This is a genomic window from Chitinivibrionales bacterium, from assembly GCA_014728215.1.
GTDB lineage: Bacteria > Fibrobacterota > Chitinivibrionia > Chitinivibrionales > WJKA01 > WJKA01.
The window spans coordinates 1-57,671 of sequence record WJLZ01000004.1; the positions used below are offsets into that span (position 1 = coordinate 1).

Annotated in this window: 46 protein-coding genes (1 of these 46 running past the window's edge); 12 read left to right on the forward strand and 34 right to left on the reverse strand. The window is 48.1% G+C overall.

Features of this window, described 5'->3' with window-relative positions; translation table 11 throughout:
- Positions 1-410 precede the first annotated feature (410 nt).
- Entirely contained in the window at positions 411-1,838 is a 1,428-nt protein-coding gene (locus tag GF401_00095) for a hypothetical protein (protein MBD3343442.1), read from the forward strand.
- A gap of 97 nt (positions 1,839-1,935) precedes the next feature.
- Here GF401_00095 and GF401_00100 read toward each other — a convergent pair whose 3' ends face one another.
- The 10 genes from GF401_00100 to GF401_00145 form a co-directional block, all read right to left on the reverse strand.
- A complete protein-coding gene (locus tag GF401_00100) occupies positions 1,936-2,619 on the reverse strand; it encodes a hypothetical protein (protein ID MBD3343443.1) in 684 nt (227 codons plus the stop codon).
- Between the two features lie 106 nt (positions 2,620-2,725).
- Positions 2,726-4,198: a hypothetical protein gene (locus GF401_00105; GenBank protein ID MBD3343444.1), complete on the reverse strand. Its 1,473-nt coding sequence runs from the start codon at positions 4,196-4,198 to the stop codon at positions 2,726-2,728.
- A gap of 151 nt (positions 4,199-4,349) precedes the next feature.
- A complete protein-coding gene (locus GF401_00110; GenBank protein MBD3343445.1) occupies positions 4,350-5,078 on the reverse strand; it encodes an antibiotic acetyltransferase in 729 nt (242 codons plus the stop codon).
- Between the two features lie 43 nt (positions 5,079-5,121).
- Complete coding sequence (locus GF401_00115) at positions 5,122-6,363, reverse strand: 4Fe-4S dicluster domain-containing protein (GenBank protein MBD3343446.1); 1,242 nt, start codon at positions 6,361-6,363, stop codon at positions 5,122-5,124.
- Positions 6,364-6,396: 33 nt separating this feature from the next.
- Positions 6,397-7,764, reverse strand: a complete 1,368-nt coding sequence (locus tag GF401_00120) for an oligosaccharide flippase family protein (protein MBD3343447.1) — start codon at positions 7,762-7,764, stop codon at positions 6,397-6,399.
- A 27-nt stretch (positions 7,765-7,791) separates the two neighbouring features.
- Entirely contained in the window at positions 7,792-9,039 is a 1,248-nt protein-coding gene (locus GF401_00125) for a hypothetical protein (protein MBD3343448.1), read from the reverse strand.
- On the reverse strand, positions 9,036-10,256 hold the full coding sequence (locus GF401_00130; GenBank protein MBD3343449.1) for a hypothetical protein: 1,221 nt from the start codon (positions 10,254-10,256) through the stop codon (positions 9,036-9,038). Before GF401_00130 ends, GF401_00125 begins: the two co-directional genes overlap by 4 nt.
- Positions 10,257-10,346: 90 nt before the next feature.
- Positions 10,347-11,303 (reverse strand): glycosyltransferase, encoded by a 957-nt coding sequence (locus tag GF401_00135; GenBank protein ID MBD3343450.1) that lies wholly within the window; start codon positions 11,301-11,303, stop codon positions 10,347-10,349.
- Between the two features lie 3 nt (positions 11,304-11,306).
- Positions 11,307-12,176, reverse strand: a complete 870-nt coding sequence (locus tag GF401_00140; GenBank protein MBD3343451.1) for a glycosyltransferase — start codon at positions 12,174-12,176, stop codon at positions 11,307-11,309.
- 78 nt (positions 12,177-12,254) lie between these two features.
- Positions 12,255-13,286, reverse strand: a complete 1,032-nt coding sequence (locus GF401_00145; GenBank protein ID MBD3343452.1) for a peptidoglycan bridge formation glycyltransferase FemA/FemB family protein — start codon at positions 13,284-13,286, stop codon at positions 12,255-12,257.
- A 581-nt stretch (positions 13,287-13,867) separates the two neighbouring features.
- Between GF401_00145 and GF401_00150 the strand changes: the two genes are divergently transcribed.
- A complete protein-coding gene (locus GF401_00150; GenBank protein ID MBD3343453.1) occupies positions 13,868-14,320 on the forward strand; it encodes a hypothetical protein in 453 nt (150 codons plus the stop codon).
- Between the two features lie 90 nt (positions 14,321-14,410).
- Here GF401_00150 and GF401_00155 read toward each other — a convergent pair whose 3' ends face one another.
- The 15 genes from GF401_00155 to GF401_00225 all read right to left on the reverse strand — a co-directional run bounded on the left by GF401_00155 (position 14,411) and on the right by GF401_00225 (position 34,721).
- Entirely contained in the window at positions 14,411-16,069 is a 1,659-nt protein-coding gene (locus GF401_00155; GenBank protein MBD3343454.1) for a hypothetical protein, read from the reverse strand.
- A gap of 188 nt (positions 16,070-16,257) precedes the next feature.
- Positions 16,258-17,790 (reverse strand): oligosaccharide flippase family protein, encoded by a 1,533-nt coding sequence (locus tag GF401_00160; GenBank protein MBD3343455.1) that lies wholly within the window; start codon positions 17,788-17,790, stop codon positions 16,258-16,260.
- 95 nt (positions 17,791-17,885) lie between these two features.
- Positions 17,886-19,193, reverse strand: a complete 1,308-nt coding sequence (locus GF401_00165) for a hypothetical protein (GenBank protein MBD3343456.1) — start codon at positions 19,191-19,193, stop codon at positions 17,886-17,888.
- Positions 19,194-19,305: 112 nt separating this feature from the next.
- A complete protein-coding gene (locus GF401_00170; protein MBD3343457.1) occupies positions 19,306-20,742 on the reverse strand; it encodes a hypothetical protein in 1,437 nt (478 codons plus the stop codon).
- Positions 20,743-20,877: 135 nt separating this feature from the next.
- On the reverse strand, positions 20,878-22,701 hold the full coding sequence (locus tag GF401_00175; GenBank protein MBD3343458.1) for a hypothetical protein: 1,824 nt from the start codon (positions 22,699-22,701) through the stop codon (positions 20,878-20,880).
- Positions 22,702-22,779: 78 nt separating this feature from the next.
- On the reverse strand, positions 22,780-23,715 hold the full coding sequence (locus GF401_00180; protein MBD3343459.1) for a hypothetical protein: 936 nt from the start codon (positions 23,713-23,715) through the stop codon (positions 22,780-22,782).
- A gap of 63 nt (positions 23,716-23,778) precedes the next feature.
- Positions 23,779-25,002 carry a hypothetical protein gene (locus GF401_00185; protein MBD3343460.1) on the reverse strand — a complete coding sequence of 408 codons (1,224 nt, stop codon included), beginning with the start codon at positions 25,000-25,002 and terminating at the stop codon, positions 23,779-23,781.
- 108 nt (positions 25,003-25,110) lie between these two features.
- On the reverse strand, positions 25,111-26,427 hold the full coding sequence (locus GF401_00190; protein MBD3343461.1) for a nucleotide sugar dehydrogenase: 1,317 nt from the start codon (positions 26,425-26,427) through the stop codon (positions 25,111-25,113).
- 23 nt (positions 26,428-26,450) lie between these two features.
- Positions 26,451-27,545 (reverse strand): glycosyltransferase, encoded by a 1,095-nt coding sequence (locus GF401_00195; protein ID MBD3343462.1) that lies wholly within the window; start codon positions 27,543-27,545, stop codon positions 26,451-26,453.
- Between the two features lie 35 nt (positions 27,546-27,580).
- Positions 27,581-28,489: a glycosyltransferase gene (locus GF401_00200; protein ID MBD3343463.1), complete on the reverse strand. Its 909-nt coding sequence runs from the start codon at positions 28,487-28,489 to the stop codon at positions 27,581-27,583.
- Between the two features lie 55 nt (positions 28,490-28,544).
- Positions 28,545-29,744 carry a glycosyltransferase gene (locus tag GF401_00205; protein MBD3343464.1) on the reverse strand — a complete coding sequence of 400 codons (1,200 nt, stop codon included), beginning with the start codon at positions 29,742-29,744 and terminating at the stop codon, positions 28,545-28,547.
- Between the two features lie 358 nt (positions 29,745-30,102).
- Positions 30,103-31,275, reverse strand: coding sequence for an erythromycin biosynthesis sensory transduction protein eryC1 (locus tag GF401_00210; GenBank protein MBD3343465.1), 1,173 nt, complete (start codon positions 31,273-31,275; stop codon positions 30,103-30,105).
- A gap of 43 nt (positions 31,276-31,318) precedes the next feature.
- Complete coding sequence (locus GF401_00215) at positions 31,319-31,804, reverse strand: N-acetyltransferase (GenBank protein MBD3343466.1); 486 nt, start codon at positions 31,802-31,804, stop codon at positions 31,319-31,321.
- A gap of 59 nt (positions 31,805-31,863) precedes the next feature.
- Positions 31,864-32,865: a gfo/Idh/MocA family oxidoreductase gene (locus GF401_00220; GenBank protein MBD3343467.1), complete on the reverse strand. Its 1,002-nt coding sequence runs from the start codon at positions 32,863-32,865 to the stop codon at positions 31,864-31,866.
- A gap of 641 nt (positions 32,866-33,506) precedes the next feature.
- Positions 33,507-34,721: a sugar transferase gene (locus tag GF401_00225; protein MBD3343468.1), complete on the reverse strand. Its 1,215-nt coding sequence runs from the start codon at positions 34,719-34,721 to the stop codon at positions 33,507-33,509.
- Positions 34,722-35,200: 479 nt separating this feature from the next.
- Here GF401_00225 and GF401_00230 point away from each other — a divergent pair, with 479 nt between their 5' ends.
- The gene (locus tag GF401_00230) at positions 35,201-35,539 is read left to right on the forward strand and encodes an STAS domain-containing protein (GenBank protein ID MBD3343469.1); all 339 of its coding nucleotides are present in this window, start codon (positions 35,201-35,203) and stop codon (positions 35,537-35,539) included.
- Between the two features lie 18 nt (positions 35,540-35,557).
- On the opposite strand, the gene pabB is transcribed toward GF401_00230, so the two are convergent.
- The 9 genes from pabB to GF401_00275 all read right to left on the reverse strand — a co-directional run bounded on the left by pabB (position 35,558) and on the right by GF401_00275 (position 49,894).
- Positions 35,558-37,426 carry an aminodeoxychorismate synthase component I gene (pabB, locus tag GF401_00235; protein MBD3343470.1) on the reverse strand — a complete coding sequence of 623 codons (1,869 nt, stop codon included), beginning with the start codon at positions 37,424-37,426 and terminating at the stop codon, positions 35,558-35,560.
- 21 nt (positions 37,427-37,447) lie between these two features.
- Entirely contained in the window at positions 37,448-37,756 is a 309-nt protein-coding gene (locus tag GF401_00240) for an STAS domain-containing protein (protein ID MBD3343471.1), read from the reverse strand.
- 76 nt (positions 37,757-37,832) lie between these two features.
- Positions 37,833-40,838 carry a hypothetical protein gene (locus GF401_00245; GenBank protein ID MBD3343472.1) on the reverse strand — a complete coding sequence of 1,002 codons (3,006 nt, stop codon included), beginning with the start codon at positions 40,836-40,838 and terminating at the stop codon, positions 37,833-37,835.
- A gap of 310 nt (positions 40,839-41,148) precedes the next feature.
- Positions 41,149-41,634 (reverse strand): TIGR00725 family protein, encoded by a 486-nt coding sequence (locus GF401_00250; GenBank protein MBD3343473.1) that lies wholly within the window; start codon positions 41,632-41,634, stop codon positions 41,149-41,151.
- 81 nt (positions 41,635-41,715) lie between these two features.
- Complete coding sequence (locus GF401_00255; GenBank protein ID MBD3343474.1) at positions 41,716-44,799, reverse strand: hypothetical protein; 3,084 nt, start codon at positions 44,797-44,799, stop codon at positions 41,716-41,718.
- Between the two features lie 248 nt (positions 44,800-45,047).
- Positions 45,048-45,848, reverse strand: a complete 801-nt coding sequence (locus GF401_00260) for a hypothetical protein (protein MBD3343475.1) — start codon at positions 45,846-45,848, stop codon at positions 45,048-45,050.
- 6 nt (positions 45,849-45,854) lie between these two features.
- Positions 45,855-48,335 (reverse strand): hypothetical protein, encoded by a 2,481-nt coding sequence (locus GF401_00265; protein MBD3343476.1) that lies wholly within the window; start codon positions 48,333-48,335, stop codon positions 45,855-45,857.
- On the reverse strand, positions 48,332-49,000 hold the full coding sequence (locus tag GF401_00270; GenBank protein MBD3343477.1) for a DUF4159 domain-containing protein: 669 nt from the start codon (positions 48,998-49,000) through the stop codon (positions 48,332-48,334). Before GF401_00270 ends, GF401_00265 begins: the two co-directional genes overlap by 4 nt.
- 54 nt (positions 49,001-49,054) lie before the next feature.
- Positions 49,055-49,894 carry an inositol monophosphatase gene (locus GF401_00275; GenBank protein ID MBD3343478.1) on the reverse strand — a complete coding sequence of 280 codons (840 nt, stop codon included), beginning with the start codon at positions 49,892-49,894 and terminating at the stop codon, positions 49,055-49,057.
- 6 nt (positions 49,895-49,900) lie between these two features.
- On the opposite strand from GF401_00275, the gene maf reads away from it, so the two are divergent.
- From maf to rimO, 9 genes are all read left to right on the forward strand, one after another.
- The gene (maf, locus tag GF401_00280; GenBank protein ID MBD3343479.1) at positions 49,901-50,620 is read left to right on the forward strand and encodes a septum formation protein Maf; all 720 of its coding nucleotides are present in this window, start codon (positions 49,901-49,903) and stop codon (positions 50,618-50,620) included.
- On the forward strand, positions 50,610-51,572 hold the full coding sequence (locus GF401_00285) for a hypothetical protein (protein ID MBD3343480.1): 963 nt from the start codon (positions 50,610-50,612) through the stop codon (positions 51,570-51,572). Before maf ends, GF401_00285 begins: the two co-directional genes overlap by 11 nt.
- 10 nt (positions 51,573-51,582) lie before the next feature.
- Positions 51,583-52,344 carry a YchF/TatD family DNA exonuclease gene (locus GF401_00290; protein MBD3343481.1) on the forward strand — a complete coding sequence of 254 codons (762 nt, stop codon included), beginning with the start codon at positions 51,583-51,585 and terminating at the stop codon, positions 52,342-52,344.
- A 161-nt stretch (positions 52,345-52,505) separates the two neighbouring features.
- The gene (locus tag GF401_00295; GenBank protein MBD3343482.1) at positions 52,506-52,676 is read left to right on the forward strand and encodes a hypothetical protein; all 171 of its coding nucleotides are present in this window, start codon (positions 52,506-52,508) and stop codon (positions 52,674-52,676) included.
- Positions 52,630-53,727: a histidinol-phosphate transaminase gene (gene hisC / locus GF401_00300; protein ID MBD3343483.1), complete on the forward strand. Its 1,098-nt coding sequence runs from the start codon at positions 52,630-52,632 to the stop codon at positions 53,725-53,727. Before GF401_00295 ends, hisC begins: the two co-directional genes overlap by 47 nt.
- A gap of 82 nt (positions 53,728-53,809) precedes the next feature.
- Complete coding sequence (gene hisB / locus GF401_00305; GenBank protein ID MBD3343484.1) at positions 53,810-54,400, forward strand: imidazoleglycerol-phosphate dehydratase HisB; 591 nt, start codon at positions 53,810-53,812, stop codon at positions 54,398-54,400.
- A complete protein-coding gene (locus GF401_00310; GenBank protein MBD3343485.1) occupies positions 54,397-55,476 on the forward strand; it encodes a hypothetical protein in 1,080 nt (359 codons plus the stop codon). Before hisB ends, GF401_00310 begins: the two co-directional genes overlap by 4 nt.
- A 155-nt stretch (positions 55,477-55,631) precedes the next feature.
- Complete coding sequence (locus tag GF401_00315) at positions 55,632-56,564, forward strand: hypothetical protein (protein ID MBD3343486.1); 933 nt, start codon at positions 55,632-55,634, stop codon at positions 56,562-56,564.
- Between the two features lie 86 nt (positions 56,565-56,650).
- Positions 56,651-57,671 carry the 5' portion of a 30S ribosomal protein S12 methylthiotransferase RimO gene (gene rimO, locus GF401_00320; GenBank protein MBD3343487.1) on the forward strand. Its footprint extends 248 nt past the window's final position, so only the first 1,021 of its 1,269 coding nucleotides appear in the window; it begins with the start codon at positions 56,651-56,653; its stop codon lies beyond the right edge, outside the window.

Here is a 57,671-nt window from a genome sequence, read left to right on the forward strand (position 1 = left end):
CACGGAACATAGGGAAAGGCACGAAAGGGAAGAGAGAAAAAGAGAATGGATGAGGAAAATGAGTGGGTTTCGAATTTAGAGTTTATATATATATCGACTTCCTAATAAAGAATCTTCAATTCAGAATATTTGTTGTACACCACAATTGTAGTTTAAAATATGTTCTGTGCCGTGTGTCAAATCGAAGGAAAACCGAAGACACATGGTATGGTTAGTGGTATAACAGGGAAAACAAAGGCATTTTTGTGGGGTAGCAGGGGAAATAATGCGGAAAGTCGAATATTCAGTGAAAGCTGAAGGTGAACAGGGGGGAACAAAAAGATTTTGCATAAGATCGATTTGTTGAACATTTACAAGCATTATGCTATATTTTTTTTCGTACCATTCATTTTTCACAAAGGGGGAGGATAATGTTTTTTATCCTGGTTTTGTTTCTCTGTTCGGTTTGTAGTGGCGCGACCGTGATTGTCGGCGAAAAGAGTGCGGATTTCTCGACCATTCAGTATGCGGTGAATCAGATGGGAGCGGGAGATACGGTGTTTGTGAAGGAAGGGTACTATGATGAACGGGTCCAGTGTACAAAGAATTCATCAACGGATCCCATGGTGATTATTGGTGAAGATTCTTCGGGTACGATTATTACCGGCGGGTTTTCTGTTGAAGGGTCCGGATATTACATAAAGAATTTTACCATTACCAAAGGCAATGTGGAATTTGAAGCGGGCGCCGACCGCAATAGAGTGGAAAGCTGTTTTTTAGACCGGGTTGACGGCACTGCGCTCTATTTCAGGAGCGGCAGTTCCCATAATACGTTCGGAAAGGGCAAAATTTACAAACCGGGTAATAAGGGATGTGAGCTGTTTGGGTCCTACAATACCCTCGAATACAGCACGATCCAGGGGCCTACCGGTCAGGACGGACGTTCGGATTCGGACGCTATCCGGAGCAACGGCGGTGATCATAATGTTATCCGGGGAAACCATATCTTTCATATCTATCAGGTGGGCAACAGTCACGCCGACATTCTTCAATTCTGGATGGGATTTACTCATCTGACTATCGAAGACAACATTCTGGGGTCCTGGGATCCCGAGGGGCGGTACGATCCGGGAAATGCCCATATCATGATGGCCTGTATTGAAGGCGAGCCGGAAGTCGATACGCTGATTATCAGAAGAAATATCATTTTAGGTGGAAGCGTACGGTCGTTCAATGTCAACAACGGCCAGGCGGACCGGGATACCCGGTTACGCAACGTGTTTATCTATAACAATCTCTTCTATACACGAGGGTATGCCGAACTCGAGTATATGGTCAACCTTGAAGTCAAGAACAATATCTTTTACTGCACGAATGATATCAACGAACGGCCGGGTTACCGGTTGAGGGGGAATGTTGACGAAGATGTCAATTACAACTGTATCTATCCGGCGGGGCATGATGAACCCGACGGTATCCGCCGGGACCCGTTGTTTGTCGACGACAATCTGTATCGGGGAGATTTTCATCTGACTGCCGAAAGTCCCTGTATCGACGCCGGGACCCGGGTCGGTCTGGAGGAAGATATGGAAGGCGCCGGTATCGTCAATAAGCCGGATATCGGTCCCTATGAGTTTGTCAGCGAAGCGACCAGTGCCGATACCGATATGAGCAGCCTTCTGACAATTAAAAAGGTGACTCGTGGCCGCTCCTTTGTTGCCGGTATGGAACCACGGAACCTTATTGTGGATGCGAAAACGTACGATGTTCTGGGGCGAATGATGTATACAAAACTTCTCAATGATAAAAATATGGCCCCGCTGATAATGTATCGCATGATGACTGATATAAAAAAGTGACCGTTCACGTCCTCCATTAGCATAGCCGCAGTGGTCCCGGGATTTTGAGTAGCTGAGAACGACCCACTTTGTTCAAACCCGTCGGCCGCTGCGGTTTTTATTTGTGTAGAACATTCCCTTCCCACCCGGCAATTTTCGCTGGCGTCACCCAGAGCGCTTTGGCTTTACGGATACACAGAGCTTCGTTGCAGTGGCCTTCACGGTATGAAATCCCGATGTCTTCATCGTAGTCGGGGTGGCGGAGATAGAGGTGGTTGCCCGACCACATCATGATATTCCGCCGCGTATTGATCAGGCTCCAGTTTTCATCACTGCAATAATTCGCGCTGCAGATATCCCAGCACCAGCACCAGAGAGAAACGGTAAAGGGATTACCTTCCCGGGCAGCCAGGTCGAGGGTGGTTTCGGTCAGCTGTCTTCCATACTCGGTGGCCCAGTAGCGGACTTCGCCGATTTTGGTGTTCCCGCTCCAAGAATTTGTATTGCGGGCATAGGTGCGAATGACGGTGAGTGCATTGGGGATGATAAGCATTGACGGGTCTGTGCCGATCTGAACGGCAAAAACCGGATCGGCCGCCGCAAGCAGTTGTAGTCCCCGGGGGACCTGGCGGCCATGGTTTTCACCGATATATTGAATGATCATGTTTTTCACACTGTCGATATACCGGCCGGGAATATAATCGAATTCATCAACCGCCCGGTGGTCGATAATCATTTGCTGAGCATACGTTCCGGTACACAAAATAACCGAAATCATACAAATGATACTCCACTGTTTCATGACTTCACTCCTTTCGATCTTTTGTAACGCTTTCGAAGCCCTTTTCATCAGGGGTAACCGAATAATGCGATGATATTACTGCCGCGAGGGGGCGACAATAGGGACCCTATTCCGGTGTGCAGCAATCCCGGGGGCAGGTGATACAGTTTTCAACCGGTTTATCACAGGTGCCGTCTTTGCACCGGATAGTAAGCGATGCCCGGTAGGTATGCCAGCAGGCGTCGATAAATCGGGATTCAGAGGAATTCAACATCACACCACCGGAAAAATCTCTGATATCGGTCGAGTCGGCTGTATTGCACCGGATATGTGCCAGTTGCTGTTGTTCGGTTTGGGTATAGTTTTCGATCATCCAACGGTCCACATAGTCGAACCACGATTTGCTCCAATAGGCGGTTGCATTCAGGAGCCGCATCGACAGGGCCTGGCCGACCCAGGTATGGGAGGTACAGCAGCGGCGGTACCGTTCCGATTGGCATCCGCCAAGATAGGTCCCCGGTCTGATATGGGCCCATTGTTCCGGTGGTACATGCTCATAATCGCGGCACCAGACGCCGTCCCGTAAGCGCAGGGCTCCCCACAGGACCCGGGGGCCGTGCCAGGCGGGGACATTTTTTTTGGCAAACCCGAAAGCATCGGTTGCCGGAAGCGCGGGATCGTGGGCATAGTAGGTCTGCTGATCTTCACCGGCGCAGAATGTAAGGGATGCTATTTTTTTATCCTGAAAAATCACCCCCAAAAAGACAATAAACCATTTCCGCCCGTTTCCCTGTCCGCTGCCGCCCGGCCAGAGGCAAGTGTCCATCGTGGCAACCGAATAGTAATCGATACCGATTTGTACGAGCGGTATTAATAACTTATCGCGCAGGTACGGCGGTTCCATCAGTACCGCCAGTCCGGCATAGGATGCCAGTTGACTGGTTTCTCTGCTGTAGTTGGGAAGATTTTCCACCGGCCTGATCGCCCGGTACGCACCGCCGTCGCTTGGAAGATGGTCGAGCCAGACACGGGTAAATTTCCTGCTGAACTCGTTGATATCCGGCGCATGACGGGCTTTGATAAATCTACCCCGTTTGGTTTTGATATTATCCGGAGGATAGGAAAGGCGGGGCAGGCTGGCGAGATTGATATCTTTGAATGAAAAAAAACGCTTTATTTCACCGCCATATCCCGGACGGAATGTTTCGGGCGGCGGCGCTTTTTGCACAATGGTCAATACCGCCGCCGTGGTAAGCCAGGGCCATTTATTTCTGCTTATGGTCGACACAACACTCGCATCAGGAGAAACAGTCGCCGGAAGTTTAAGTGCCCGTGATGAATCGTAGGAGGGGGCCCGGCGGTCATAAGACTGTTTCCGGGGAACCGGATTGACAACCGAACCATTGGTCCCGCCAATCGACTCCGGGGTTATCCGCACAATCGTAACCGGCCCCACCACCCAGTAATCACCGTTAATAAAGGTCCCGGTCTCGTATTCCCGGTCAAAATACCAGGTAATACCATACTGACTGACCCTGGATACCTTCTGCGCATACAAAACACCGGCAAAAAGTACCACCAGCATGAAGGTCCGTACCATAACGACTCCCTTCGTATCCGTGTTATCCACGTTCTATTGTGGACAAGATTGATCGCAAATCTGACATGACAATAAAAGCAAGAGCAAAACCCTCCTCAGGTCCCTGGAACAGGCATATCTGTAAAGGACCTGCTGCAGATACATGCCGCCGCTAACGAGACCGGGAACCGGTGAGACCGGCTGGTCTTTCATGTTCGACAGCCATGCCGGTGCTTACGAGCCTGATCTCAGGATGCTTGCCGGCGGATTCTGACTCGTTCGCACCCACCACCTCCGCCCTCTGATACTCCTCAACATGCCCCGCCAGTTGTTCGATCGGATGTTCCCACCATTTCGATGCCAGCAGGGACTCAATTTTCTCGGGCGTAAAACGGTATCTGACCACCCGTGCGGGATTGCCGACCACGATTGCATAGGGAGGGATATCTTTACTGACAATAGCGCCTGCGGCAATAACGGCGCCATTACCGATTTTTCTTACATTCGCCATGATGATGGCACTATGACCGATCCAAACATCATTCTGGATTTCCAAGGGGATATACTCGACGTTGTCTTCGGTGCAAAATCCCAGCCGGGGGTTGAAGAAAAAGGGGTGGGTTGAGGCGAAGGTGAGTGGATGGTCACGGTTAAGGGCCCTGATCCCTCGGGCGAGGGAGCAGTACCGTCCGATTTTTGTATGGGGATGGAAACATCCCCGGTGAAAGCAGCTGCCCAGGGAATAGAGACCGACATCGACTTTGTGGTAATGGTAAAAAATCTTTCGCAGTGTTCCGGAAAAAGCATCACCGCCTTCAAGCTTCTTTACCAGCGTGATGATTAAATCCCGGGTGCGATTATTGCATGGTTTGTACAGGGTAAATAAAACATTCGTGACCATATCGCATACCTTTTTTAAGGTTTACTCCACCGCACTATTTTTTCTAGGCCAGCAGTTCGGGTTCATTATAGTAATTTTTGTTTTTGAATTCTTTCATAATCGATGATAATCCCCGGCCCCGGTTTTTTACGATTCCGAGGGGATTGACAATTTTTTTCATGAAAAGCATCTGGTACAGGGGCATCCATGATTCCCTGCATTGCTGCGAGTAGCGGACCAGTGTTTTCTGATGGTCGGAAATATCGGCAGGAGTTATGGGGTCGGCAACGAAATAGTTGTCTTTAATTGCCCGATGAACAATGCTTTGTCCCTTCACGGTCCTGAGGGCGATAGCGCTCTTGCCGATCCGTTCCGATGCCAGTTCCTTGTGGCACCAGGGGTCCGACACCGCGATATCGGCAAACCAGGCCCAGTGGTCCCGGCAGTTTCTGCACCGGAGATAATGGTCCTGCGGAACAAGGTGGCGCAGTTCATCACCAATTACCGTGTTGTTGATATATTCCAGCAGCGGTCTCCGCAGCAGGACATTGTTGTCTTTGTCCAGGACGGTAAAACTTCCCGGCCAACCGTTGCCCCGGTAGCTGATTTTGCCGATCTTTTCGATATCGACATCATACTTTGCCAGATAGGAGCGGGTACTGGTCCGGGATGCTGTTCCCAGGCAGATGAAGCCGATTTTAAGGATGATATTTTCCCGCAGTTCAGGATAGTATTTCTGCAGATTAACCAGCCCTTCGATCTGGCAGGGGGTGCCGACAAAAACATATCTGCCCTTTTTTCCGATAACGTCTTTCAGCGCAACGCAGTTTGAGACAGGAGCATACCGAGAGCCCCGGGCATCGAGCAACTCCTCCCGGGTAAGGGCCAGAAACGATTCGTTGTGGAGGGGATCCGCTTGAGAGGTGCGGGCGACAATCGCGCCGTCACATTCCTTCTGGTCCATGAGATACAGAATGATCCCGGTGACAAATCCCCCCGATGCGGCATCGAAGCGTATGGTATCGTTGGTGGAATGAATAAGAAGGCATTCCGAATTCTGCTCAAGTGAATCGCCGTCAAAGTGCGGGGTTATACCTTTGAGCAAAAAGGCGCCGGGACAAACCCGCAGACATCTGCCGCAATGGGTGCATGACTCAGGATTGAGCCGGGCATAGTTATAGCGTTTCCCCTGAATCAGGGTTATACAGTTTTTCGGGCAGACAACGCTGCACGCTCCGCACCCGTTACAGAGTTTACGGTCGATAATGTGCGCGACAGTGGCTGAATGAGTGTTTTTTTTAATCATGGTACTTCCCTGGTTAAGGTTTTTGGAGATACACTAAATTACCCGAAAAAAGTAGACACTGATATTTATTGAAAAGTAGAGAATGAGAAAGATCAGCGATACAAAGACGCCGGATGAATAGGAGAGGAGCTGAGAGCGTATTTGTATGTTGAGATTGGTTTTTACTTTGTACATTATGAATACCAGGCCGGTAAAGGCGGCCAGCAGTGATGAGACCGCCGCGCCGGTGATCCCGTATTTGATAACCATCGGGAATATGACGATGAGCAGAATAAGGAGCCTGAAAATCGTGGCGATCCGGGTGGTTTGCGGTTTGCCGGTAGAAAAGAAGAGCACGTTTGATGTTGCCCCGAGTACCTGCATGAGAAGGGCGCCGCAGAAAATCCTGAACACGGTGGCGGCGGACACATAGGTGGGGCCATACACAAGCCGCAGAATATGGGGCGCTCCGATGGCCATTCCCGTGATCAGGGGTACAAAGAAAATAGAGAGGCCTTTCAGTATTTTCAGGTATTCCCGGGCCAGGGCCTGGGTATCCCCCTGGATTGAGGAAAAACGGGGCATGAGAAGATGAGAGACAATTGTCTTATAGGCCCGCAAGGGAAAATAGACCAGTTTCTTGGCTAAGTTATAAATACCAAGCTGAGCGATATCGACAAATTTTGCCAGAACGAACGTATCGGTCCTGAGAAAGAAAAATGCCAGGATTGGAAGGCCCAGGATCCCTTTGGAATAGTTGATAATTTCTTTGAAACTCTCTTTATCGATTTTCGGGGAGGGCAAGTAGGGGCAGGCCATATAGGAAATGATACACCGGACCGCATTTTCCGATGCAAAGCCGATTGCCAGCGCCCAGACACTGCGGAGATAGATACCCAGGACAATCGACAGCAGGACGCTTATGGCCCCGCCGGCATGGAAAACCAGCGCCCATTTCCGATAATTCATCTTCTTTAAGGCCGAATAGGCATAGGGGCTCATAGAACAGAGGAAAATGATATTCAGGAATGCAATCCGTGAAAGGGGGATCAATTGACGGGAATTATAAAAATCGCTTATAACGGGAATGATAAAAAACGCCGCCACGTAGAGGATTATGCCCCGTATAAAATTGATACAGAAGGCGGTGTTCAGAAAAGCCCGTTCATTGCCCTTTTTATTGTGAATGATCGATTCCTTTATTCCCATCTGGGTTAAGGAGTCGAAGAGTATATCGACCGACATGACGATCGCCATGATACCGAAAGCCGCCGGATCCAAAAGACGTGCCAGGATGATATTCCGGATAAAACGGAGACCGTCCTCGATTCCTGCACCAATGGTCAGATACATGCCGCCCTTGGCCATCTTTCCCCTGGCGCCTTTACTTTTGAAATAGGCGAATAACCGATTAAATTTCATGCAATACTGTCCTGTCCAATGGCGTTGTCAGAGTGCAGAATACACATTTAAAACTTTTTCTTTTATCCGGGGCATCGTCGACGCCAAACGGGCCTGAAAATCGTCTTTGTGTGAATGTAATGATATGATCGATTCGATTATTTGTTCACCGGTATTGCGTTTTAAATCGATAACCAGATCTTCCATGGATATGCTCCGGTAGACTCCCTTGAACTTGTCGCTGTAGGCCAGGCCCACCGCGGGGATCTGTTGTGAAAGAGAACCGATACAGGCATGCATGCGGGAACCGATAAAAAAATCGCATTTACTGATGAAATATTTGATTTCATGCTGATCGTAATCCGGTGGTATCAGAACGGTATTCTCCCGCAGGGAAGAGGGAAGGCTGTTGTAGATATTTTCTGCAGCCTTGTAATCGTCTTCAACCGACTGGACCACGCCCATGACATGGGAAATGATCAGCATTTTATGGTTGAGTGTCGATATACTCAGCTCGATTATGCGGTGTATAAGCGACCGGTAATCATCCTTGAGCCCGAACATGTTTTTTCCGGTATACCCGCCGATAAAAAGAAGTCCGCTTATATTCAAACCGATACAGGGACCATGTTCGGGAAGGGGCGGTATGGCAGGGGGTTTGTGCATTTCGAGAATAAAGGCCATGTCATTACAGAAAGTAAATTTATTTTCGACATGGTCTTCGGGAAATACGCTCCGCAGCCAGGTATAGCCGATCATGTCTCTGACAAAGACCCTGGATGATCGTTTAAGGATGAATTTTCCCAGGTACCGGGCAAAAATGCCGGAAAAGGGGCCGATTGTCTGGGGCGCCAGAATAAGCTTTTTGTTGTACAAAAGCGCCGGCAGTTGCGGAGCGGCAATATAGATCAATCGTTTGATACCGTAGATATCGCTGAAACTGTCGCCACCGGCAAGGGAAACAACAAAATCGGCTTCGTGAAGGGCGCTGGCGACAGCTCCTTTGGGGGGTCGTTTGGTATGAAACAGTAACCGGTCCAATATTGCCCGGGCGGTTACGCGGATCAGGTTGTTGCGCAAAGCGAGGTTTTTTGACAGGCGAAGATGGATAAGGGGGACGGTCCGGGTCTTTCCCGACAGGGCGATTGAGTGGCACGCATCGCTGTCTTCATAATCCATGACCGTTATTTCGATGTCCGGCCGGGCATGGTCGAGACACTGGATACAACTGGTTGTCAGTGCCCGTATGCCCATGTTGCGGGCCTGAAGACTGCCGCCTGTTATAACCGCTTTCACCGGCTAACCTCCTGAACAGTTTCGGGGGGATAATCGAGCGTAAGGAGCCGGGAATAGAGCGATGATATTACCGCCAGAAGAAAATACCAGAACACGATTGTCTGGTCGAAATAGGAGACCGACAAAAAGGAGATCGTATGGGAAAAGAGTGATGCGCCCAGGAACCAGATGGTGATTTGTAACGGGAAGTCCAGGCCCTTTTCTTCGGCCAGGGCAATCATCGTACCGATGAGTATATACGCTTTAATAATCAAAACAATGAAAAGGACCATGGTGAGAAGGCCGCTGTAGACACCATAGTGGAGATACTGATTGGTCATATCTGCCTGGCCATTATCGAGGGTGTAGGGCATCCAGTCGCCCGTAAACTCGACTCCCATCAGCCACCATTCATTCAGATGCACAATCGATTGATGAATTAAATAGGAGCGGTGCCAGCCGGTACCGCCGATAATACTTCCGAGTTTTGCATAGATGTAGTATATGGGTGCGTTCATGGCGATTTGAAGGAGGACCAGTCCTGCAATGATGCTCCGACGGACCGCTTTCATACGATACCGGAAAAACCAGCAGAACATGCCGGCTACCGAAGCGATCAGGGCCACGAGAGGGCCGCTCGATGAGGTGGTTATGATTATAATGAGTGATGCGCTTATTCCGATAAGGCCAAGGAACCGGTCTTTTGCGGTGAAAAACCAGAGCGAAGCCAGCAGCGGGAACAGGGTTGCGCCGGTTGTTCCTGCAAGGATGGGATGGCGGAACGGTCCTTGGGCGCGGATTTCGCCGTACCTGACAAAGGAAATTTCAGGCACGCCCCCGAATACCGAAAACCGGTTTCGGCCGGTGGTGTTTTCCAGAAGCATCGAGACGGCCAGGGGGATGATTACCAGGGCCGCGGTCCGAAGGGCATGATGTATTTCATCGATATCACGTATTAAAAATCTGAAAAGAAAATAGAGCCCCAGAGTAGTGTATACAAATCCCAGCCGGTTAATAGTCGTATCCAGTGAATTGCGCTGCAGAGCATAGAGCATAAAATTCGATATGGTAAAAAGGAGCAGGTATTTGTCAACCCGGGTGATGTGGGAGAGCACCATTTCTTTCCGGATAAGGATCCGTATCCATCCCACGCCCAGAAGTATTCTGAAAACGTTGAAATCAAAGGGGCCGATAATCAGTTTCTGGGCAACGGTTATGTAACACGTGCCGACAAGCATAGGGATGATCACCTGCTTTCTGGGCAAGATAAGAATCAGAAAGCAGAGGAATATAAGGAATCGTACGGCAGCAGATGTCATGAGTAGTTATTATTCCTGGGGCCGGATGCCGGATATTCGCACCGGTAACCCGGCCGACCATGCCAGAATGGATGACCATTTTCTGAGGGAAACGGTAAATCTGTTTTTCAGCACAGGGAGCAGGGCAAGGATAATGGTCATCCGACAAAGCGCCACGATGAAGATTGCTGCTTTGTAAGCCTTGGCATAGAGGGGGCCATGGTACTTTTTGAAATAGATAAATCTGCTTATTTTCATCTGTATAACAGTGAACAGACCGGCTTCCACTTTGCTGCTGCTCTGCCCCCCGTAATGGATTATCTGTGCCGAAGGTATAACGTAGACGCCGAATCCCTGCTGCCGTACCCGTCTGCACAGATCGATATCTTCACTGAACATGAAGTAATCGGTGGGAAAGCCGCCGAGTGCGGCAAAGATGTCTCTGCGGATCATGAGCGCGGCCCCGCACACTGTATCGACTTCAAAGGGACCGTCGGGTTTCGGGAAAAGGGGAGGAATTCCCTTCAGGAGGCGCCTGAGATAGAGTTTCTGGAGAATCTCCAGATCGAACAGCTGATTGATAATCGTGGGAGAGGACAGAATGGAATTGAGTTGGAGAACCCCCGATCCGCCGATTAATTTACATCCCGCAATGCCTGCCCGGTCGGATGTTTTCAGAAACTGGAGCATTGTTTCGATTGAGCGGTCGTGGATTTTGGTGTCGGGATTCAGAAAGAGAAGATAGTCGCCCGATGAATGCCCGAATGCCCGGTTGTTGGCCCGGGCAAATCCGTTATTTTCGGTGTTCTGGATAAAGGTAACCGAAGGGAATGAATTGCGCAGCATCTTGCCGGTGCCGTCATAGGAAGCGTTGTCGAGAACGATTATTTCGGAGGAGTAGTTCGTGAGGTGCCGGTAAATGCTTCTGATACAATTGCGTAAGTATTCCCTCGAATTCCAGTTTATTATTATGACAGACAAATCCATGGGTTATCTGCTCCTTTTAAGAAAGGATTGGAGATGCATCAATTGAAACTTTTTCAGATACTCTCTAAATTCCTGTGTTTCCTGTATCTCCTTTTGCATGAATGAACTCAGATAGCCTTTCATCATGTAGACACAGTAGGTCGTGTTCCTGCACTGAATGGATCTGAACAGGGCACGGAGCATGAAATACCAGAAATAGCCACCCATAAAGTAGCTGACATTACCATATTTTAGTGCTGCCCGTTTGATTCCTTCACCTCCTGCCAAGCCGGTGGGTTTCAGATGGATCAGCCGGGGTGGATCGAGTTCATAGGTCCGCCATCCTTTCATCTGGGCCCGGATAATATCGACGCCGTCCCATCCCGCGCGTTTTATCAGCCCCCCGATAGCTTCAAAACATTTGCGGCGGTAAAATTTACAGGGACCACCAACAAATCCTTTGGGCAGATAGGCCTTTTTCAGATCTTTCCGACCGGGAATTTTTTCATACCGGGCGCCACCGGTGATACCCAGTGTCGGGTGGCGTTGCAATCTGTTGAGAATCAATTCTATGGTGTCGGGTTGAAAACTGAGATCCGAATCGAACTTGGCGACAATATCATAGTCGGTACACCGGATACGGTTGAATCCTTCATAAAAGGCTTCCATGACCCCGGTTCCGGGTTTCCGATACCCCCGATCGTCGAGTTGAACATAATGAATGAAATCATTTGAGAGACGATGCTTCCGGACAACTTCTTCGGTTTTATCCGTACTGCCGTCATTGACAATGATCCATTCATCGGGAAACACGGTCTGTTTTCGCATGTCGTGTATCGTTTTTTCCAAAAAATATTCTTCATTTCTGGTGGGAGTGATAACGACTAATTTCATACCGTCTCCTTATGGTTTAAAATCCCGATCATGAATCGCTAAAAGGTCCGGAACAAGGAAGTTATTGACCGGTATGCACTAGCCCATATGGCGGTAAATAACCGTACCGAACATTCTCAAAAGCAGAATAGAGGTCATTGAAAAAATTTTGTTATGCAATCCAAAAACCGTGGAGGGATATTTAATCGTTTTTCCGCTTTCGGTGTCCAGTTTGGTGTAATAGTAAGCGGCCCGCCCGGCACCCCATCCATCCTTGAATTGCATCAGACCGGTATTTTCTTCGAGTGTTTTTCCAAAGGAGAACGAAGCACTGTTGTTGTCGAGACAATGGAGTATGGATTCCCACATGATCAGATTGTTTGCCCGGGTGAATTGATATTTCCGGTCGGAGGCACCGTATTTATAGTATGCTTTATCGTTGGTGAGGAAGAATATTGATGATGCCACCGGTTTATTTTCATAATGAGCAAGAGCAATGAATCCGTGGTTTTTGTCGAGGATATGGGTATGAATATTTTTAAAGAACGAGAACGGCTGGGGAGGAAGGCCGTGGTGTTTCCGGGTCCTACAATTGAGCAGATAATAAACTTTCATGGAGTCAAGGGAGGTCTGAAATGATACCGACACACCGCTTTTCTTTGCCTTTGAAATATTTCTTCTGGTGCTGCTCCGGAGATTTCGGTAGAGGGTCTCTTTCTCTTTGGAAAGATCGAGCGTATGCTCGTAACATTTGAGCAGATGAGACGTGTCGGTAGATTGATTTTCCCATCCCCGGGTCTCGATATATTTCCATTTTTGAGATCTCCCGTGATGAATAATACGTAAAAGAAGTTCGTTCGATGAGCGATTATCTCGTGTTAAGGGAGCGCAGAAATCGGTAAAAGGAAGGCAGACACCGCGCTTGCCGGTGATAACACTGTTAATTTCCATCATGGGAATAACCGTGGTGACCTCCCAATCCCTCTTCTCAACAAAACAATAGGGCCGATACCCGTATGATTCCCGGAGTGTCCTAATCCACGGCAAGGTATGAAAGAATGAGTGCCGGGGAAAAGACTGTATTTCCCGGTCCCACCCGGAAAAGGTTAATGGATCAATAATCTCAAACATACCGCCTCCGCATTATTTCGAGTTTCGAATTTATGTATATACCTTTCCCCCGTCGGCGGTATGGGAAAAACATCCCGTTCCGTCGTTAGGAAAGTTGCAACAAATCTTTTTAGAAAAAAAGATATCAAATGCGTGCAAGAGAAAATGCCCACACGGCCCGCAATTGTTTTTATGCCCGTTACTGCAGGCCAGGAGATTTGCAGGATCTCCCTCTCGAAGATCTTGACTGCCAATAATTCTGCAAATTATATGCCAAAACACAGCAGAGAATTTGGGCAGAATGATTGAGGTTTGGGAAAGGATAAAAGGAGACGGGGGTCGAAATCGTACAATGTAAAGGTGTGGTGAGCGGCTACAATGCTTATAAATGCAAAGGCATGGGTGGCGTGGGTGTATGTGGTTGATATGAAATAAGTTACAAGTACCGAAAAAGATAATGCTCTTCGCAAAAGTGAAAAATATGAAAAAGGACTAAAATAAAACGAACATACCTGTCGAAATAATGATAAGGTTTTTTGTTGTAGCAATACTCATATATCTTCACGTAACTTCAAGGAGTATTCCCAAACCCCCGGGAACGTATGTTTATAGGTATTCGACCGAAAAGTGCCCTTTGTCTGCTACTTTTCTGCGTGGTTCTTCTTTTCCGTTGCACCAACGGGACCGAATCTAATCCCCTGGCCGCGACCGGGGCCGACAACAATCATGCTTCCGGAGTGGTGCACAGCGATACCACCCTTGTATTGTGCTGGGATGAACCTTTTGAGAATAGTTTTGAAGAACCCGTTGCTTACTACGAGGTATACTATCGGGTGCATGGTGAAACCGGCTGGCACTTTCTTCGGCAGGATATTCCTCCTCACACTCCACTGAGAGTCACCATTGTCCACGAAGAACTTGTTGAGGAAGGTCCCTTCGATTTTGCCGTCTGCGCAGTAAGCCAAAACGGCACAAGAGGAGAGATGCATTCGTCAATAGAGAGTGAGATGGGCCCTGATGGCGGCGGATGGTATGTGTGGTGGGAGAGGCGGTAACGGTGGTGAAGGGCACGGGTTGAAAGTCGAAAGTCAAATCCATTATCGTCATCAACCCTCAACTTTCAACTTCATTACGCCCTCTTCTCCTCACCGCTTAATCGGATTGGTAACCCCGGTTGCATTCTGTTCCATTTCATAGGCGCCCAGGTCCCATCCGTTGCCTGCCGGACGGGTGGTGGCGTTGATACTGGTGCTGTAGCCGGTACCCAGGGGGGCACCTTTGTCAAGGGCTGGTGATGAATGGTCGAGAGCGAGGCCATTGCCGCGGGGAGAGTTAAATCCCTCAGGGACCGAGGTCGTGTCGATAAATTCCGGCCACGCGACAATTGCGGTGGGTTCCCATTGTTGTATTTCATCTGCATCATAGCGTGATCCCCCGGTCCTGACAATATCACCACCGCCTTCACGGAAATAGAGGTTGTTCCCGTGGTGGATTAATTTGTTCTGATCATCACCTACCGGAATGGTCCGGGGACCGGCAACAACGATATTGTTGTAAAATTCGAAATCGTTACATATCGCGCTGCTGTTTTGGAGTCTGATTTCACTGCCCCAGTCGCGGGTATAATAATTATGATAGAACGTATTGTTGTACACTTTCAGGCGGAGTGAATCGGCCAGGCTTTGTGCCAGTACGAGTCCTTCATAGTAGTTGTTTGCAATGATATTCCCGTATATATCGGCTTCCTTATCCCCCGGGTCCTGTATGTAAATACCCCATTTTTTACTGTTGGTTAAGATATTATGGCGGACCGTGACCCGCTCGGGGCCTCTGAAACCCGGGGCACGGTGGACCGTAAGCAGCACGCACGCCGATTTGGCGTGGTGAATGTAATTGTATTGAACAAGGGCATCGACCACATGATTTTTAATGCCGATACCGGCGCCGGTACCGGGAGAATCGGGGTCGAGTCCGGTATTGTAGACTTCACACCCCTGTACCAGTATATTGGATGCCCTGTTGGTGGGGACATCGTTGCCGGGGTACAGATCGATACCACCCCGTGAGATATTATAGATCTTACAGTCGACAACCTCCACATTGGCAATTTTCCGGTTGCCCCATCCGCCGATAATAATGCCGTAGGCATATTCGCCCCGAGAGGATCTGCTGGAAACGTCATGAACAACACAGTTGATTATCCCTTTTGTCGCGCCGGTCAGGTCCCTGGTATTTTTCGGCCAGTTCATCCCCACCCCGGCGGCATGCTGTTTGTTGGCATCGAGTTCAAAGCCGTAGAACGTGGTTGGATGTGCAGGATCGTCGTCCATGATATTAACGACCGACCGTGAAAGTTTTCCCTCGGCGCGCAGTATTGCCCGGGAACCCTCACCCCACGAACCGCCATCATAGGTAACCCCGCCTGTTGCCTGGATTAGTGCATTACCGCCCGATGCGGTCCAGGTGTCCTGATTCCAGAATACAACCCTGTCACCCGGTTCGAGATCGGTGTCACCGCGCCATCCCGGCATACCGGGACAGAAACGCCACGGACTTCTGGGCGTGCCGGGATTCGTATCGCTCGCTCCGGGATGAGAATTCTTTACATAAAACGTGCGGCCCTCAGGAAGATTGTCGTTGGGATCGCTCCAAACCTCTTCTTCGGAATACTCCGATGAGCCGAAAACCGACGATTGGGAGGGCGTGATTTCATTTTCACCGCTGCAGGAATTTAATGTCAGAAGTGCAGCAGCAATGCCACTTACCAGAAAACACAGGGAGCCGGTTGTACGATTGCTGATCATAGGGGACTCTGCTTTCTATGATGATTTGATGAAAGGAAAATGATACTGTTCGAATGGTTGTTGATAATTCGGGCATGGAATCGAAAGGTATTAACAAAAGAGGAAATTTTCGTATGCTTTTGTTATAACATTACGATCTGGGCATGAAGATATTTACGTGGCCGGTTGGAGCGGGGGAATGGAGGAGTTTACGGGTAGGCTTTCTGCTTTTTACGAATAACCATCCCTTTTGCCACGTCAAAGATCTCGACAAGGGGCCGGATGCTTCCGTGCAGAACTATCACCGACAGCAGGTAGAGGAGAATGAATACTGTGCTTGCCATGAGGATTCGAACAGGTAAAGCAGCAGCGCTGTATGGTCGGGCAATAAAATCTACCATTTTCAGTACAAACCAGGCACCGGGGCCTGCCAGAAGGCAGGCGGCAAAATAGTGCCATATCGATTTCAGTATAAGTCGAATTCCTATATTCATGGGGCGGCCGGCGTAGAGAATGCCCGGGATTACAAGGATATAAAATGTTATGGAATAGGCGGCCGCCACGCCGATCGCGCCGTAGGGAAGGCCGATAAGGAAACCGGCAAGGGTAATTACCAGGGCAACAAGTGTCCACCGAACCCATTTATGCGGTGTTCCCAATGAAAGATGAAGCCACCCGTGGGTGCTGTAGACAAGCATGATTCCGGTCGCCGGGCTCAGGACCGAAAAAATTACGCCTGTTTTATCCCACTGAGGTCCAAGCAGAAGAAGAATAATATCTATGGCATTGAGAGTCAGCAGTCCGCTGATCAACATCCCGAAAAAGGCGAGAAGGGAAATGGCTTTGCAGTAGTAATTAATAAATCGTTTTGGTTCTTCACGGAGCCTGCTCAATGCTGCAATCGCGACACTGGTCAGGGGTGCTGTCATCTGGCTTGCGGGCATGACAAAAAGGTGATATGCCCTGTCGTAAAATCCCAGTGCCAGCGGTCCGTGGAACCGGCCGATAAGGATCTTATCGAGATTTCGTGAAAAATAGTAGACACTGAAATTAGTAAAGGTATTGATTGCAAATCTGAGCATGTGCCCGACCTCTTTTAACCCGGCGGGCACCGAGGGTCTCCAGCTGCAGGTGATCCAGGCGCCGATAAGGACGATTAAGGAGAGGCTGACCTGGCGAACAACGATTGCCCAGTAACCCAGGTTGAGCAGGGCAAAGCCGATTGCCAGCGTGATACTGACAAACATGGCAATGATTTCGATTATGGCGACTGTGCCGAATTGCATGGTCCGTTTCAAGAGCGCAAGATGCTGGGTCGAGAGGCCCGAAAATATAAATCCGCAGGCAAAGGCCATGCTTATTCCCACAAGGCGTGGTTCATCATAAAAACGGGCAAGAAGCGGCGAGAGAAGGACAAAACCACCGGCAAGGAGTATACTGACAGAACTTCCGATCCAGAATAACGTACTCACCTGTCCGTGGGACAAATGCTTTTCCTGAATAACCGCTTCGGTAAATCCGTTCAATCCTACATTATGGAGCAGATAACTGAATGCGGTTACCATGCTCACGATTCCGAAATCCCGGGGAACTAAAAGCCGCGCCAGGACAATGGTCGCAAACATGTGCAGGAACAGGGCAAAGCCCCTACTCATGATAGTCGCACCGGCGCCACGAATCGTCTTGTGCTTCAATTCGGACTTGAGCCGGTTTTCATCAAAGTAATGAGTGTTTTGTGACATGGGAAAGATGTGGTGTGCCGGAGTAGTGGAGTAGTGGTATATCGGGAAATGAGGATTTTTATCCCCTTACTCCACCGCTCCATTTTTTCTGTCGTCTACTCTGTGCATATTCTCAAATTCGCCGGACCGTGGTTTTTTATCTTTGTTTGATCGGATTCTTTCGGTTCCCCGTACTTTTCCCCGGTGCGTGTGAGGGGATGAGGATAGGGATAGGGAGAATAACCGGGTCGTCGTGTATTGGTATAAAAGTCCCGTCCTTCTTTGATATGATCGTCCATTGACGGGTTTTCGCATTTCCAGGGGTTGATAACATCGATATCGGCATCTTTGCCGTTGATTGTGTTATTCCACTCGTAAAGGGGTTCCAGGGACTGATCGGTACTCCGGCCTATCTGGTCCAGGCAGGGGTACCCGGTCTCGTCTTCATTGCCGTCAACCGGACTGGTCCCGTCACACCGGTTCCACCCATACCGGCCGCACTGATCATTGCCGGCATCCTGACAGGTGCGGTAATTAACTACGGCGATTGCATTGTCGACGGTGCCTTCCCAGCGGTTGTCGAAAATCACGCCGGTGCCCCCTCGGAGCGTTGTGCCGTACCAGAGTGGACCGTCGGAGGTAAACCTGTTGCCGTAAATCTCATAACTGAACGTTCCCCGGTCACGGGTATTGCAGGTGCCGTGACAATAGGCGCTTGCATTATGGATTGTGTTGTATCGCACCACAAATCTGCCGCCAAGATTGCCGTCGATACAATTGCCCTGATAGTTGCCTGAACGCTCCAGAAAACAGTCTTCCACATACACCGCATCGGCGGTCCCCAGTGCCAGGGGGGTTCTCCACGATGCATCCGGATTCTCGTCCCTGACACAGATAATATTCTGGCCGATCATAATGAAATCGCAGTGATCGATTACTCCATAGGTATGGCCCCGTATGTTGATACACCGGGAGGGGAGGCTGTCGAAAATGCAGTGGTCGATTCTCCAGTTTTTGGTATTGCCCCGGATCTGAATAAATCCGTGGGAATCGTTGTTTCCTTTGAAGGTAAAGCCGGTGATACGCCAGGGTTTGTTGTCGCCGCCGTGGATATTAAAGGGGGTCTGGTCCCAATCATGAGTGGTCCCATCGATAATGACGGTTTTTCCAGGGCCCGAACCCTTCACCACAACCGACTTTTCTCTGATTTCCACCGGGGTCTCCCATGTGGCTTCACCCGGCGGAACGAGTACCGTGTCGCGGTCGAAGGCGCCATTGATCGCCCGTTGTACTGAAAGAGCACCGCAGTCATTTGCCGTAATTGTTGCCGCTCGCGCCGAATGTACGATGACTGCTGAAAAAACAGCTGCAAAATAAAGACTATATTGTCGGGTAACGATATAACCTGTTCTCTTGAATTTCATACCGTTCATGTTCTCATTTCCGGTTAATAAAGAAAAAACGAAATGCCCCAACCCGGTTTATCAGCATAAAGAATTCGGGTAATCCGTCGTTAGGGTAAAAGGTGTATTACGATCATGAACTCGAAAATGTTTGCTCAGCTTTTTCCTCATTGTCGGCGGAGTAATCCTCGAAGTAGCCGTTTTCAAGTAAAAGCGTATCTTCGGTTTCGGCCCATGTGCCGTATAAAGGATCCATCGCGGAGACCATCAGAAACATGAACCAGAGCATGCCCAGTGTTCCACCACTGGGAATACTCGCTTCGGTAATATTACTCACAATAAAGATGAAAAAAATCGCCATCCTGAATCCACCAAGATGAACATCGTATTTGATTTCCCGTGACGACCGCCGGTAGGCATCGATAAGAATTATACCGACGACGCCTACTCCGATAAGGCCGAGATTGAGGTAGGTTTCGATATAGCCGTTGTGGGCCTGTTTTGGAAGCCACCAGTATTTTTCCCAGAAAAATTCAATGCGCTCGCCGAGCCAGAAATTGCCGAATCCATAGCCGATGAACCGATTGTTCGGGAATGAGAGGGTCTCGTCCCACAGAACAGTTCTTCCGGTGAGTGTCATGTCCCGTCCAAGAAAAGAAACGAGCAGCGTTTTCAGATCAAACATCATTTGTCCCGCAAGAAAGAGGAGAAGCATGGTTGCTATATACGCGCCGATGAATCCGGTATGATTGGCGATAAGAGGAACTTTCATCACTAAAATAATGGCCACACCAAGAAACAGGCATACAAGCGAGGTGGCACTCTGGGTAATGACCAGGAGCCAGAAAGAGATAAGCGCAAGGAGCCCGAAGGCGAAGAGTTCCCGCTTTCGCTTCCGTCCCGGAGGATCGTTCAGGACCGCAAGAAACTCCCAGAAAAAATAGAGGCAGCAGATCATGCTCAGTATACCCAGACTGTTTTTCTGCGTTGTGACCCCATGATAATCGGTCGTGCCGCTCGGCCCCCATCCTCTTCCCAGTTGAGGAAAATACTTGATAAATACCAAGGAGAGGGGGATGAGAAGGTATCCGCACCACCGGATCATCGCCTTGATTGCCGCAAAAGGATCGGTTTCCGAAAGAACGATTAAAATCATGAGCAATGAACCCCCTACCTTGACAAACCGTTTGAGCGCAACAACCGGAAACTCCGCCCAGACAATGCTTGCAAAGGCAAAGGCATAAAAGAGAAGGGGCGGCCAGTTCCTTTTGAGAAGGTTGAATATCCTTCCGGAGCGAAACATGACTATTATCAATCCAAACAGAATGAGAAGGAGATAGATGTTGCGGTCTAACGAACTTCCTTCAGACAAGGCGGTGGCATAGTCCAGAACTTCATCGCCGGCCGACTGGGGGTGAATCCACCGGGAAACTTCCCGGGAGGCGATTATCAGAAACCAGAGTTGCGGCACAATCATTTGCCACGACAACTCCTCGCCCCGAAGCTTCTCGCCGTGGAAAAGCCAGGTGATAAAGAGAAGAACTATGAGTAACGCTAACGTTGGCGCCATGGTGTTACACAGGGTTTAAAGGTGGATGGATGATAACCAGTGACGAGGAAGGAAGAGGATGATAAACGAAGACCATACAGTGGTCAAGTTTTGGATTTACCCTCTGCCTCCAACATTCGACTTTCGACCTCCCGTTCACCACCGCTCAATCAGCTCCCGGTTCAGGAGTTCGAGGGAGAGAAGGGTGAGTATTTCCGAAGTATTGTTTGCTTTACCGTTGCAGTGATCCATTACTGTTTTTTCCAGGGCAGTAGTTTTGATGTACGGACGGGAGATTGCCTGTGGATCCAGGAGTATCGATTTGACATAGTCGGCAAGCTGGTCCCTGAGCCATATGCGATAGTGGTAATATTTATGCCGTCCCAGAAACATCCGTTCCCACTGGAGTGGTCTCAGGAAGCGGTCGACAACGGTCATGGAGGGGGGCATGCCGTAATTTGCGAGATATTCCATTTTAAAGGAAAACTCCGCAGGTATGCGCCGTGCCTTGTTCAGGAGTCCGTTGTTTGCAGCGTAAAGGCCTCTGTCGGTAGGGACCCCGGCCAGTGTGGGGTTCAGTTCTCTGATCAGGCGAAGGGAGAGCGTTTCGTTAGTCAACATGCCGAGAGGTGCCGCATAGGCCATTTGTATGAGATCGTTGTCCAGATAGGGCGATCGCATGGTCAGAACCGACTGTTCCAGCGCCCGTCTCCCGTATGAATACCAGGGCATTTGCTTGAAGGCGATGAAGGTCAGGGGAGTACACTGGGAAACGGCGGCAAAGGTGTTTTCGGCCAGAGAAATATACTTAGCCAGATCCGGGTGTATCATCGCCTCCGGTACTTTTGTCAGGCCGAAAGGGCGATATCCTTTCAATATTTCGCTGCCGTAATTGCCGGTCAGGCGTATGGGAGCGATATCCCTGGCCCGGGTGTTCATATACAGTTCGGCCGCCCCGCTTACATCAAGGCACCCGTCGGTCCGGCGGATTGTTTCCGATGCCAGGGATTCGAAGTTGTCGAAAAAATCATCCTCGATTTTGAGTGCATGATGTGGCTGGTTGCACAGTCCGGCTATCTGACGGGCGACAATTGAATCGCGGGGTTCCCGATAGGGACCCGCAAAGGTATAACAGGGGAACGCGCCGGAATCCAGTTGTTCGCAGGCAAGAATCCTTCGGGTGTCCAACCCCCCGGTCAGGGATATACCGGTTTTACCCGGCTCCTGAAGGTAGCGGTTTACCACCGATGGGAAGAGTTCTTTCAGCCGCATATAGAAATCATCCGGCGACAGTATTTCCGTCTGTTCAAAGCCCTTGTGTCTGAAATACTTTTTCTTTTTGGGCTTTTTCTTCCCCGTAAAGATCCAGCGCGATCCTCCGGGCATATAGGACAACCCGGAAAATATGGTCCTGTTTTCTAAAGGGGTTCCGCAGCGCAGATACTCTCCCAGTCCTTTTTCATCGATACGGCGAAGCTCGGGAAAGAGGGCCAGCAGCGATTTCGCCTCGGAGGCAAAGTAGAAAGCGTCACTGGTTTCATGATAGTGAATCCGATGCATGCAGTACCGGTCGTTGAAAAGATAGGCCCGGCCTCTCCTCATGTCGATAAGGAGACCCGAAAACCAGCCGTTCAGTGATGAAAAGAAATCGCCTGGATTGTCTTCATAAAGGCGAACAAGATATGAGGCATCTCCTTGCTCCCGGTTCCGGGAGGGGGGGTGAAGAATATTGCTGCTCTTCGCATGGAATTCCTCGCCGGAGAAAACCAGGGCAACGTCCTCCGATTCACTGATTATCGGCATCCGGGCGTCAAAAGCACCCTTGTGTGCCGCCCATCCAACATAGATTCCCAGAGGCTCATAGACATACCTACCTGTCGCATAATCATTGTCACGCAGCATGCAGTTGAGCATTGTGTTCAATTCATTGTCTCTTGCCTCAGGATTTTTTTTGCTTATAATTCCTGTAATACCCGGCATGTGACACCTTCCAGATGTTAAGGGTGACCTGAAAAATTTACAAAACAGCGGGAATCGAGCCCTGAGGGCTCTCCTGTTTTATCGTTGGTATATTCGGTTGTAAACAGTTGTCCGTATGGTTTTGATACGGCTTTTCAGGGGTGATGGAATAAGCGATTTTGCGCCGTGGTGAAGTCCTGTTTTCAGTGACAGGGTACCCCGCGCATTAAGCGGGATATAGTAGCGGGGAATATCAAATCGCTTGAAACCATTATGCCGTTTGAATTCCGAAAGTCCGCTCTCCTCTTCTTCTTCATCATAGGTATACTTGCCGTAGACAAGATATTCCAGTCCTCTTTTGTAGCAGAGTTCCACTGCCCCGGCGATAAGCATCGTGGTGGGTGATTTGTCACGATGCGCGTTTTTGGAAATGATCTGCATCGTCCGCGCCAGATTTCCACTGCTTACCAGTTTAATGAAACCGACCAGTTCGTTATCGAGCCAGGCGCCCAAAAAGACCGCCCTGTCCGGATAGGTCTCGTTTACCCGTTTTACCTTTTCGTAATCTTCCCCGTAATGCCAGAATTTCCGTCCCTGACGAATCGGTGTTTCGTTATAGATTTTGGTGATCCCCCGGATCAGCCGGTCGTCAAAGGATGCTATATCAACCTTCAATCCCATATCCCGGGCCCGGCTGATCGCTCTCCGCTCTTTGCTGCTTATCCGTTCCAGCCAGGTCTCGTAGGCGGTGATCGGAAGGGCTGCATAATTGTCCCGTTCGCAGGGATAGGAATGCATCTGACGGATATCCGGCAGTCGCTGAGCAAAAGTGAACAGATCGGCAGGTGCCTTAGCGTCTTTGAGTGCCCCGAATATTTTCTCAGCATCAAAAGCTTTCTCATAGTACCATTCATCCTTTATCTGAGCGATACGGGGCATGGCACCGGTGATGACCACGAAAAGATCGCCGAAACGGTATGCAGGAACGGCCATTTGCTTGCCACCTAAGGTTATATAATCTTCACAGCGTTCCATCCATTACCTCCAGTACAATTATTACGATGGGTTTTGTCTGAGAGGGCTGTGCAAAAAAACATATCAATATTTTGCAGGGACCCCAACAGTTGTCAACGCGAAATTATCGGTTTTTTCAATTTCCGAAAGTTTGTTGAAAAGCATGGTAATACCCTTGTAGAGGGTGCACTGAGCCCAGTGCATCATGGGCATTTTTGCCTTAATTCCTCCGGGATACATGCGGAAATAAAAATGGCCGTCTCTGGCCTGCATATTATCGATCCACCATCCGGCGATTTTCCGGGCCGTCTCCAGGGATGATGGTTCGATATCGCTGAACAGAGTCAGGGTTTCGAGGGCCTGGCCTGCACACTGGCTGTCCACAGGATAGGTGCGGTTGTGGTAATACCGGGGGATGCCATTTTTTTCAAAGAAATTGCTCTTATAAAATTCAAAACCCCGGATCAGATATTCCCAGAGTGAATCATCACCGGTGGCGGCGATATATCGATAGAGACTGTCGAGATTGTAGCCGGTATGGAAATTATCGATCCAGCGATTGTAGGGCTCTTCGCCATACCACCATGCACCGTTTGACAACTGTTTCGCGCAGCTGTAGTGCATAGCCATACGAGCTCTTTTGAGGGCCTGTGAATTGCTCATCATTTTTCCTGCAGTGGCGAGAAATGATGCCCCGAGCATGCTGGCGTTATGGATCAGCGTCGCATCGTTGGGTTGATACGCGATACAGAGACCCGCATTGTCCTTTGTTACCGGAAGATCCATAATCCAGCGGGTTATGCTTTCAATGATTTTTCGGTGGCGGTCTATGCCGAACAATTCATAGGCATCGAGATAGGCATGGCCGATAAGAGATGTCCATACGACAATGGAATCATGCTTGGAATACCGTCCACCCCGGCTGGCAAAATCAAAATGGTTCGCCCAGCTGTGATTCTCGAATCTGGGCGATTTGTTTTTGTCGAGCCAGTCAAGCTGTTCGAGCGCACGAGCCTTGTAACGGTCGTCACCGGTACGCCTGAATCGTTCGAGATAGGCCCAGGTCATATATCCCCGCCCTTTCGTGGAGGGCAAGGGACGAATCCCCATGAGGGGCCGAAGATTTACCGGCGATTGACGAACCAGCTGCATCAGGACACGGTCCAGAAGGAGATTCCCAAATGTCAGGGGCCTGAACGCCGAAGTCAACCCGTCAAAAGGCTCATAGGCCATATAACGGTGGCGTTCTACCCACTGTTCCACTTTGGATAAACTGTTTTCGAGTTTATAGGTAATTTTATATTCCATGGTAACACTCCTTTTTGTACGGTAGTCGAAAGTCGAAAGACGAACGTCGAAGATAGAGAATTCATGATTTTACTCATTTGTCGTAATCTTCACCCCTGATTTACCTCTTCACCACGAAATTCCATAATAATTGCCGTTACATTCGGCTGGTTTGTTGATGATTCGTACCAGGTCGATAATGGTGTGATTGTTATGGATTTGTGAAAGTGCTCCCCGGAATTCTTCTTCATTGTTACCGATAACGACAACATCACTCGCGGCGATAAGATCTTCACAGTTTTTGCACATCAGCCGGGAGATATGGGGTATCTGTTTTTCGATATACTCCTTGTTGGCGCCCATCAGACGGGCGATTGAGACATTTTTATCGTAGATACGGATAGAAAATCCCTTGCCGATGAGTGTTTCGATCACTTCTACCAACGGGCTTTCCCGAAGGTCATCGGTGCCGCCTTTGAAACTGAGTCCCATGAAACCGATTGTTTTACCGCGGTATTCCAGCAGTTTGCTGATTACCCGGGTGATTTGCTGATGATTGCTGGTGAGTATGGAACTCATCATGGGGACTTCCAGATCCAGAATTTTCGATTCATAGGTGATGGCCCTCAGATCTTTGGGAAGGCACGATCCGCCGAAGGCAAATCCCGGTTTGAGATAGGCCGGTGAAATATTGAGCTTGTGATCCCGGCAAAAGATATCCATGACTTCATGGCTGTCGACGCCAAGCATCTTGCAGATACTGCCGATCTCATTGGCAAAGCATATCTTGAGTGCGTGAAAACAATTGTCGACATACTTGACCATCTCTGCCGTTTTGATATTCGTGTGGACAATCGGGGCATCGATACCGGTATATATCTCCTGAAGTAATTCTCCCGACCGGCTGTCGATTTCACCGATCACCGTTGTGGGCGGACTGAAAAAGTCTTTTACCGAGGTCCCTTCACGGAGAAATTCGGGATTCATGCAGACCCCGAAATGCTCGCCAGCCTTTTTCCCCGAAACCGTCTCGATGGTTGGAATAACCAACTCGTCAACGGTCCCCGGCAAGACCGTACTCCGCACTACGACGTCAAAGTAGTCGTTGCGATTCCGCAGGACAGCACCGATTTGTTCGGAGACACGGCGGATAAATGCTTTGTCGAGACTGCCGTTGCTCCGGCTGGGTGTGCCGACACATATCATTCCTACATCCGATTGATCCATCGCTTCCCGAACATCGAGTGTGGCCGAATATTGGTTATTGCGGATTACATCGGCAATAAGAGTGTCGATGCCCTGTTCAACAACCGGGCTTTTTCCATTATTTATCATTTCTGTTTTTAAGGGATTGGTATCAACGCCAATTATATGGTGGCCTAGTTTCGCCAGGCAGGCGCCCGATACACATCCAACATATCCTAATCCAAATACACATATGCGCATGGTTCACCTCTGCTTGTTGTGGTTTACTGAACAATTTCCGGTTTTCCGGGTACAACCGATTCTACACAGTGATAAAAGGAGCTGTACATATTGTCAATGGATGCTTCCTTGAGAAGGTCTTCTCGGGCATTTTGTCCGAGTTTCTCACGAAGTTCTTTGTTTTCGAGTAAGAGAATAAGCCGTTTTCTCAGCGCCGCAATATCGTTTTCGGCAACGACAAACCCATTGCGGCCGTCAACAAGGTAATGAAACTCCGGCGGCTGTTTGCCCTCTTCGGTAACGACAGGCAGCCCCCAGTACATAGCCTGATTCAATCCAAGGCCCACATGGCCCGGAATACAGAAAATATCGGCCATGGCAAAAATTTTGCTGATTGTGATGTTCGCCGGATCGTGGACTTCACCAAGATACTGTGTCGTGCGTGGATTCATGCTGCTTTGAAGCTCCTCCGAAAGTCCGCTTCCCACAATAACAAGCCCGGCGCCGTAACAATTCAAATTCCGGAATACCTCGATAAGATGGGCAACTTTTTTCCGCCCGCCGTCAATGCCCATCCTGCCGGCAAATAAAACAACCCGCTCAAAGGGAATACCAAGCTCCTGCTTAATCTGCTGCTTGCTTGCCATGATTGCAGGATAATCGTGGTAATTCACCGTATTGTTGGCGATAAATACCTTGCCGGTATTATAATGCCCTACATACTTCATCTCATGGGATGAGTAGAGAATAAGTCGATCGCTCAGGGTGTGGATATAGTGAAAGGCCATGTTCCGGATCGGATTGTCAGCATCATCCAGATTAGCCCCCTTTGTCCAGTAGGCAAAGGGTATTCGCCCTAATTTAAGCCAATGCAGAAGGGGCCAGATTACCCGGTCTTTCAGGTGAAGAAAAACAATGACCGCATCGGGTTTGACAGCAGCGATTTCTCGGGTGCAGGCGCCGAAGCTGAGTGGTATCTCCTTCAGGTCGAACTGATGCGGGTTTTTGTTGGATGATTGCAGTTTGTTGGTCCGAACAAACAGCTCCCACCCGTCATTCCTGAATTTTTCGGTAAAATAGTTATATACCGATACCCGGTAATGCATAACGGTATTTGACATGAGCAGTACTTTTTTCATGGTGTTTATTCCTTCGCTGATATTTCCGATATCTTTTAATAGTTCCGTACACGTATGGGCGGAAGCCCGGCCAGGGCCATCAGCTTGCCGGCATGATCGCAAAACCTTATAAGGATGCGCATGAAATGAGCGTGTGACATGAGAAGCAACGCCGGAAGCGTTACCGAATAGATACCCACTGCCGCAATCGACCGGGCAATGCCTTTGAGCGAATATCTTTCCCGCCGGGCAACAACGACTCCCCTGAGTAACGCTCGTTTCAGAAGGTATTTCCGGGTCATGCGCGCCGGGGGGACCGATTCAAATACCGGGGTATCATTACACCAGACCAGAACGCACCCCCGGGCCAGCATTCTTCGAAAAAACTCAACATCCTCGCCGCCGCTTAAGCCATACCGGGGATTAAACCGCTCGTTGTTTGCAAAGACACTCCGGCTTATGAACGCATTACCGGTATAGGTGGCTCGAGTATTGGTAATTATTGTCCCGGTCGGATAGCTGGGGCGTTCCAGCAGCTTGCCTTTCACTATCCATCGGGGAGGTTTCTGTTCAAAATGGGGTTTTGCCGGTCCGAATACCGCATCGGCTGAATACTGGCGGCAAACCAAGAACATGCGGATCAGCCATTTTGGCTCCGGATACTCGTCATCATCGATAAAAGCGACATAATCACTCTCCGACTCATCGATACACCGGTTCCGAGTCAGGGCAATATTTTTTTGGGGTTGCCATTCGTATCTGACCGGTACCGGCATCGTCTTTGAGAACCGTTTAACAAGGGGGAAAGCGCTCTGCCTGCTGTCGTTGTCGGTGATTATTATCGAATAAGTGAAAAGATTATTGGTTTCGATCGCCCGCATTTTCTCCAACAGACGGGTTAAAAGCACATTCCGCCGGTAGGTGCATATGCAGACTGCGATCGTTGGTAATTTCGATTTCAGCATCGTGTAATCTTTTGTTGGAGATACCGTTGCAGGGAGTTAAAAAAGCGACGGATCTTCAGCTTGACGACTTCTTCATTTGCCGGGTCGTGGCTGGTGACGACAACAGTTGCCGGATAATATCCAGGTAGAGATGTTTTTTGGTATCCCAGCAATTGCGGATAATGAATTCACCGCTCTGCCGCACATATCTGATCCGTATGTCGGGATTATCATAGAGGAGCTTGATCGCCTCTGCAAGCTCATATTCATTGCCCGATTCATAATATTTTACCAGGGTGTCCGGTATGTAATAGCGGTGTACCAGGGTGTCGGATACCACAAGGGGAACACCAACCATCATGAACTCGAATATTTTTGTACTGAATGCTTCGTTGGAAAATGCGTTCTTGAGTTTTGGCTCTATCCCCAGATCAGCATCGGCCATTATCAAAGGTATCTGCTCCAGTGCCACCGATCCTTTCATAACAACCCTGTCTTCCAGTTTCAGATCGGAGATAAGATTTCTGAAATAGTTTTCATCGGTACCCTCGCCATAAATATGAAATTCCAGATTTGGAATGTGGTCCCGGAGAAGATTGACTGCTCTTATCGCCGTTTCGATACCCTGGTGTTTGCTGAGCGAGCCGGGGTAGACGGCAACAAATTTTCCATCCTCCCGTGTCTGTCCTGTTTCGGTGAAGATATCGGAAACCGGATAGTTCATAATCGCCGTACACTTGTCGGAACGGATCGATCGATTGATCAGTTTTTCCCGCCATATATTATTGGCAATGATCACATGATCTGAAAAGGCGGTTGAAAAGCGTTCTGCAAGGATAAGCATTCGGAACAGAATTGAATCCTGGGTTGCACCGAATTTACTGAGAAATAGTTCGGGCACAATGTCGTGAATGTCCAGTATTACTTTTGTTCCCAGAACCTTTGGAATGATCGCTGCAAAAACTTCAAAATCGGGAATGGAATGGACATGAATCAGATGATACCGTTTCTTTATTCCCCGGGCGGCCAGCACAGAGGCCGAAAGGATCAGAAATCTCAGCATACGGACAAAATATCTGAGTTTTCCTTTTTCGTTGGTTTTCCGCTCCTGGATTCTGATTACCTTGACGCCTCTGATCATTTCGAATGTTGGCTGTCCGGTGGCCTTCAATGTTATCGCCTCCACTTCCCAGCCCTCTTTTACCAGGGTCTCGGCATAGCGTCGGACGCGATTGTCCCAGTCGTAATGTGTATATGCTACCATACATGCTTTCATGAGTGAGTCCTTTACTGTTTGAGGGTTGGGCGGGTGGTCCAATCAACCACAGAAATACTACCGTTCAAAAGTGAATGAGTATCTGCACCACAGATATAACAAGCTGAGTAATCATTGGTGAGTTAACTTTTCGTTACAACCTGCAGAGCTGAGAGAATAGTAATTTTCTTTATGGGTAGTGCAGTGAAGAATTCGGCGAATGTGCCGTACAAGCTGATCCCGATTTTTCGGGATCAGTTGATCGGATAGGTCTGAAATTCAGAGAAAGGTCAGGAAACGGCGCCCGCTCTCCGGGGGCTGAAGAATCGGTGTTGTGCCGTTGAGAGTTGTCGCTTTGTCCCGTATTGACGGGATCGATTTATTGATTTTGTGTTACTTCCACAACGCTCTCGATCTGTGCTTTGGTCAGACCGGGAAACATGGGAAGAGAAATTATCTCTTTTGCCGTTAGTTCGGTTACGGGAAGACTTCCTTCGGAATAATACAGATTGCTGTAGGCTTTCTGTAAGTGGAGTGGTATGGGATAGTGGAGCCCTGAACCGATACCATTATCGGCAAGAATTTTCTGCAGGCTGTCTCTGTCTTTCACCCGGATAATATAGAGATGATACACCGGTTGGGCCCATTCGGGGGTAAAAGGCGTAATGACGGCATTATTTCCCTTAAGGAGTTTAGTATATGTTGCTGCAGCTTCGACACGCTGTTGGTTCCATTCAGGAAGCTTTTTGAGTTTTATGCCTAAAAAGCCGGCCTGAATTGCATCGAGCCTGCCGTTGTAGCCTTCCATACCGTGAATATATTTCTGCGACTGGCCGTGATCTTTGAGCATACGGCATGCATGGGCAATATCATCGTTGTTGGTGGTGATGGCGCCGCCTTCGCCCAGGGCGCCGAGATTTTTGCCCGGGTAAAAACTGAATGCAGCGGCATGACCGATCGAGCCGCATTGCTGCCAGGCCTGGGCCTTCCGTGAGTAATACTGCGCTCCATGAGCCTGACACGCATCTTCGAGAACAAAAAGATTGTATCGTGAGGCCAGTTCCATTATCGGATCCATGTCAGCTGGCTGACCGTACAGATGAACAGGGATAATCGCCGACACCTGTTTGCCCGATTCTTTTTCGATAGTTATTCCGTTGTCGTCGAGCGCGCATTCGCTTTCGAGATACTTCCGCAGATTCTCGGGCGCCATATTATAGGTCTTCTCATCGATATCGACAAAACGGATTTCTGCACCCGCCTGCGAAATCGCTTCGGTCGTGGCGATAAACGTATTGGGCACGGTAACAACAATATCACCTTTCCCCACGCCCATTGCAATCAGAGCAAATCTGAGCGCACAGGTTCCACTCGATACGCCAATACAATGCTGTGCACCGGCAAATCGGGCAAAATTCTCTTCAAAACTCAAAAGTCGCGGACCACCGATAAACCGGGCAGTACCCAGAGCTTCTTTAAATACTTCGGTGAGTTCCTGTTCCAACTCTTTGTGAGGGGTTACCAAATCAAGAAAGGGGACGTTGTTTGGCATGGTTGCTCCTTTTTTTAAAAAATCCGAATATCGAATCTGGTTTTTATACTGCTTTTTCCGAAAGGGTCCTTAATACCTTTGCCGGATTCCCTGCTACCACTGTATTGGCTGGAACATCTTTGGTAACAACGCTTCCGGCACCGACAATAGCGTTTTCGCCGATTGTTACACCACAGATAATCGTGGCATTGGAACCGATCGATGCCCGCCGTTGTATGGTGGTGGTAATCACTTCCCAGTCATCTTCGGTCTGCAATGAACCGTCGGGGTTGGCCGATCGGGGGTATTTATCATTGGTAAACATTACACCATGACCGATAAAGGCATAGTCTTCAATAATAACACCTTCGCAAATGAACGTATGACTCTGAATCTTACACTGTTTGCCGATCGATGCGTTTTTCTGAATTTCCACAAAAGCACCGATTTTGGTACTCTCGCCGATAGAACAGCCGTACATGTTGATAAATTTCGAGAGTCTTACATTCTCTCCCAGTTGGACATCGGGGGCGATTGAATTAAGTTCCATATATGCTCCGTTTTTATTCCAGCCGTACAATGAATCGATTTGAGGGAATCGGGGTCTTTTTACAGTTTAATGAGCTTTCCGTCACTCTTGAGTGATTCATTGCACGCTTCAAGCATTCTCACAACCTGCATTCCGGCATGGCCATCGTTAACCGGTTTCTTTTTGTTTGCTATGCAATCGACAAAATACATCGCTTCCTGTTTCAGCGCTTCCGTGGGATTTACCTTGGGCGCATGAACGTCGCCGATCCGATAGGATACGAGCAGATCATACATTCCTTCCTTGGAGTCGACCGAAATGCCCTTATCGTAGATTTTCAGTTTTTCGTCGGGATCGACATCGTTCCATACAAGCATTTTTTTCTCACCGCCGATAAGCGTGTTGCGCATTTTGACGGGAGAAAGCCAGTTAACCGTAAAGTGTGCAATGAGATTGGAGTTGAAATAGACGGTAATATAGGCGATGTTTTCAAATTCGGAAACATGTGCCTTGCCGGTGGCAACGATGGCGGTTGGACTCTCGGGTATGATATAATTCATGATCGAGAAGTCGTGGGGAGCAAGGTCCCATACAACGTTGATATCATGCTGGAACAAACCGAGGTTGACCCGGGTAGAATCGTAATAATAAACATTGCCCAGCTCGTCGCCGTCAACAATGCCTTTGATCTTCTGTACTGCGCCGGTGAACAGGAAGGTGTGATCGACCATGATCGTCAATCCCTTCTGTTCCGCAAGATTGATTAGTTCTTCGGCTTGCCGTGACGTTGCGGTAAAGGGTTTTTCCACAAAAATATGTTTCCCGTTTTCAAGGGCCAGTTTGGCCAGCTCGAAATGGGTCGATACCGGTGTAATTACGGCAACGGCATCCGTCTCTTTTGATTTAATGACATCCGTATAGTCGGTTGTTGTGGTAATGTTTGGATATACTTTTTTCACTTTGTTGAGCGTCTGAGGGTTTTTGTCGCACACCGAAGTAACAGTACAGCTGTCAAGGCTATTGAAATTCCGAACAATGTTCGGCCCCCAGTATCCATAGCCGATAACCCCTAATGTAAGCATCTCCAACTCCTTTTTTAAGTATATAAGATTCGGAATTTAATATAATATAATAAGAGCGGTAAAAAGACACGGAAAAACGTGTGTTTTTAATTTTATTTTCCGATTTTCGCTTTTCAAATTTCGAAATTGAAAATGATTCAAGGATTGTGAGTTTCGCATTTTTAATTTATTACGATATTATTTCGAATTTCGGGTTTTCCCCTGGATACACCTTTCCCCTGTTGGCGGTACCGGTGTGTTTTGAGGCTGTAATAAACAAAGCAGGAACGATCGAAAAACAACCTGGCGCAATGATTCGATCGTGTGCAAACAATTTCATGGTCCTCAAAACTATTAACAAAGCATAATTCCGCATACGCATTGTAAATAAGCAAATACTATTCCAATGATTTTTCGGCCGAATTACAGAGGTAAACATACCGCAGCAGGGCTCTTCATGGTAAAGGAGCATCTTAACAGATGAAACCGGGTCCGAAGGTGCAGGGAGAATGGAGGTTTCCCGTAGCGAAACAATGGTCCGGGTATTCGAGAAGTGATGGTGCTTCATGGGAGTGAAATGTGGGCCATGAAAAAAGCCCCATGCCGGGGCTTTGAAATCCGATTAAATAGTTCAATTAACACAAGCTGAACACTGGTATGGTCTAGTAGGCGCCCTTGGAGGCAATAACGGCCAGAGGGGTTTTAATGATCAGTTTCAGATCCAAAAGGATCGACCATTTGTTAATATATTCGATATCCATTCGAGCCTGGCCTTCGAAAGTGGTCGCACTTCTTCCTTCAACCTGCCAGATACAGGTGATGCCGGGTTTTGTCTGAAGAACCCGTCGTTTGTGCCATGTATCGTATTCTTCGACTTCATAGGGGATCGCCGGTCGAGGTCCGACAAGTGACATGTTGCCCCAGAATACATTGAAAAACTGCGGAAGTTCATCAAGGCTTGTTTTCCGGAGCCATCTGCCGATCGGTGTTACCCGCGGGTCGTCTTTGATTTTGAAGACACCATCCGCACCGACCTCTTTATTGTTTTTGATAAGCTTTTTCATGTATTCTTTATGAGCCGAATCATCATTGTTCGGCCGCATGGTACGGAACTTGATTACCTTGAAAGGCTTTCCTCCCAAACCCGCACGCTCCTGCATGAAAAATACCGGCCCCTTGGAGGTCAGCTTGATAATGATCGGGATAACAATGAACAAGGGTGAAAAAATCAGTATCGCAACCAGACTTCCTGCAATATCGATGACCCGTTTCATTCCCGATGAGGTATTTTTACCGATATCCTTGTAAGCATCGGTATAAAAAAGACCATCAATCGGACGAGTTCCCCCTTGGGTGGGAAACATGAAACAGGAGATATTGATCAATTCTATTTGACGTTCATCGAGTTCGGTCATCAGGCACGAACGAACTTTATCGATCATCACTTTTTCGTTGGTACCGGTTGTTTCGGTATATAAAAGGCCGATTACCTGGTTTTTCTTATACCAGCCCTTTATATCGGTTTCCCGTGATGCTCCATCCAGAAGAGTAACGATTCGTCCAACGCAGAGTATATCCGCCATCTTATCGAGCGGGTCTTTGCCTTTGTGCTCCGATACAAGACCCCGAATATCGAGCATCATAAGCATAAACTGCTTCCGGGTCCGTTCGCTTCGTTTGCGCTCCAGGGTCAGCATCTCATGGAAATAATGCTCGCTGTACAAATGAAGATCATCATCCAAAACACGGTTCATCTTAGTGGTCCTGCTTGAAGAATGGTTGGTAATTCCGGGCAATTTGAACCCCAGACGGGTATTGCTTGAATGCTGAGTAACCTTGTTTGAAGATGTCTTCTGAGATTTGCTCAATCGTAACATCAATCGTTCCTCCGTTAGGTTTCTCCACTTTTTTCCTCTTGGGCCTGTAGGTTAAATATATACGTCTTATCTTTTAAAAAAACAGTTACATCTCTGTTACATTTTAGTTGCAGCATGTATCGAGCTGCACCCGTATTCCCGTATGCTTTTGTTGGAATTTCCATTATAACAAATATCTCTATTCATTTATGTATTCTGTTCTTTCCTATGATTACATAGTTTGCAATTAAAATGCCAAAAGAAGGTGGGCAGCTTAATATATTGATATTAAACGAATTACAATAGGAACGCCTGTATTATGATGTCGAAACAGGGTGTGCAAAAATGCGAATGTGTATGACAACGTTCCCAAAAATGCGACAGTCGACCGATCGGCTATGAAATGAAGGATATTGAGCCGTTGAACATGATATCTTGTTTTTAAATAAAATTGTATAGTATACTAATAATTCAAGAATTCACCCTTTTAACCGACTGTCATGGCACTGAATATAAAAATATCCGAGTTTAACGGTTATCCGCTTATCGACCTTATCGGTAAAATTACCGATACTGATGCACGCAACCTCTCACACGAACTTCATGCACTCAACAAGATGAAAACCGAGAGGATTCTTATTAATATTACCCGGGTCCTCTTTATCGACAGCCATGGCCTGGGAGTAATCGTCTATTTCAGTTCGTTGCTCGAAAAAGAGGAACGGAAACTGGTCATAATCAATGCAAACAGAAATCCATCCGCCTATATTAACCGATTGTTCGAAATGACCAATCTCAACAGAATGCTGACTATCGTAGGAGCCGGAGAAGTCGATTAACAGCGGCCGGCTCTCGTGTTATAACCTATTATCCTCATCCACTATCCTCACTTTCACGATGCCCCGAATCGCATTCCCGCAATACACCGCATCGGAAGAGGAGAGATCTTTTTTATACAATATTTTTTCGCTGCATTTTCCTGATTTTATCAGACGGGAGCGCACAGTGCCCGGAAGCAGGCCGCAGTCGAGCAGGGGAGTAAAGAGCTCGTTATCTTTCTTGATAAAAATCGTACTCCGTGCGCCTTCGGTCAGCTCGTTTTTCTCATTGAAAAAAGCGGCGTCAAAGCATTTTCCCTCCCTGATCAGTTCCATGGCGGTGTTGTACCAGGGACGGTAGGTTGTTTTGTGGAAAAGAAACATATTGTTCCGATTTGTCGCATCAGGCGACAGGAGGAGAAGTGAAGAATGGTTTGGTGATGAATACAATGGAGAGGAATCCCATCGCAAATCACCCCGGGAGGATAAAAATATTCGGATTTTAAGAGGGAACTCCTGGGAACAACGGGTAGTGATTTCTTTAACAGCGGCATCGAATGCAGGGCCCGGGAAGGGATATCCGAAAAAGCCGGCCGATTGTCTGAGTCGCGTTCGATGGTCCCGGAGGTGGCAAAGCCTTCGGTTCCACAAAATGGATTCGAAAATTTCAAACTCGGGTTTGGGGCGGATAAGAAATTCGCATTTTGTGGTACATTCTTTCCATTCATCGGGCGCCTTTGAATCCCACACTATGCCGCTTCCTGTGCCGAATTGCCAGAGTTCTTGTCCCTTCTTTTTCTCCATGGTCCTGATAGGGACACTGAACACCGCTCTGTTATGCGGTCCGACAAAGCCCAGGGCACCGCAATACACGCCCCGGTCCCTTTTTTCCAGTGACCGGATTATCTCCATTGTTCTGATTTTGGGAGCACCGGTTACCGATCCACAGGGGAACAGATGACTGATAATATCGGAAAACCTGATCGATGATTTCAGGGTGCCCTGAATTGTCGAGGTCATCTGGTGAAGGGTATAATAGGTTTCGAGCTCAAACAATTTTCTGACCTTCACCGATCCCGTCGTGCAGATTTTTCCCAGATCATTGCGCAACAGGTCGACAATCATGACATTTTCGCTCTGGTTTTTCGGATCCCGGGCAAGAGCTGATCTAATCCGGCGGTCTTCGGATGACCTGCGTCCACGGGGAGCAGTCCCTTTCATCGGTTTTACCGTTATCTGCCGCCCCCTGCACGAGAAAAACAATTCCGGTGAAAAGGATGCAATATTGCCGTGGCTGTTTTTTATGAAACTGCAATACCCGGCCTGCTGGGATTGCCGCAAACGGTAATAGAGCATCAATGGAGAGTCCGATGATTTAAACCGGGTGTCGAAAGTAAAATTGACCTGATAGGTGTGTCCCGCCGCTATCCATTGCCGAATTTGGGTCACACACCGATTGTACTCTTCATAATCGATAGAGGGGGTAATCGAGTTTTCCGCAGAGGAGAGCGGAGATATGGGCGGTGATTTCCCGGTATGGGGTAAAGGACGGTTCCATTTGCCGGTGCGATGATCAAAAATAAAGGGGAGAGTAAAAATCCCGAACCACGCGAGGGGTGAATTTGTTACTGTGCGGGTGTCGATAGTACGGATGAACCGTTCTTCAAGGCCGTAGGAAGCTTCGTAGCTGAGATAGCCGGCAACCCAATGCGTTTTCGACCATTTGTCTATGTCTTTCAGCAGTGATCGTATTCTGTCGGGAGAATTTACGGATAATTCGACAACCGGATCGGTAAAAAGATAGGAGCGGCTGTTTTTTCCGGCAGGAACGGCGGTATCCAAAAGCACTGCCGTTTCTGCGGTATCGATCAGGCCGGCCAGTAATTCACACCCTAAAGGGTCAGCCATATCATTACCTGCAAAACACAGCTACTCGTCGAGAGTGTCGACAATGGTAAATATTTTGCTCAGCTTTACCGTATCTAAAATTTCCCGGAGAAGAGGGTCGGGACGGTAAAAGATGAGCGTTTTGCCTTCAGAGGTGATTTTGCGATGAAAGGTGATAAACATCCTGAGCCCGTAGGAGTCGCATAAACGCACATTCTCAAGATCGAAAATTATCGTGGAAGGATCCTTTGATTCGATATTGGAGGAAATAACCGCCGACAGATTGTCGGTGTTGCCGATATAGACTTTCTCTCCGAATTTATAAAGAAACCTGTCTTCGTTATCGCTCATGAAAGCTTTTTCCCTTTTCCGGTTACCTGTCCATGTTTCCTTTTTCCGAAATTCGCATCAATGTTTCCTGTTACCCTTAATAGACATCAAGGAAAACATCGCCGATAATCCCCGAAGGCCGTCGATTCATCCGCAAAACATTGTCGACCGTATTTGCAACACGCACCGTAAGGTCATTTCGTTTCAATTTGCATGCCTCGGTGACATCGACTTCAAAGGGGCTCGAATTCATGGAAGCTACTTCCTCGCCGTTGAGAGAGACGGTAATACTGCCGGATGTTCTGCCGAAACGAAGAATGAGGCGGTTGTAATCACTGGGGATTTCAAAGACCTGATTATAGGTACCGCTTCCACTGAGATAGGGATAGCCGTATTTTGTCCAGGAATCGGTGTGTACCGAAGGCTTTGTCTCGCTGATAATCCATCCCTTGGTACCTTTACGAATCGAAAAGTCGCCGGCAATTATCGGAGGATACAAAATCACGGGAGGATCATCAAACAAACCGATAGTCCGCATTGCAACACGGTTGTATCCTTTGTTGACCATGTTTTTAAGGTTGCAGACAATTGCGTTTCGAATAAAGGGTGTCTGGTGAAGGATTGTGCGATTGAGTTCGGCAAGGGCTTCATCATCACAATCGGTACAGAGCGGCTGGAAACTCTCGACTCTGTTCGCATTGACTGTCAATTCAATTTCATTGTTCGAATTTCCGGAACCGGATTTGAAACCACCCATACCGGTTAACACCAGATAACAGTTTTCCGGCACTGCGGAAGCTTCGAAATATGATTCGTAATAATGAGAATACCCACCATACTCACGGCTGAGACCGATACGGGTGCTCCAGCTTGCGAGGGGAAGAATATTCAGTGAATCGGGTTCAAAATCCCATTGATTTCTCAGGACTACGCGGTAGTTCCGCTGTTGTGTTCCATAGATATTGATCGGATGTTTCTGTTTCTCGGTTTCGTTTATTGCAAATTTTGTTTTGGATGATGCCAGTACAAAAGACTGCTTTGGGGCGAAATAGAGGCTGGTACGAATAGAATCTTCTTTATGCTGGATATCTTCAATTTCATGGATATTTCCGGTTTCGCAATCCACAAGATACAGGTATTTATCGTGGGGAAGCTCGATCGAGGCGAAATGTTCGTTTTTCTCGGAAATATTATGGAGGAAATAGATATTGCTGGCTGGTGAAGCCCCGTGAGAGAGAATGATGTCTGCGCATTTTTTACCGTGGACAGTGACTTTTGCCGAAGGAGTGATATGCTCCAGGGCATGGCCGAGATCTTTCACCGCAACGGATTTTGCATAACCACGCTTCGAACTCAGTAATTTCTGGACCCGGGTGGTAAAACTGGAACTCGTGCCCTCATCAAGACTTCCCTGCGGCGGTTCATCGATAAAGATCACCGTCCCCTTCTTGGAAACCAGTTTTTCTAAAAAGACGAAAACGCTCTTGGATATGAGCCGGGAGTAGGGAACGATAAGTGCATGATAATTTCCCTTTCGGATCCGGTCTGCCGTACCGAAATCGGAGGTGACCCGTATCGATGACGCCAGAAGAAGCTCTTCGGTGATAATATCAAAATCCAGATCGATGCGCTGGAGTTCTCCCATTACTTTGTGAAGTCGCAACATGCCTTTATTGACAGCATCGTCGTTGCTGGGAAGATAATCCGAAAGGATTGAGTGGGTCGGCAGAAGAACGGCAACGTCACGGGCAAAATGGATGTCCTTGATGATCTCCTGGAAACGGCTCGAATAATCGCACAGCTGTTTGAACGCTGGCCATTCGGATGAATACCAGTAACAGTTGAATGGTGTTTTGATATAATTGCGGTAATCGAGATTAAAAAAGAGTCCATCCATAATAATGGTCGATTCGCCCATGAGGGTATTCTGATCGATTTCGCTTTTCAGGCTCTGGATTGTTGCTGCATTTCCCAGGCGGTTCCGGCCGATTATGGTGAGAGTATGGCGACGATATTCGGTGGAATTTGTATCGGCCATTGCCCGCAGAACCGGATAATTCTCTTCGGTGCCTTCCTGGTTCTGAATACCCAGCGCGGTAAATTTCTCCCGGGGTATTGCAAAACAGTCTTTCAGCATGTTTTCGGTATTGTCGATATTGCGTTCAGGGCAGAGAAGCCATTGTGAAAGTCGATTGTTCTTGCACCATTTCTCGATCGACAAGGCAAACCGTTCGTACATTGTATTAAGAAGGAAATCGTAGATATGAGGACGGTTTTTGGCCGATTTTGGATCGACTTCAAAGAAAAGTGAAGGAATCAGCTTCAGAAGCTCTTTTTTATGTTTCGACCGGTAGCGGACAACCAGATCGTCATCCCACGGAATGCTGTTCTCACCGGGAATCATTGCCGGCATTTCATGAAAAAACCCTTCAAAAACAGTCGGGATATATTTAAGAAACCGGGTCTTAATAACTTCACAAACCATCGAAATATATTCATCGGCAAGCTTGCTATTGTAGACATTGGGAAGATAATCGGCAACCGGGTCTTTGATATATTCTTTTTTGAATACCATCACTTGCCATTCACCGGAAGGCGCTTTCCATGAGAAATGATGATTTTTTGAATTGGTAAGGGGCATTGTTTTGATTTTTGAAAGATCGACATATCCCTTTTTAAGCTTTGATGTCACAATCCAGGTGTGGTCGGGGCAATCGTACTCATACTCAAAATTCTGACGGCTTTTCAGCATCTGGGAATGGGCCAGTACCAGCCGCTTTGCTCTGAATTCCTTCACCTGATTGGTCAGTTTGCCGAGTGTGCCGCTCCAAGGCAAAGAAAAATCTTCAACCAACCGAACCTTTATACCCTTTTCTTTTGCAGTATTTAATGCACATTCCAGGAGCACGAAAAAATCTTCAGACAAAAAAGGCGGATCCATATCTCTTCCGGGCTTGATTGCGACACCACCAAATCCTTTATCGATAATTGATTCGATTTGAAACAGCATTTCATTTTCGGTGATTTCGCGATTCCATATCCATATAGCCCAGGGCCTGGTTTCAATAGGCTGCTTGGTCAACGCTTTTTTGAGGTTTTTCAAACTACAAGCTCCTTTTAAGGGGTTAAAATGTATAAAATAGAAAGGTAAATCTACATTTTGGAGGCATTTCTGTCAAGCAACTTCTGGGCAAAGAGGTGGATGAAATATTTGTAATCAATTAATAAATAATAAGTTACGGATGTATAGGCTGTGCAGATTAAATTTGTTTAATCGCTTAATTAGTCGACCAAAAGAAGAGAATCCGGGCAATTGCCGACCCTTATCGGCTTACTGGCAGGCACAAAAATGTATCGTTTTGCCGTTGCATTTCGTGGCGAATTGTGCTTGTCTGTGGGGTGCCTGTTTTTACCTATCGCAGCGCATCAAGAGCCAGCCCGACAGCCTGGGGGGCTGTAAAGGCTTCTTTGTATCGCGCACTTTCGACGCTTGCTATTTTTTTCAGATCCCAGGCGCCCGGAAGGTACACCACGGTTTTGCCGCTGTTGAGCGCAAGACCAATTTCACTTAATGTGCCGTAAGAGCCGGGGAAAGCGATAAGAACATCCGAAAACCGGACTACCAGGGTGTTACGGCCGATTCCCATGCCGGTGGGAAGAGCGATTGTTACCCAGGGGTTGGCATCGCTTTTCTTTTCGCCGGGAAGGACTCCCAGAACCGTACCATTGTTTTCCGCCGCACCTCTGGAGGCGGCTTCCATAATGCCTCCAAGACCACCGCAAATCAAAAGCGCATCATTATTGGCAATATGCACGCCGAGTTCATAGGCGAGATCAAGATCGCTCTGTGAAACTTCTTTACCGCCGATAACTCCTATTGCGGGTTTTCGTTTACCCATAGAGTTTACTCCTTTAGTGATACAATGCCTGTAAAATACATTAAACAGCGGTATGCGGTTTGATCACCCCATGGCGGGGGTCTAAAATCCAAGCGCTGCCTTCACTGCAACTTCGTTTCTCCACAGGTCCCAGGTGGCTTCAAATGAGGCCTGTTGGAAAAATGAGTAGGATTGAGTATAGCCGAAGGTCAATCCCCCGCCCAGCCGGTGAGTGGTACTGGCCGCCGATGGATCGTAATACTTTTCCGAGATATACTCGGGCAGGGATGACAAGGCGTAGTTTCGGTTTCCATACAGCGAGAGTTCATATATCGCTCTGCCGTAAAGCGCGTCGGCGCAAAAATAGTTGCCTCGGTTGATATACCGGAAAAGAGGAAAGATAAAATTCACCCCGGCATCAAAGGAAAAGTAGGAGTCCGAATATCCGTCAATTTTATCAAAGGGGTCCTGCACTGTCTCGGAAAGCCAGACCGGATAGAAGTCGCCTTCCAGAAGAAGGGAAAAATATTTTTTAATGGGAAAGGAATGCATGCCGGCAATGCGGAGTGCTTTACCGCCGCTGTACACCGTTTCGGTCGACGTGCCCTCGATTCGAATAATTTCTTTTCTTACAGGCACGATCATGGGAATAAAGGCGGCACGAAGCATGGAAAGATCGGCTAAGTTATAGGAGATATCTTCGTTATAATATCCGTCTCGTGTCCACAGGAACCAGAGAGGGAACTCAGCAGAGAAATTGGTGATATTTTCAAGAGCAAGCTGCGGTGATGCACCAATATAGAAATCTCGTGCCACATGCCACTGTATATAAGGATTAAAGAGGACATAGACCGGAATATAAAGAAAAACCTGACTCTGAAACATGAAACCGAACGTTGGAGCGGATTTCCGGTTCTCGACCGTAAGTTCGGGAACGATAAGAGGAATCCAGCTGTAAAGCGCTTCACTTTCGGCAGAATCTTGGTTGTCGGTTTCGGATTGCATCGAACCATGGGTTGATACCGTTGTTTCGGCAAATCGGAGCGACCATCCGGAATCGGTAAAGAGCATATTCCTTTTCATCGCCGGTGTCGCATGAATTCCTGATAATTTGTTTGTCCACCGGGAATGCATACACTCCAGGCTGCTTTCTGTTTTGGTGGTAGAATCCTGTGCGGAGAAATTGGTAGTACTGAGAGCGGCAAAGGAGATATTGAACTGCTGTACTCTTTTCCGGAGGGCATCCGATTTATAAAATCCGATACCCGCCCCGATAACCGTCATAATACTGTCGGTGAAATTATCCATCTCATTGTTTTCGATAAAATTGCCCAGAGTACCGTTGAGATCCAGAAAATCGACAAAAGCATTTATCTGCCACGCCGGCCGGAGCCGTTCGGCTTCGTATTCCCGGGCCCTGAGCTTAACTTTACCATCGGGTTCAGGAAGAGGTTTAAAAACACAGGCGGTGGATTCGGGGAGTTTAAAGGCGGCCCCGCTGTCGGGAATGGTTACCAGGGAGAATCCACCGGCGCCATATTCAGAACAGAGAAGGGTATTAGCCGGGCCGGCAACGGGTTCGAACAACCCACCCGGTGTTGTCGAGTGACGGCGAAGGTCGGATGCATCGGGGTGGATTGAGTAGATATTGTATACACCGTCATAATCGGCCGAATAATAAATGCGATTGTTCGGGCCCCAGAATGGAGCTTCTTCCCGGGCGATTGTCTGGCATAAGGGGCTCATTTCACCGGTGGTAATATCGACAATGTAAAGATTGGTGTTACCGTTAATCACCTTTCCCACAACTGCCTGCGACTGATCGCCCGGACAGAGAGAGACACCGGCAAAGGGATTTCCCATTTCGCCTTCAACAACCATTTCGAACGATCGATCCGCCCGATTGAACAGAACAAGGGAATAGATGCCTTTGTTGTACTGAACGCAGAGCAGTCTTACCCCGTCGCTGCATGCGGCGACATCATAAATTCTTGCATCACGGGTCAGAGGCGTTTCAGTCCCATCGGCTAAATCGTATTGGTAGATATCGTTGTAATAGGAACCGTGCGAATTGGGTTTCCGCGATTTGAGATAAAAAACCTTTTCTCCCTTTGTATCGAAGGTCCATGACGTTTTTGCATAGGCTATTCGTGCCGCGGGGGTCGATTCGTTGGGATGAAACAGGATCAGGTCTGTCCGGAAATAATCTCCGGGATGGTTGGTCAGACAACCCCACATGTTTTTTTCTGCCGAGTACCGGGGCGTGATATTATAAGTACCTTTATTCCATAATTGGGTTGACACACCAGGGGCAACGTTTTGGGCATAGGTGTTTTTCAGGCTGTCGAGCCACTGGTTGTAGACAAGTTGCAGTGATATGCCGGTAGCTTTTCTGAATGTCCGATTGAAAACCGCGCCGCCGGGATCCGCAGAGCGTGCATCGGTGCAAAGACGGGGGAGCAGTTTGCGGCCGAAACGGTTCTCGAGATATTTAACAAAGGCAAACCCGTGGTTGTAGACCTTTTCGTTGCCCAGGGAGGTGTGATTGAAATTGGCCATCTCCTGGAGTGTTAGATGAGAGCCCTTAAGAACCGCACAACGGAGTACCATATCCCGCCGCGAATCCCAGCAGTCATGTCCCATTCGTTCCGATTCCCGTTGAGCAATACCTTCCACAAACCAGGGCGGAAAAAACTGAGTGGCGGGAATAAATGGTGTCATATCCAGTTCGTGGGTGGGCGAGGTATAGGTAAGGCGGGGAATTATTGCCAGAAGCTGGAATCCCGACTTGCGAAGTGAAATGATATGGGCAAGCTCGTGGGTGATAACATTCCGAAGCCAGGTCGTGTTGTCTCGGAGGTCCATGCGTGCATCGGGAAGCCAGATGAGAATGTTGTCTTCGGTCCATCCGGCAAGGCCGTTCGCCTTATCGTCATAATCGGCAAGAGAAAGATTGATCTTGCCGTAAAACTTGAAATCGTAAAGTTTCTCAAGGGACCGGTAAGACTCTTCGGCTATTTTCGCCGCCGCATATACCCCATGACGGGTATTCTCGTAAAAATGGATATTAAAATGGCGGGTCGAGACGGTTTTCCATTCGATTTCCGGATGATTGAATCCAAATGCAGAAACATAAAGCAAAAAAACAGCAAAAAAAGACCGGCGAAAGAAAGAAATATGAATCATGGATCTTCCTTTATTATAAGTCTAAGTCAAGTAAATGACAATATAGGTAATGGCAGGAAATGACACTAAAGGCAACGTTAATATTTTTATGTAAAAGAATTTTTCCTGTAGTTTTTTTGGGGCCCGGAGAAGATTGTTCTCAGCACGTGCCCAACGAATCTGGGCAGAATAATAAGAGATGAAAGATAACGAGAAAGGTTACGATAGATGATGAAGCGAGGCTAATATCTCCGGATACTTTTTGAACCTTACTTCAAGAACAGAGTTCCCAGCGAATCGAAATAGGCTTTGATTGAGAACCGATATTCTTCGGGGAAATTCCCTTCGAGCGCTTTTTTTCTCAGCTTATAGAAGGTGTCGGCATTGCGGGCGGAAGAGAAATCGTCGGGAGTGAAATCGGTGGAGTATATTGTTTTGGCCGAGTAGGATTTTTTCTCTTTTTTCCCCTGGCCTTCCTTATGCATCGAGAGGGTGGACTGGATCATGCGAACGAGGAACCGGTCCTGGCGGTCTTTGATCTGCTGCGATGGATTTTCGAGCATCCGGGCAAGCCGTCGTGCTTCGTTCTCCAGCTCTTTGACCCTTTTATGCAGGTCCTTACCGGATTCCTTGCCGTACGTATCGGCAAGTTCTTTCAGTTTATCGGCAATAGCCCTTTGCGCTTCCCGTGCGGCATTGCGCTGGTTGATAGTCGATTGCCCTTGTCCGCCCTTTTTAAAACCGCCCGAAGATTTACCTTCAAGCATTTGACGGAGCAGTTCTCCGGTTGCGGCATTGACCATGGCCTGTTTTCCGGAAAGTTTCCGCAAACCGCACATCATGCCTTGTCCGCTGCCGCTTTGCATCGACTGCATACCTTTGGAACTGCTCAGGAGAGTCTGGGCAAGATTGTTAAGGGCGGTATGGCTCTGTTTCATTGCCATGCCCGGGCGGAAACCTTTCATAGCTTTGATTGTATTATCAAGGGTTGCCAGGGTCCGGTCATAGCTTCGGGCAATATGCTGCAGAGCGGCCGGCGGAGCCATGGAAAGGCTGTCGAGTTTTGTCATGCTTTTTTACAGCGCCTCTTTTACCGCCTGTTGCGTTTTTGCATTGCGACTGATCCGGGCAGGATCGGTGGACATGGTAGTCGATTGCCGTTCCCTGTAGATCTCGTTTTCCCATTCCGCAAGGTTCAGGGCGTCCTTTGCCATGTCCAGAAGGATCCCCTTTTCTTTTTCCATCCGGGCCATCATGTTGCTGCTGAGCATCGACTGCAGCTCCTCGGAGAGCGAGAGGAGAGATCCACTCATGCGATTCATCGATGAACGTGAAGGCGTCGCATTTTCGGATAATTGATTTTTCAGCGATTTCGCCTCCTCTTTTATCTGTTCCAGAGAAGGGATATTTTTCAGTGAGAACAGAGAATCGGCGCCCTTTTCCATCGAACGATTGTCGAGTTGCCGGGCAAAGGATTTTGTACGCTGCAAAAGATTTTTCTGGCGTTCCGCAGCGTTTTTTTCAGATTCGGATTTCGCTGCAAGCATCTGTTGTTCCTGCGCCAGTTTTTTCGCCTGCGCAGCGAGTGACGCCAGCTCCTGATCCCGTCTCAGCATTTCCAGGTATTTGAGTGTGTTGTCAAGACGTTCCTGAAGTTCCGGCAAAAGCCGCTGCGCTTTTTGAAGCGCTTCTTTCATGTCTTTCCAGGTGATTTCCTCATTCTCTTCGGGCGGTTTGAAAAGAACGCTGTCGCCGTATTCCCGGACAAGCTCCTCGAGCGTCTTTCGCACTTCATCCATTTTGTTAAGAAGGTCATCACCGAGCAACTCCTCTTCTTTCAACTGCTTCACGGCCTCTTTAAACGACTCGAGCGCCTTGTTCAGCGAATCTTTCTGGGATTTCATCTCCGACGCAAGATCTTTGATAATCTCCTTTTCTTCCCAGCTCAGATGGTTTTTCCGTTTCGCTGATTTGATAAGATCGGAGAGCATCTCCTGCGTGTTGTGCTGCTCGTCTTTAACATCCGATAGTTTTTCATCGGCGTATGATTCTTTTTCTGCAATCTTGCGATGAATCTCACGGAAATCGGGAAGGCGAAACCAGAATGTATCGCTGACGGCGGTCTGTTTTTTACCAAAAGGCTTATTATCCCGGATTGTTGCCCAGTAAAAGACTGTATCACCCGGATAGAGCGACAGATTTTTTAAATCCCAGACCATCTGCTTTCGGACAAGTTTTTTCCGGGAGCCGGAAATCGAGAGGTTTTCAGTGACCACCGAATCGAGGGGCATCGAGTTTTTCCGCCACTTGAGCGCAAGCCTTTTTACCCCGATATCATCGATGCCTTCAACCAGCAGTGTTTCGATCTGTGCGGTGGAGAGGACTTTGGGTGCCTGGGGCCTGAGGATGTTGACTACCGGAGGAAGATCGGGGATTGTTTCGATATAGAACCAGGGAAGAGAATCGGCTTTCTGACCGAAGGTATCGGCCAGGGCAAAGGAATACCGTATCCCCCGGCTTACCGGAATGGTTTCGTGCGCGGTCTTTTCCTCTATTTCGAATTCGACATGGCTGCTGTCCTCCATGATGAGCGCAGCGCTTTTAAGGGGGGTACCCGAACCGACGGTAAATTGAGCGCGGCTGCCCGCATAGGCGGCAAAACTTCCTTCCCCTTCATCCAGTATTTTCTTTGCAAGACCGGTGTATGACGGCGGTGTAACGGTTACCTGCAAAAGATAGAGAAAGGGCGGGGGCACAACGGTAATCGTGTCCCGGTTGATTCTGGACCCGCCAAGACTGAAGGAGTAATAAATCGTACCGGGAAAATCGGTGATTGTAAAGGAAAAGGCGCCGGTCGAATCGGCTCTCAGAAGGCGGCGTTTGAGAAGTGAACCTTCCGATGAGTAGATCGACAGGCCGCAGGAGGGGAAACTGTTGCTGTTGGGAAGACATGCAACGGTAACCGGGGTATTTGCAGGAATCGAAATACTTCCGGGGGAAACGGTCACCGCCTTTGCCTGATTACCGGAAAATGGGAGATCCCAGAACGTGTAGAGTCCCGGTGCCGAAAACAGTGACACCCCTGCAAAACAGAGCAGTGCAAGGAGTGCAAAAAGAAGGGGACGAAACGGTATGAGCCCCTTCAGTTGTCGGGGATATTTTTCCAGGTCGGCTGCTGCCTTTCGAATGACCTCATTCCGGAGGTTCTCCGAATCGTAGGGTGAACTCCCGGACATCTGGCCGGCTATTGAAAGAAGCATGTGCGGCATCCCTGCTTCACGTTCGATCCGTTCCGCGGTTTCTTTAAAGGACGGCACATGGATAACAAAGCTGTCGAGAGAGAGATAAAGAACCGACAGAACCCAGAAAAGGAGTGTCAGGTCCCAGAGGAGTGGAAGAATTGTCCAGGGGAAAAAAACAAAAAAGACCTGGAACAGGGCAAGCAGCAGAAAGCAGAGACCGGAGAATGGTGCGATCCGGTTGACTGCCCGCGAGAGCATAAGCCTGCGGCGGTGCCGGGCAATAAAAGAATGGAGGGTTGAAAAGTTGTTGTTCACTGTTCAAAAAACCAGATGATAACATTCGTGCCCATTTTCAGGGCCAGTTCGTGAAGGGCGGGGCCGTCGTTATGTACTTTCAGATCTTCCATTCCATCGCCGATATCGGAGCTGTAGGTATAGTATATCAGCATCCTGTCTTCCACGAAAATACCGAACCCCTGCGCCGGTTCACCGTCATGCTCGTGGATTTTGGGGAGGCCGGGAAGATTGAACCTGCTTGAATATATCGGATGATCGGACGGTATTCTGACCAGCGGGTTGTCGGGAAAGAGTGCCGCCAGCTCCCGCCGTAATGATTTATCCATCCCGTAATTGTCGTCGGCCCACAAAAAACCACCTCCCATAAGGTACTTGCGCAGGCGAAGTTTTTCCCGGTGGGTGAAATGAACATTGCCGTGGCCGGTCATATAGAGAAAAGGAAAATGGAACAGATGTTCGCTCATAATTTCCACTGTTGCCGATGTATCGCAGAGGGGGGCGGAAGAATGTTTTTTTATGTACGAAATAAGATTGGGCAGTGATGATGGATTTGCATACCAGTCGCCGCCCCCGCCGTATTTCAGCCGGGCAACTGTCAATTCACATCCTTTCTCACAGAAACCGGCGCCCAGGGTTCCGATAACAATCAGGGCTGCAATGATGCTCTGTCCGCGTGTATTCATCATGGATTCCTTCACAAGCCGTTTTATAAAAAATAATACACTAGCGAAAAAAAATTATTTTTTCCACGCGGTTTTTCTTTTGAAGGCATCAAAGAGTACGCTGTTCGATGCGATAACACCGGATGAATCGAGCCGGAGTTCCGTTCCCTGGGAGGAGACACACTCCCCGCCGGCCTGCTTTACGATATGTGCGCCCCCGGCAAAATCCCAGGTATGAAGGGAGTATTCAAAGTATGCATCAAGACGTCCGCAGGCTACCCAGCAGAGATCAAGCGCTGCACTTCCCATTCGGCGAAAAGCCCGAATGTCATTTTTCAGAAGCATTTTCACGATATCACAGGTTTTTTCAACCGGCTCGCCACGATCGGTAGAAAAACCGGTAGCGACAACCGCCCCCTTAAGAGTTTCGGTTGTGGTCACCCGGATCGGTTTTTCGTTCAGGTATGCCCCTCCCGAATCGGCATAAAACATTTCATCGCGTACCGGATCATAAACAACACCGGCTTTAAGCACTCCCTTTTCGGCATAGGCTACGGAAACTCCGAAATGAGGAATGCCGCCGATATAATTATTGGTCCCATCCAGAGGGTCGATTATCCACAAATGGTCCGAATCATAGTCCTGCTCCCGGGTATCTTCTTCATTGAGGAATTGATGAGAAGGAAACTGCTCCTTGATAATCCCGGTAATTTTTTCCTGTGCGTCGATATCGGCCTGCGTCACGGGATCATTGAGATCCTTGTAATGTACCTGTGCCTTGTTGAACAAAGACAGGATAACCGAACCGGCTTCAGTTGCAGCATAACGGGCAGTAGTAATTATTTTTTTCAGGTCCTTTGTCATTGGCAGGAGACTCCCGATTGATGATGGAATAGTGTAAAATAGCTTACGCACGACTTAATGCTTGGTATTAGACTATGGTCTTTTCTTATTTTTATAGTTATTATAGCTCGCGAGTCTTTCGATAGCCGGGCATACATCAAACAGAATGTATCTTATATGAGTGTATGGAACCTCGGGGATATCAAAATAATTCTGGCATCCCAGTCGCCGAGGCGAAAACAAATCCTTGAACAAATGGGCCTTGAGTTCGAAATCATTGTGCCTGTAATTCCGAATGAAGAAGAAGAGTATATTGTTCTGGACGATGTTGGAGGTTCACTGCAGCGACTTGCCGATGCAAAGGCGACATCGGTATCACATGCCAATCCTTCTGCCCTGGTACTGGGCGCAGATACGGTGGTCGTGATAAACGGCGAGGTTCTGGGCAAGCCGCGTAGCGCCGATGATGCGGCTCGAATGCTTATGCGGTTGGCCGGAAGAATGCATTATGTGTATACCGCCATCGCGGCACGATGTGAAAAAATTAATTTTAATTGTACAGCGCTGGCTGAAACAAAGGTATTTTTTAGAAATATATCAAAAGAAGATCTGGAATATTATCTTGCGTACGAGCACTATATGGATAAAGCCGGTGCATATGCAATTCAGGGAAAGGCAATGGCATTTGTGGATAAGATAGAAGGTTGCTTTTATAATGTTATGGGCCTTCCGGTAAAAGAAACAATTAATTTAATCGAAGAATTTATGCTACGGAAAGGGGTTCGTGATGTCGGATAATCCTGAAAGCCCCATGAACAATATGGAACAAAACTCAAAAGAAGGCCCGAAGCAGGATTCGGTAGGTGATATCCTCAGGAAAGAGCGAATTACCAAACGAATTACGATCGAGACAATTGCGCGGGATCTGAAACTCAACGTCAAGTATATCAAAGCGATGGAGTCGAACGACTATGACGCTCTTCCCGCCGACCCTTATGTACGGGTATACCTGAAATCGTTGTCGAAGTATCTCATGCTCGATTCCGATAAAATCCTGCAGCAGTACTACAATGAACGGGGTATTCCACCCGAGAGCTATACCAGAGATACGGCAACCAAACTCGATCTGACAAAAGAAGATCCGCCAAAATCGGGTTCTCGATGGATTGCTGTTATCGTTGTGGTTGCCGTTATTGCTGTTATTGTTTTTGTTGCAAACCGGATGGGATGGGTTCCCACCCCCGGTCCGGGAAGCAGCGCCGTCACCGCTCCTGCAGATTCCACCGAAGCTGTTTTCGAAGAAGATACGACGGGGGATGCTCCGGCGGTCGCCGATACAGCCGGTGAGTCGATAGAAGAAGATGAGAATGGTGAAACGGATGAAAGCGATGAAACGGCCCTCACTGTCGACAGTGCCGATACAGCAGAAAGTGAAGAGTCCGAAGCTGAAAACAGAACAACAAAAAGTTTTTTAGTGAAAATTAAAAGGGACTCCTCCTGGATACATGTTTTTGCCGATGGTGAATCATGGAAAAATACACTGTATAAAAATCAGGTAAGAAAATTCACCTTCCAGGACAGCCTCAATATCACTGTGGGTAACAATGAAGTCGTTCAGTATTATCTCAATGGGAAACGGCTGAAAAAACCTTCCGACAATTCGGTAGTGGCCTTCAAAATCGGTCCCTCGAGCAACGTGGAAAACTGGAGTTTGTCTAAATGGAACAAGGTATTTAAAGGCCGCCGGTGATAAAGAACTGATGTGGATCGATACACATGCCCATCTTTCCGATCTTTCCCCCACGGCACTTCAGCAGGAGATGGCTTCACTGCCTCGCCATAAGGTAAGCGCCGTTGTTAACGCCGCAACCGATCTGAAATCTGCCGAAACGATTATCGAGCAATGCACCGGATATTCTTCACTGTACGGAACCGTGGGAATTTCTCCATTCGATGTCATGACGTTACCCGAAAACTGGGAATCCCGCCTGCGTACTCTGGCCGGTAAACCATCGATTATCGGAATAGGAGAAATCGGTATCGATTCGACTAATCCACGCTATCCATCCCTTGATCGTCAGATGCCGGTTTTTGAACACCAACTGATGCTTGCAAAGGAGCTTTCGATGCCCGCGGTGATTCATTCCCGGGGTGCGGAAAAAAGAGCCGTTACTCTTTGCAAAAGCCTGGACATTCAAAAAGTGATTTTTCATTGCTTTACCGGATCCCAGGATGCACTCGGGATGCTTCTCGATGAAGGGTATTATGTTTCCTTTTCGGGAATAATCACCTTTAAAAATCAGGATGTAAAAGAGCGGGTGGTCTATGCGCCCCTCGACAGGATCTTTATCGAGACCGATACTCCCTACCTTGCTCCTGTTCCGTTCCGGGGCAAGCGAAATCGTCCGGCATGGGTCTCTCATGTAGGAAAAAAAGCGGCAGCATTAAAGAATATATCCACCGAACGGTTGGCCGAAGCACTAAAGAAAAACTTTAACGGCCTCTTTTCGGTTGAAACTTGAGGGTCTTCAAAAGACGCCAAAATGATCAGACCGAGTCTTTTATATTGTGTATTTTCTTGACGGCTTTTATTTTTGTGATATTCCAGAGTGGTGTCGCTGCGTCCTGAAAGTGCATTTGCCAGACCCGAAAGAGAGTAATCCATAACTGTAGAGGTGTACGTATGTGGCTGATTTTTCTGTTTGCAGCATTGATTGGAATCCTGATTTTACTGGTCCATATCAATCTGGAACTCAACTCTCTGGACAAAGTAGTCAACGAATTGATGGAAGCGTTAAGGAAACATTATGGAACTGAAGAAAGTTCTTCCTCTGATCAGACCGCAGGTACGTAATCTTACAGCCTATCATCTCGATCGGGTAGAATGCGACATTAAATTAAACCAGAACGAAAATCCTTTCGACTGGCCCGGGAATGTCAAAAATGAAGTTGCGGAGTTTGTTAAAGAGCGATTCTGGAACCGGTATCCTTCGTTTATCCCTGTCGATCTGAAAAAATCTATTGCAGATTATTGCGATGTCTGCTCCGAAAATATTATTGTGGGCAATGGGTCAAATGAAATGCTCCTCGTGCTGCTGCTTGCCTTAATGGAGAAAGAGACGCCCGTTATTGCCTGCCAACCAACATTCACGGTCTACAACCTGCTGGTAAACGGACTCGGTGGTACGCCTCGCACGGTTATGCTCGATGAAAATCTGCGGTACGATTGTGATGCAATCTGCAGTGCCTGTGAAGAATCTCCTGAAGCGGTGTTAATTATCGCGTCACCCAATAATCCAACCGGAACATCGCTGAAAAAAGAGCAGCTTGAAAAGATCCTTTCGGTTCACAAAGGGTTTTTTATTCTTGATCAGGCCTATGTCGAATTCGGCGGATTCAATGCGGTACCCCTTATCGATAAATACCCGAACTGTATTATCACCCGTACATTCTCAAAAGCTCTGGGAGCTGCAGGATTACGGCTCGGCTACATGATCGGTAACAAAGAGGTGATCGCAGAAATCAACAAGATCAAACTGCCCTATAACATCAATTTTTTCTCGGAGAAAACCGCGCAGGTGCTTCTGGAAAACCGCAGTTATGTTACGGAAAAAGTTACCGGATTGATAGCGGAGCGGAATGATCTGTACGGTTTTTTCTCGAAATTACCTTTTGATAATTGTTATTCATCCGATACCAATTTTATCCTGGTCAGAACAGCCGGAAAAAATGAGTTGTTTAAATACCTGAAATCAAAGGGTATTCTTGTGCGTGATGTTTCATCCTATCCCATGCTCGAAAACTGCCTGCGCATCAACATCGGTACAGCTCGCGAAAATCAGGCGCTCAAGCATGCCTGTGAGGAGTTTTTCGCGAAAAGCAAAACACCTGTTTCAGGTTCCTGAGGTCCCGGTTATATTTAACCTCCTCTGTTCGAAGATAGATAGCGCAGTTGCAGATTTCGAATTTATTAAAAAGGATCAACCAATGACACGAAAATCGGAAATTTCACGGAAAACCAAAGAGACCGACATTCAGGTAAGTCTGAATATTGACGGCAACGGCAACTCAACCATCGAAAGCGGCAATGGTTTTATGGATCATATGCTTGCTCTCTTTTCGAAACATGGTCTCTTTGATCTTGAGTGTATCTGCAAGGGGGACCTTGAGGTGGATTTTCATCACAGTGCCGAAGATATCGGGATTTGTCTGGGGCGGGCGGTAAAAGAGGCCCTTGGAGATATGCGCGGTATTGTTCGATATGCCACTACATTTGTGCCCATGGATGAATCACTGGCGCGGGTATGTCTGGATATCTGCGGGCGTTCCAATGTTGTTTACGAAGTTACCCTGCTCGATCGAAAGATAAATGATTTTGAGTGTGACCTGGCTGAAGATTTCTTTAAAGCTTTTACCGATCATTCCCGGATAACCCTTCATGTCGACCTTTTGCGCGGAAGAAATTCGCATCATTCACTCGAAGCGGTTTTCAAGGCTTTCGGCAAAGCCCTGGCCACTGCCTGTACAATCAATCCCCGTACTCCTCAGGATATTCCCACAACAAAAGGGGTGCTGTGAGAAAAGGAGTGATCCGAAGCGTTTTCTGCATTGCCTGTATCGCCCTTTCATTTTCAGGAGAAGCCGGCGATAATGGTCCTTATGCGATTCTCGAATCGATACCCACGCCCGTTGATTTGCTGAAAAAACGTTTCCCGCCTGCCTACAGAGTGCCGGTAACCCTGGCGGGCCATATTGCCGATGAAATGGCCCGGACACTCAAAGAAATGGGCCTTGCGGATCCCGAATTTGAAGAACTGCTGAAAAGAAAAGGAAGAACCCGGTTGGTTGTTGTCAATAAAGAATATCCGGGTCAAACAAGTGAACTGATTTCAGGGATCCTCAATCCAACCGAAATGATTAACGGTATTATCCAGTCGCTGCTTCGTTTTCAGAGCAAAGAGCAATTTGAAATGCTGAAAAATGAGACAGTTTTTCACCGTCGTTCCCTTCGATTCAAAGATAAAGAAGCAGTATGTATCGAGCTGACTCCCCGGGGCGAGCGATTCGGCTATTCCTATGAAGACATGGGCACCTATATTAATGAAGAATGGCTCTCGCGGCTGTCGGTTGTTATTGATGAACAGAAGAAACATGTCTATGAGATTACCGCGCGCCGTCATACAAGAAATCAGACAATAAAGCAGACCGACAAACCGGTAATCAAAACGCAGGAGATGAGATATCTTTTTTCCTATGTTCCGATCGAAGATATGCCGGCGCCGGCAGGCCTGGATCTTTACCTGGATTCGAATCTCACTCTCTCTATTGCCGCAACTTACAGGAAAGCGGAAAAATATATTGTTTTTGATACCCGGTCGATATGTCACAGGAAAACCGATAATGACCAAAACTGTCTGACGATGAACTATGGCGCCTATGAATTCAGTCTGTTTGGACCGCGAGTAGCAAAAAAAGAATCGAAGAACTATGCCGGAAAACTTGCTAAAGCCGCCGGTCTTTCACGGAAAGCGGCGCAGCACATAGAGAAAGGTGAAATCGCCGGAGCCCTTCGCGTATATAAGAAAATTATTGATGATTTCCCTGAGACACCCCATGCCGTTGAGGCGCGTGAACTGATCAGGAGTATTCCATAAGAACCATGCAAAGAGGTGTTTTTACAAAAATCAATAGACTTTTACTTGAACCGTATTGTACTTTCAATATACAATATATATGCAATCAACTGATAACCTGCTGTTAATGCAGCGATTATGAAGCTTATGACAATCTTGAATGTCAAGGAGGCGTAATGAGTCCGAAGTACTGGCTGATTTTAATGGCCGCCGCGGTCCTGATTTTCCAGGGATGTGGAAAGAAAAAACAAGAAAGCAAGGCCGATGAAGAATTTGCGACACCTCAGGTAGAGCAGAAGGCAGAAGAGGCCGATATTTTCGATGAGTTCTATGATGAGAGTAAAACCGAAGAAAGTGCGCCAACCACGCAGGAAACCTTCTCGACTTCGTCGGAATACGCCACCGGCTCCGACATTCAGTTTTCCGAATCGGGAAGATATACGGTTCAGGTATCCTGTGTAGCATCTCCAACGCTGGCTTCAAACCTGGCGCAGAAGTTACAGAACAAAGGCTATCCGGCCTATACTGCTGAGGTTACTAATCCTACACCCGACCTCATGGGCACGTACTACCGGGTACGAATCGGTGGTTTTAACGGCTATTCAAAGGCAAAGTCCTTTGGCGAGGATGTCCTGCAGCCGCAGGGATATGAATATTGGGTTGATAACAAATCAAATGACAATGTGGGTATGGAAGGTTACGGACTCGGTGAGAGCCAGTCGGCAGGAACCTATGAGGATTACAGCAGCGATTATTCAACATCATCCGCTGCCTCATCACAAAGCAATTCCCGTCAGGCCGAACCGGAACAGGATAATTCCTGGGGGGCTTCCGAACCTGCTGCCGAAGCACCGCAAGCCGAAAAATCTGTTACTGCAGCGGAGCCCGCCATGTCGACACCTGCTGTAGATAATCAAACCGCTTCTCAGCCGGAACAGATGCCTGTTGAGCAAACAGAACCTGCAGCGGATCAATCCATGCAGGAAGCTGAACAGAAACCCGCACCTGAAGAGCCGGCAAGCGAAACGCAATCGACCGATGAAGGCTGGGGTGATGATGACTGGGGAGACAACGATTGGGGCTCCGAGTCGAGTGACTCGGACTGGTAAAAAATATTAGCATAGACTACTCGTAAAAGGGTTGTGTCGCTTTTGCGGCAAAACCCTTTTTTGATTATAACCAGACAGATGTTATCATGACCACTGTTGCTCTGCTTAACCTTGGATGTGCCAAGAATCGCATTGATGGTGAAAGGATCCTTTCCTCTTTCCGTCGGAGCGGTTATCGCGTTGTTGATGATTTCAATCGGGCCGAAATCATTGTGGTTAATACCTGTGCATTTATTCAGGAGGCCAAGGAAGAGGCTATCGAATCGATATTATCGATGGTTTCGTGCAAAGAGGAAGGGAGATGTTCTACCCTGGTTGTTGCCGGTTGTTTTTCCCAGCGGTATCGGCAACAGATTACAAAGGAGTTTCCCGAGGTAAACCTCTGGCTCGGTACCGATCAATGGGAACAGGAATTTGCGGGGTATTTTAAAAGCCGGGTAACGAAGTCGTTTGACCGTATTCTTTGCGCACCCTTCTCGACCCAGTATCTGAAGATTTCCGAAGGCTGTTCTCAAATGTGCAGCTTTTGTGCGATTCCATCAATCAGAGGTCCGTTCCGAAGCAGGCTGGCCGAAGACTGCATTGCCGAAGCGCAGTGGCTTGAGCACCAGGGGGTCCGGGAGTGTATTCTCGTGTCACAGGACACAACCTCCTACGGAAAGGACAGAAATACATCACTGAGCCGGCTTCTGGAGCAGCTGCTGGCAAAAACAACCATATCATGGATACGATTGATGTATCTTTTCCCCGGCCGTATCGATGATTCCCTGCTTCAGCTGATAGCCGGTGAACCACGGATATGCTCCTATTTTGATATTCCCTTTCAGCATATCTCCGACCGGATTCTGAAATCCATGAAACGCCGTCCCCTCTCAAAAGGGATCCATGAACTCATTGATAGGATACGCAAATATGTGCCCGATGCAACCTTGCGGAGCTCCTTTATTCTCGGGTATCCCCACGAGACGGCACGGGATTTCAAGGAGCTTCTTTCCTTTGTCGAAACCACCCGGTTCGATCGTGTGGGTGTGTTTACCTTTTCTCCTGAGGAGGGGACGCCGGCTTTCGGTATGCGGCCTCGGCCGGGGAAATCGACAGCGCGGAGAC

What these genes read in the sequence shown, in the direction of transcription:
- GF401_00175 (MBD3343458.1), bottom strand. Translation starts at nt 22,701, where the DNA reads ATGCCGGGTATTACAGGAATTATAAGCAAAAAAAATCCTGAGGCAAGA.
- GF401_00135 (MBD3343450.1), bottom strand. Translation starts at nt 11,303, where the DNA reads ATGGATTTGTCTGTCATAATAATAAACTGGAATTCGAGGGAATACTTA.
- GF401_00105 (MBD3343444.1), bottom strand. Translation starts at nt 4,198, where the DNA reads ATGGTACGGACCTTCATGCTGGTGGTACTTTTTGCCGGTGTTTTGTAT.
- GF401_00285 (MBD3343480.1), top strand. Translation starts at nt 50,610, where the DNA reads ATGTCGGATAATCCTGAAAGCCCCATGAACAATATGGAACAAAACTCA.
- GF401_00165 (MBD3343456.1), bottom strand. Translation starts at nt 19,193, where the DNA reads ATGAAATTCAAGAGAACAGGTTATATCGTTACCCGACAATATAGTCTT.
- GF401_00130 (MBD3343449.1), bottom strand. Translation starts at nt 10,256, where the DNA reads ATGCTTGTCGGCACGTGTTACATAACCGTTGCCCAGAAACTGATTATC.
- GF401_00260 (MBD3343475.1), bottom strand. Translation starts at nt 45,848, where the DNA reads ATGACAAAACTCGACAGCCTTTCCATGGCTCCGCCGGCCGCTCTGCAG.
- GF401_00110 (MBD3343445.1), bottom strand. Translation starts at nt 5,078, where the DNA reads ATGGTCACGAATGTTTTATTTACCCTGTACAAACCATGCAATAATCGC.
- pabB (MBD3343470.1), bottom strand. Translation starts at nt 37,426, where the DNA reads ATGGCTGACCCTTTAGGGTGTGAATTACTGGCCGGCCTGATCGATACC.
- GF401_00100 (MBD3343443.1), bottom strand. Translation starts at nt 2,619, where the DNA reads ATGAAACAGTGGAGTATCATTTGTATGATTTCGGTTATTTTGTGTACC.
- GF401_00160 (MBD3343455.1), bottom strand. Translation starts at nt 17,790, where the DNA reads ATGTCACAAAACACTCATTACTTTGATGAAAACCGGCTCAAGTCCGAA.
- GF401_00290 (MBD3343481.1), top strand. Translation starts at nt 51,583, where the DNA reads ATGTGGATCGATACACATGCCCATCTTTCCGATCTTTCCCCCACGGCA.
- GF401_00270 (MBD3343477.1), bottom strand. Translation starts at nt 49,000, where the DNA reads ATGAATACACGCGGACAGAGCATCATTGCAGCCCTGATTGTTATCGGA.
- GF401_00170 (MBD3343457.1), bottom strand. Translation starts at nt 20,742, where the DNA reads ATGGCGCCAACGTTAGCGTTACTCATAGTTCTTCTCTTTATCACCTGG.
- GF401_00315 (MBD3343486.1), top strand. Translation starts at nt 55,632, where the DNA reads ATGAGTCCGAAGTACTGGCTGATTTTAATGGCCGCCGCGGTCCTGATT.
- GF401_00200 (MBD3343463.1), bottom strand. Translation starts at nt 28,489, where the DNA reads ATGCTGAAATCGAAATTACCAACGATCGCAGTCTGCATATGCACCTAC.
- GF401_00140 (MBD3343451.1), bottom strand. Translation starts at nt 12,176, where the DNA reads ATGAAATTAGTCGTTATCACTCCCACCAGAAATGAAGAATATTTTTTG.
- GF401_00250 (MBD3343473.1), bottom strand. Translation starts at nt 41,634, where the DNA reads ATGGGTAAACGAAAACCCGCAATAGGAGTTATCGGCGGTAAAGAAGTT.
- GF401_00295 (MBD3343482.1), top strand. Translation starts at nt 52,506, where the DNA reads ATGTGGCTGATTTTTCTGTTTGCAGCATTGATTGGAATCCTGATTTTA.
- GF401_00180 (MBD3343459.1), bottom strand. Translation starts at nt 23,715, where the DNA reads ATGGAACGCTGTGAAGATTATATAACCTTAGGTGGCAAGCAAATGGCC.
- hisC (MBD3343483.1), top strand. Translation starts at nt 52,630, where the DNA reads ATGGAACTGAAGAAAGTTCTTCCTCTGATCAGACCGCAGGTACGTAAT.
- GF401_00185 (MBD3343460.1), bottom strand. Translation starts at nt 25,002, where the DNA reads ATGGAATATAAAATTACCTATAAACTCGAAAACAGTTTATCCAAAGTG.
- GF401_00230 (MBD3343469.1), top strand. Translation starts at nt 35,201, where the DNA reads ATGGCACTGAATATAAAAATATCCGAGTTTAACGGTTATCCGCTTATC.
- GF401_00215 (MBD3343466.1), bottom strand. Translation starts at nt 31,804, where the DNA reads ATGGAACTTAATTCAATCGCCCCCGATGTCCAACTGGGAGAGAATGTA.
- maf (MBD3343479.1), top strand. Translation starts at nt 49,901, where the DNA reads ATGCTTGGTATTAGACTATGGTCTTTTCTTATTTTTATAGTTATTATA.
- GF401_00240 (MBD3343471.1), bottom strand. Translation starts at nt 37,756, where the DNA reads ATGAGCGATAACGAAGACAGGTTTCTTTATAAATTCGGAGAGAAAGTC.
- GF401_00190 (MBD3343461.1), bottom strand. Translation starts at nt 26,427, where the DNA reads ATGCGCATATGTGTATTTGGATTAGGATATGTTGGATGTGTATCGGGC.
- GF401_00155 (MBD3343454.1), bottom strand. Translation starts at nt 16,069, where the DNA reads ATGATCAGCAATCGTACAACCGGCTCCCTGTGTTTTCTGGTAAGTGGC.
- hisB (MBD3343484.1), top strand. Translation starts at nt 53,810, where the DNA reads ATGACACGAAAATCGGAAATTTCACGGAAAACCAAAGAGACCGACATT.
- GF401_00210 (MBD3343465.1), bottom strand. Translation starts at nt 31,275, where the DNA reads ATGCCAAACAACGTCCCCTTTCTTGATTTGGTAACCCCTCACAAAGAG.
- GF401_00150 (MBD3343453.1), top strand. Translation starts at nt 13,868, where the DNA reads ATGTTTATAGGTATTCGACCGAAAAGTGCCCTTTGTCTGCTACTTTTC.
- GF401_00255 (MBD3343474.1), bottom strand. Translation starts at nt 44,799, where the DNA reads ATGATTCATATTTCTTTCTTTCGCCGGTCTTTTTTTGCTGTTTTTTTG.
- GF401_00145 (MBD3343452.1), bottom strand. Translation starts at nt 13,286, where the DNA reads ATGTTTGAGATTATTGATCCATTAACCTTTTCCGGGTGGGACCGGGAA.
- GF401_00120 (MBD3343447.1), bottom strand. Translation starts at nt 7,764, where the DNA reads ATGAAATTTAATCGGTTATTCGCCTATTTCAAAAGTAAAGGCGCCAGG.
- GF401_00095 (MBD3343442.1), top strand. Translation starts at nt 411, where the DNA reads ATGTTTTTTATCCTGGTTTTGTTTCTCTGTTCGGTTTGTAGTGGCGCG.
- GF401_00205 (MBD3343464.1), bottom strand. Translation starts at nt 29,744, where the DNA reads ATGAAAGCATGTATGGTAGCATATACACATTACGACTGGGACAATCGC.
- GF401_00225 (MBD3343468.1), bottom strand. Translation starts at nt 34,721, where the DNA reads ATGTTACGATTGAGCAAATCTCAGAAGACATCTTCAAACAAGGTTACT.
- GF401_00220 (MBD3343467.1), bottom strand. Translation starts at nt 32,865, where the DNA reads ATGCTTACATTAGGGGTTATCGGCTATGGATACTGGGGGCCGAACATT.
- GF401_00195 (MBD3343462.1), bottom strand. Translation starts at nt 27,545, where the DNA reads ATGAAAAAAGTACTGCTCATGTCAAATACCGTTATGCATTACCGGGTA.
- GF401_00115 (MBD3343446.1), bottom strand. Translation starts at nt 6,363, where the DNA reads ATGATTAAAAAAAACACTCATTCAGCCACTGTCGCGCACATTATCGAC.